The 56428-nt window shown below is 66.2% G+C and carries 54 protein-coding genes and 1 riboswitch (1 of these 55 running past the window's edge); of the genes, 20 read left to right on the top strand and 34 right to left on the bottom strand.

The window, feature by feature from the left end; all coding sequences use genetic code 11:
* Together ACQP1G_RS03455 and ACQP1G_RS03450 are read right to left on the bottom strand one after the other, a co-directional pair.
* Nucleotides 1–94, bottom strand: partial view of a hypothetical protein gene (locus ACQP1G_RS03455; RefSeq protein WP_433198259.1) — the 5' portion only. Its footprint begins 71 nt before the window's first position; 94 of the gene's 165 nt are visible here — the first part of the coding sequence; it begins with the start codon at nucleotides 92–94; the stop codon falls past the left edge of the window.
* A gap of 52 nt (nucleotides 95–146) precedes the next feature.
* Complete coding sequence (locus tag ACQP1G_RS03450; protein WP_433198257.1) at nucleotides 147–791, bottom strand: TetR/AcrR family transcriptional regulator; 645 nt, start codon at nucleotides 789–791, stop codon at nucleotides 147–149.
* Nucleotides 792–876: 85 nt separating this feature from the next.
* Here ACQP1G_RS03450 and ACQP1G_RS03445 point away from each other — a divergent pair, with 85 nt between their 5' ends.
* From ACQP1G_RS03445 to ACQP1G_RS03435, 3 genes are all read left to right on the top strand, one after another.
* Complete coding sequence (locus ACQP1G_RS03445; RefSeq protein ID WP_433198255.1) at nucleotides 877–1962, top strand: epoxide hydrolase family protein; 1086 nt, start codon at nucleotides 877–879, stop codon at nucleotides 1960–1962.
* A gap of 130 nt (nucleotides 1963–2092) precedes the next feature.
* Nucleotides 2093–3229: an epoxide hydrolase family protein gene (locus tag ACQP1G_RS03440; protein ID WP_433198253.1), complete on the top strand. Its 1137-nt coding sequence runs from the start codon at nucleotides 2093–2095 to the stop codon at nucleotides 3227–3229.
* A gap of 164 nt (nucleotides 3230–3393) precedes the next feature.
* On the top strand, nucleotides 3394–4017 hold the full coding sequence (locus tag ACQP1G_RS03435; protein ID WP_433198251.1) for an NAD(P)-dependent oxidoreductase: 624 nt from the start codon (nucleotides 3394–3396) through the stop codon (nucleotides 4015–4017).
* A gap of 114 nt (nucleotides 4018–4131) precedes the next feature.
* On the opposite strand, the gene ACQP1G_RS03430 is transcribed toward ACQP1G_RS03435, so the two are convergent.
* Together ACQP1G_RS03430 and ACQP1G_RS03425 are read right to left on the bottom strand one after the other, a co-directional pair.
* Nucleotides 4132–5280: a GTP-binding protein gene (locus tag ACQP1G_RS03430; RefSeq protein WP_433198249.1), complete on the bottom strand. Its 1149-nt coding sequence runs from the start codon at nucleotides 5278–5280 to the stop codon at nucleotides 4132–4134.
* A gap of 127 nt (nucleotides 5281–5407) precedes the next feature.
* Nucleotides 5408–6550: an LLM class flavin-dependent oxidoreductase gene (locus ACQP1G_RS03425; RefSeq protein ID WP_433198247.1), complete on the bottom strand. Its 1143-nt coding sequence runs from the start codon at nucleotides 6548–6550 to the stop codon at nucleotides 5408–5410.
* A 92-nt stretch (nucleotides 6551–6642) separates the two neighbouring features.
* Here ACQP1G_RS03425 and thiD point away from each other — a divergent pair, with 92 nt between their 5' ends.
* Nucleotides 6643–7485 (top strand): bifunctional hydroxymethylpyrimidine kinase/phosphomethylpyrimidine kinase, encoded by an 843-nt coding sequence (gene thiD / locus ACQP1G_RS03420; protein WP_433198245.1) that lies wholly within the window; start codon nucleotides 6643–6645, stop codon nucleotides 7483–7485.
* Nucleotides 7486–7709: 224 nt separating this feature from the next.
* Nucleotides 7710–8255: a DUF2165 domain-containing protein gene (locus ACQP1G_RS03415; RefSeq protein WP_433198243.1), complete on the top strand. Its 546-nt coding sequence runs from the start codon at nucleotides 7710–7712 to the stop codon at nucleotides 8253–8255.
* 286 nt (nucleotides 8256–8541) lie between these two features.
* Here the strand turns inward: ACQP1G_RS03415 and ACQP1G_RS03410 are convergent, their stop codons facing one another.
* Together ACQP1G_RS03410 and ACQP1G_RS03405 are read right to left on the bottom strand one after the other, a co-directional pair.
* Entirely contained in the window at nucleotides 8542–9222 is a 681-nt protein-coding gene (locus ACQP1G_RS03410) for a TetR/AcrR family transcriptional regulator (RefSeq protein ID WP_433198241.1), read from the bottom strand.
* Nucleotides 9223–9568: 346 nt separating this feature from the next.
* Complete coding sequence (locus tag ACQP1G_RS03405) at nucleotides 9569–10774, bottom strand: helix-turn-helix domain-containing protein (protein WP_433198239.1); 1206 nt, start codon at nucleotides 10772–10774, stop codon at nucleotides 9569–9571.
* A gap of 215 nt (nucleotides 10775–10989) precedes the next feature.
* On the opposite strand from ACQP1G_RS03405, the gene ACQP1G_RS03400 reads away from it, so the two are divergent.
* From ACQP1G_RS03400 to ACQP1G_RS03380, 5 genes are all read left to right on the top strand, one after another.
* Entirely contained in the window at nucleotides 10990–11187 is a 198-nt protein-coding gene (locus ACQP1G_RS03400) for a hypothetical protein (RefSeq protein WP_433198237.1), read from the top strand.
* Complete coding sequence (locus tag ACQP1G_RS03395) at nucleotides 11184–11492, top strand: hypothetical protein (protein ID WP_433198235.1); 309 nt, start codon at nucleotides 11184–11186, stop codon at nucleotides 11490–11492. Before ACQP1G_RS03400 ends, ACQP1G_RS03395 begins: the two co-directional genes overlap by 4 nt.
* Before the next feature lie 364 nt (nucleotides 11493–11856).
* Complete coding sequence (locus tag ACQP1G_RS03390; protein ID WP_433198233.1) at nucleotides 11857–12489, top strand: class I SAM-dependent methyltransferase; 633 nt, start codon at nucleotides 11857–11859, stop codon at nucleotides 12487–12489.
* Between the two features lie 87 nt (nucleotides 12490–12576).
* Complete coding sequence (locus ACQP1G_RS03385; RefSeq protein WP_433198231.1) at nucleotides 12577–13890, top strand: glycosyltransferase; 1314 nt, start codon at nucleotides 12577–12579, stop codon at nucleotides 13888–13890.
* Nucleotides 13887–15965, top strand: coding sequence for a glycosyltransferase family 39 protein (locus tag ACQP1G_RS03380; RefSeq protein ID WP_433198229.1), 2079 nt, complete (start codon nucleotides 13887–13889; stop codon nucleotides 15963–15965). Before ACQP1G_RS03385 ends, ACQP1G_RS03380 begins: the two co-directional genes overlap by 4 nt.
* A 92-nt stretch (nucleotides 15966–16057) precedes the next feature.
* Here the strand turns inward: ACQP1G_RS03380 and ACQP1G_RS03375 are convergent, their stop codons facing one another.
* Nucleotides 16058–16840: an SDR family oxidoreductase gene (locus ACQP1G_RS03375; protein WP_433198227.1), complete on the bottom strand. Its 783-nt coding sequence runs from the start codon at nucleotides 16838–16840 to the stop codon at nucleotides 16058–16060.
* A 257-nt stretch (nucleotides 16841–17097) separates the two neighbouring features.
* On the opposite strand from ACQP1G_RS03375, the gene ACQP1G_RS03370 reads away from it, so the two are divergent.
* Together ACQP1G_RS03370 and ACQP1G_RS03365 are read left to right on the top strand one after the other, a co-directional pair.
* Nucleotides 17098–17493, top strand: coding sequence for a hypothetical protein (locus tag ACQP1G_RS03370; protein ID WP_433198225.1), 396 nt, complete (start codon nucleotides 17098–17100; stop codon nucleotides 17491–17493).
* 238 nt (nucleotides 17494–17731) lie between these two features.
* On the top strand, nucleotides 17732–18370 hold the full coding sequence (locus ACQP1G_RS03365; protein WP_433198223.1) for a Uma2 family endonuclease: 639 nt from the start codon (nucleotides 17732–17734) through the stop codon (nucleotides 18368–18370).
* A 107-nt stretch (nucleotides 18371–18477) separates the two neighbouring features.
* Here the strand turns inward: ACQP1G_RS03365 and ACQP1G_RS03360 are convergent, their stop codons facing one another.
* The 7 genes from ACQP1G_RS03360 to ACQP1G_RS03330 form a co-directional block, all read right to left on the bottom strand.
* Complete coding sequence (locus tag ACQP1G_RS03360) at nucleotides 18478–19092, bottom strand: TetR/AcrR family transcriptional regulator (protein ID WP_433198221.1); 615 nt, start codon at nucleotides 19090–19092, stop codon at nucleotides 18478–18480.
* A gap of 4 nt (nucleotides 19093–19096) precedes the next feature.
* Nucleotides 19097–19879 carry an enoyl-CoA hydratase family protein gene (locus tag ACQP1G_RS03355; RefSeq protein ID WP_433198219.1) on the bottom strand — a complete coding sequence of 261 codons (783 nt, stop codon included), beginning with the start codon at nucleotides 19877–19879 and terminating at the stop codon, nucleotides 19097–19099.
* Nucleotides 19880–19948: 69 nt separating this feature from the next.
* Nucleotides 19949–21109 (bottom strand): acyl-CoA dehydrogenase family protein, encoded by a 1161-nt coding sequence (locus ACQP1G_RS03350; protein WP_433198217.1) that lies wholly within the window; start codon nucleotides 21107–21109, stop codon nucleotides 19949–19951.
* Nucleotides 21109–23100 (bottom strand): acetyl/propionyl/methylcrotonyl-CoA carboxylase subunit alpha, encoded by a 1992-nt coding sequence (locus ACQP1G_RS03345; protein ID WP_433198215.1) that lies wholly within the window; start codon nucleotides 23098–23100, stop codon nucleotides 21109–21111. The genes ACQP1G_RS03350 and ACQP1G_RS03345 overlap by 1 nt, the downstream gene beginning before the upstream one ends.
* A gap of 8 nt (nucleotides 23101–23108) precedes the next feature.
* Complete coding sequence (locus ACQP1G_RS03340) at nucleotides 23109–24707, bottom strand: acyl-CoA carboxylase subunit beta (protein ID WP_433198213.1); 1599 nt, start codon at nucleotides 24705–24707, stop codon at nucleotides 23109–23111.
* Complete coding sequence (locus ACQP1G_RS03335) at nucleotides 24704–25906, bottom strand: acyl-CoA dehydrogenase family protein (protein WP_433198211.1); 1203 nt, start codon at nucleotides 25904–25906, stop codon at nucleotides 24704–24706. Before ACQP1G_RS03335 ends, ACQP1G_RS03340 begins: the two co-directional genes overlap by 4 nt.
* Nucleotides 25903–27615, bottom strand: coding sequence for an acyclic terpene utilization AtuA family protein (locus ACQP1G_RS03330; protein WP_433198209.1), 1713 nt, complete (start codon nucleotides 27613–27615; stop codon nucleotides 25903–25905). The genes ACQP1G_RS03335 and ACQP1G_RS03330 overlap by 4 nt, the downstream gene beginning before the upstream one ends.
* 200 nt (nucleotides 27616–27815) lie before the next feature.
* Here ACQP1G_RS03330 and ACQP1G_RS03325 point away from each other — a divergent pair, with 200 nt between their 5' ends.
* Nucleotides 27816–27959 (top strand): hypothetical protein, encoded by a 144-nt coding sequence (locus ACQP1G_RS03325; protein WP_433198207.1) that lies wholly within the window; start codon nucleotides 27816–27818, stop codon nucleotides 27957–27959.
* Between the two features lies 1 nt (nucleotide 27960).
* On the opposite strand, the gene ACQP1G_RS03320 is transcribed toward ACQP1G_RS03325, so the two are convergent.
* The 8 genes from ACQP1G_RS03320 to thiO form a co-directional block, all read right to left on the bottom strand.
* The gene (locus tag ACQP1G_RS03320) at nucleotides 27961–28884 is read right to left on the bottom strand and encodes an adenylate/guanylate cyclase domain-containing protein (RefSeq protein WP_433198205.1); all 924 of its coding nucleotides are present in this window, start codon (nucleotides 28882–28884) and stop codon (nucleotides 27961–27963) included.
* Nucleotides 28885–29272: 388 nt separating this feature from the next.
* Entirely contained in the window at nucleotides 29273–30031 is a 759-nt protein-coding gene (locus tag ACQP1G_RS03315; RefSeq protein ID WP_433198204.1) for an ABC transporter permease, read from the bottom strand.
* Nucleotides 30031–30975 (bottom strand): ABC transporter ATP-binding protein, encoded by a 945-nt coding sequence (locus ACQP1G_RS03310; protein ID WP_433198203.1) that lies wholly within the window; start codon nucleotides 30973–30975, stop codon nucleotides 30031–30033. The genes ACQP1G_RS03315 and ACQP1G_RS03310 overlap by 1 nt, the downstream gene beginning before the upstream one ends.
* A 297-nt stretch (nucleotides 30976–31272) precedes the next feature.
* Nucleotides 31273–31611 carry a hypothetical protein gene (locus ACQP1G_RS03305; RefSeq protein WP_433198202.1) on the bottom strand — a complete coding sequence of 113 codons (339 nt, stop codon included), beginning with the start codon at nucleotides 31609–31611 and terminating at the stop codon, nucleotides 31273–31275.
* Nucleotides 31612–31784: 173 nt separating this feature from the next.
* Complete coding sequence (locus tag ACQP1G_RS03300) at nucleotides 31785–32942, bottom strand: helix-turn-helix domain-containing protein (RefSeq protein WP_433198200.1); 1158 nt, start codon at nucleotides 32940–32942, stop codon at nucleotides 31785–31787.
* 137 nt (nucleotides 32943–33079) lie between these two features.
* Nucleotides 33080–33832, bottom strand: a complete 753-nt coding sequence (locus ACQP1G_RS03295) for a thiazole synthase (protein ID WP_433208107.1) — start codon at nucleotides 33830–33832, stop codon at nucleotides 33080–33082.
* A gap of 31 nt (nucleotides 33833–33863) precedes the next feature.
* A complete protein-coding gene (thiS, locus tag ACQP1G_RS03290; protein WP_433198198.1) occupies nucleotides 33864–34082 on the bottom strand; it encodes a sulfur carrier protein ThiS in 219 nt (72 codons plus the stop codon).
* Nucleotides 34079–35179: a glycine oxidase ThiO gene (thiO, locus tag ACQP1G_RS03285; protein ID WP_433198196.1), complete on the bottom strand. Its 1101-nt coding sequence runs from the start codon at nucleotides 35177–35179 to the stop codon at nucleotides 34079–34081. Before thiO ends, thiS begins: the two co-directional genes overlap by 4 nt.
* Before the next feature lie 57 nt (nucleotides 35180–35236).
* Between thiO and thiE the strand changes: the two genes are divergently transcribed.
* The gene (gene thiE, locus ACQP1G_RS03280; RefSeq protein ID WP_433198194.1) at nucleotides 35237–35944 is read left to right on the top strand and encodes a thiamine phosphate synthase; all 708 of its coding nucleotides are present in this window, start codon (nucleotides 35237–35239) and stop codon (nucleotides 35942–35944) included.
* 9 nt (nucleotides 35945–35953) lie between these two features.
* On the opposite strand, the gene ACQP1G_RS03275 is transcribed toward thiE, so the two are convergent.
* The gene (locus ACQP1G_RS03275; RefSeq protein WP_433198192.1) at nucleotides 35954–36661 is read right to left on the bottom strand and encodes an NUDIX hydrolase; all 708 of its coding nucleotides are present in this window, start codon (nucleotides 36659–36661) and stop codon (nucleotides 35954–35956) included.
* 115 nt (nucleotides 36662–36776) lie between these two features.
* On the opposite strand from ACQP1G_RS03275, the gene ACQP1G_RS03270 reads away from it, so the two are divergent.
* The 3 genes from ACQP1G_RS03270 (at nucleotide 36777) to ACQP1G_RS03260 (ending at nucleotide 41748) form a co-directional block, all read left to right on the top strand.
* Nucleotides 36777–38159 carry a hypothetical protein gene (locus ACQP1G_RS03270; protein ID WP_433198190.1) on the top strand — a complete coding sequence of 461 codons (1383 nt, stop codon included), beginning with the start codon at nucleotides 36777–36779 and terminating at the stop codon, nucleotides 38157–38159.
* Nucleotides 38156–39136, top strand: a complete 981-nt coding sequence (locus ACQP1G_RS03265) for a glutamate ABC transporter substrate-binding protein (RefSeq protein WP_433198188.1) — start codon at nucleotides 38156–38158, stop codon at nucleotides 39134–39136. Before ACQP1G_RS03270 ends, ACQP1G_RS03265 begins: the two co-directional genes overlap by 4 nt.
* A 122-nt stretch (nucleotides 39137–39258) precedes the next feature.
* The gene (locus tag ACQP1G_RS03260) at nucleotides 39259–41748 is read left to right on the top strand and encodes a tetratricopeptide repeat protein (RefSeq protein ID WP_433208104.1); all 2490 of its coding nucleotides are present in this window, start codon (nucleotides 39259–39261) and stop codon (nucleotides 41746–41748) included.
* 285 nt (nucleotides 41749–42033) lie between these two features.
* Here the strand turns inward: ACQP1G_RS03260 and ACQP1G_RS03255 are convergent, their stop codons facing one another.
* Together ACQP1G_RS03255 and pta are read right to left on the bottom strand one after the other, a co-directional pair.
* Nucleotides 42034–43302, bottom strand: coding sequence for an acetate kinase (locus ACQP1G_RS03255; protein ID WP_433198186.1), 1269 nt, complete (start codon nucleotides 43300–43302; stop codon nucleotides 42034–42036).
* A 195-nt stretch (nucleotides 43303–43497) separates the two neighbouring features.
* A complete protein-coding gene (pta, locus tag ACQP1G_RS03250) occupies nucleotides 43498–45570 on the bottom strand; it encodes a phosphate acetyltransferase (protein ID WP_433198184.1) in 2073 nt (690 codons plus the stop codon).
* A gap of 233 nt (nucleotides 45571–45803) precedes the next feature.
* Between pta and ACQP1G_RS03245 the strand changes: the two genes are divergently transcribed.
* On the top strand, nucleotides 45804–46310 hold the full coding sequence (locus tag ACQP1G_RS03245) for a nitroreductase family deazaflavin-dependent oxidoreductase (protein WP_433198182.1): 507 nt from the start codon (nucleotides 45804–45806) through the stop codon (nucleotides 46308–46310).
* Nucleotides 46311–46727: 417 nt separating this feature from the next.
* On the opposite strand, the gene fgd is transcribed toward ACQP1G_RS03245, so the two are convergent.
* Nucleotides 46728–47738, bottom strand: a complete 1011-nt coding sequence (gene fgd, locus ACQP1G_RS03240; protein ID WP_433198180.1) for a glucose-6-phosphate dehydrogenase (coenzyme-F420) — start codon at nucleotides 47736–47738, stop codon at nucleotides 46728–46730.
* Between the two features lie 703 nt (nucleotides 47739–48441).
* Between fgd and ACQP1G_RS03235 the strand changes: the two genes are divergently transcribed.
* The gene (locus ACQP1G_RS03235; protein ID WP_433208101.1) at nucleotides 48442–49197 is read left to right on the top strand and encodes an HAD-IIA family hydrolase; all 756 of its coding nucleotides are present in this window, start codon (nucleotides 48442–48444) and stop codon (nucleotides 49195–49197) included.
* A gap of 185 nt (nucleotides 49198–49382) precedes the next feature.
* Here ACQP1G_RS03235 and ACQP1G_RS03230 read toward each other — a convergent pair whose 3' ends face one another.
* The 6 genes from ACQP1G_RS03230 to ACQP1G_RS03205 all read right to left on the bottom strand — a co-directional run bounded on the left by ACQP1G_RS03230 (nucleotide 49383) and on the right by ACQP1G_RS03205 (nucleotide 53449).
* The gene (locus ACQP1G_RS03230; protein WP_433198178.1) at nucleotides 49383–49835 is read right to left on the bottom strand and encodes a MarR family winged helix-turn-helix transcriptional regulator; all 453 of its coding nucleotides are present in this window, start codon (nucleotides 49833–49835) and stop codon (nucleotides 49383–49385) included.
* A gap of 37 nt (nucleotides 49836–49872) precedes the next feature.
* The gene (locus tag ACQP1G_RS03225; protein ID WP_433198176.1) at nucleotides 49873–50040 is read right to left on the bottom strand and encodes a hypothetical protein; all 168 of its coding nucleotides are present in this window, start codon (nucleotides 50038–50040) and stop codon (nucleotides 49873–49875) included.
* Nucleotides 50037–50675, bottom strand: a complete 639-nt coding sequence (locus ACQP1G_RS03220; protein ID WP_433198174.1) for a DJ-1/PfpI family protein — start codon at nucleotides 50673–50675, stop codon at nucleotides 50037–50039. The genes ACQP1G_RS03225 and ACQP1G_RS03220 overlap by 4 nt, the downstream gene beginning before the upstream one ends.
* 457 nt (nucleotides 50676–51132) lie before the next feature.
* Nucleotides 51133–51579, bottom strand: a complete 447-nt coding sequence (locus tag ACQP1G_RS03215) for an RpiB/LacA/LacB family sugar-phosphate isomerase (protein WP_433198172.1) — start codon at nucleotides 51577–51579, stop codon at nucleotides 51133–51135.
* A 135-nt stretch (nucleotides 51580–51714) separates the two neighbouring features.
* Complete coding sequence (locus tag ACQP1G_RS03210) at nucleotides 51715–52638, bottom strand: NADP-dependent oxidoreductase (RefSeq protein ID WP_433198170.1); 924 nt, start codon at nucleotides 52636–52638, stop codon at nucleotides 51715–51717.
* A gap of 73 nt (nucleotides 52639–52711) precedes the next feature.
* The gene (locus ACQP1G_RS03205) at nucleotides 52712–53449 is read right to left on the bottom strand and encodes an SDR family oxidoreductase (protein ID WP_433198168.1); all 738 of its coding nucleotides are present in this window, start codon (nucleotides 53447–53449) and stop codon (nucleotides 52712–52714) included.
* A 48-nt stretch (nucleotides 53450–53497) separates the two neighbouring features.
* On the opposite strand from ACQP1G_RS03205, the gene ACQP1G_RS03200 reads away from it, so the two are divergent.
* Nucleotides 53498–54394: a LysR family transcriptional regulator gene (locus tag ACQP1G_RS03200; protein WP_433198166.1), complete on the top strand. Its 897-nt coding sequence runs from the start codon at nucleotides 53498–53500 to the stop codon at nucleotides 54392–54394.
* A gap of 182 nt (nucleotides 54395–54576) precedes the next feature.
* Here the strand turns inward: ACQP1G_RS03200 and ACQP1G_RS03195 are convergent, their stop codons facing one another.
* Both ACQP1G_RS03195 and ACQP1G_RS03190 read right to left on the bottom strand, forming a co-directional pair.
* Nucleotides 54577–55791, bottom strand: a complete 1215-nt coding sequence (locus ACQP1G_RS03195; protein WP_433198164.1) for an O-succinylhomoserine sulfhydrylase — start codon at nucleotides 55789–55791, stop codon at nucleotides 54577–54579.
* 28 nt (nucleotides 55792–55819) lie between these two features.
* Nucleotides 55820–56236, bottom strand: a complete 417-nt coding sequence (locus ACQP1G_RS03190) for a rhodanese-like domain-containing protein (protein ID WP_433198162.1) — start codon at nucleotides 56234–56236, stop codon at nucleotides 55820–55822.
* A 14-nt stretch (nucleotides 56237–56250) separates the two neighbouring features.
* A riboswitch (SAM riboswitch) is annotated at nucleotides 56251–56367 on the bottom strand.
* Nucleotides 56368–56428: the final 61 nt, after the last annotated feature.

Below are 56428 nucleotides of genomic sequence, written 5' to 3'. Positions count from 1 at the left end.
TATCGGGAGGCGATACAGCTTCGTCGACGGTTTCGGTGTCGGTCGCGGCTGCTGCGTTGACCGAAGGCTCGTCGTCGGGTCCGCTCTCTGTCATGTACGTCTCCCGTCGGGGGTAACGCGGGTGAGTCGCCTGATTGCTCAGCGTATCAACGCGGTTGCCATCGCCATGCGAACTCGCCTGCCCCGGGTGGCGGTCCGGGGAGCGCACCGTCGGCCGACAGTCCGGCGATCAGCATGGCCAGCACGCGCCTGCGCAGTTCCGCGGTGCGCGCCTGGTCCGGCATGGTGATGGCCGCGCACGATTCGAGGACCAGACCAAGGTCATTGGCATTGACGTCCGAGCGCAGCGGACCGGATGCGTGTGCCCGCCGCACCAACTCCTCGGTGACCTCGCCCGAGTGCATGATGTCCGGCAGCATCGACTCGTCCGGGGTGAAGGTGCCCGCCAGATGCACGGTCAGTGAGTGCACGTCGGCGTCGACCACCCGTTCCAGGAATCCGACCAATCCGCGCCAGCCGTCCGAATCCTCCAGTGCGGCATCGGCTTCCGCGTTGTAGCGGCGCAGGCCCTCGTGGCAGAGGGTGCGCAGCAGCACCTCTTTGCTCGGATAGCGGCGGTAGAGGGCGCTGATACCGACGCCCGCGCGTTCGGCGACGGCGGCGATCGGCGCGTTGGCGTCGGCCAGGAAGACCGCGCGGGCGGCCTCCAGAATGAGCCCGTCGTTGCGGGCGGCCTGCGCCTTGCGACCGGGCAGACCCTTGTGAGCTGGGGCGTCGGATGTTTTCGGCATGGGTTCAGATTAGCACTTGAAACGGAATGATCCGTTCTGTTACTGTTCAAACAGAACGAAGCATTCCGTTTCACAAGGAGTAACGATGACCGCCATCACCCCCTTCACCATCAACATCGACCAGGCCGAGCTGGACGACCTGCAGGACCGGCTGGCCCGCACCCGCTGGGCGGATCAGATCCCCGGGTCGGATGACACCTACGGGGTGAGCGTCGATCGCGTGCGGCATCTGGTGAACTACTGGCGCGACGGGTTCGATTGGCGCAAGGTCGAGGCGAAGCTCAATGCGTACCCGCAGTTCACCACCGAGATCGATGGGCACAACATTCACTTCCTGCACGTGAAGTCGCAACAGGACAACAGCTTTCCGCTGATCCTGACCCACGGGTGGCCGGGTACGTTCGTCGAATTCCTCGGCGTCATCGAGCCGTTGAGCACGGCCGGATTCGATCTGGTGATCCCATCGGTGCCGGGCTACGGATTCTCCGGTCCGACAACCGAATCCGGCTGGAACGATCAGCGCATCGCCGAGGCCTGGGCCGAATTGATGCGGCGGCTCGGGTACACCGAGTACGGCGCGGTCGGCAATGACGGCGGCGCGCAGATCTCGCCCGAACTCGGTCGAGTCGCGCCGGACAATGTTGTCGCCATTCAGGTTTCGCAGGTGTATTCGTTCCCGTCCGGCGATCCGTCGGAACTGGCCGACCTCACCGCGGACGAGCAGCAGTCACTGGCGACGCTGGATTGGTTCGTCAAGAACAAGATGGGCTTCAATATCCTGCAGTCGCAGCAGCCGCAGACGCTGGCGCACGCGCTGATGGATTCGCCGACCGGTCTGGTCGGCTGGAACAGCCAGCTGCTCGGCCCGGATCTGGACGACGAATTCGTCCTGACCAATATCGCGATCCATTGGCTCACCGGCACAGCGGGTTCCGCGATCCGGCACTACTTCGAAAAGGCCAAGGCGCAGCAGCCGACCGAGCCGACCACGGTGCCGCTCGCGTTGTCCGGATCGAACGGCGACTTCCACGGGATCCGCCGGTTCGCCGACCGCGATCACACCAACATCGTGTCGTGGCGGACCCACGACGTGTACACCCACTATCTGCACCACGTCGCACCCGCGCTGATGGCCGGTGAGATCACCGAGTTCTTCGCGCAATACCGCTGACCCCCACGAACAGGCCCCGATACCGGTTCGGTGCGGCACCTCGCGTCGTCAGTGAGGTGCCGCACGGACATCGCCGTCGATCGGCGGATCCATCAGATCGAGCGATATGAGATCGACCAAGGAGATTGCCATGACTGCCATCCACCCCTTCACCATCGATATTTCCCAAGCCGCGCTCGACGATATGAACGACCGGCTGCGCCGCACGCTGTGGCCGGACGAGCTGCCGGGTGTCGGTGATTCGTACGGCGTGCCCAAAGATCGGGTTCGCGGCCTCGCCCAGTACTGGCTGGACAAGTTCGACTGGCGGGCGCTCGAGGCGAAGCTGAACTCCTACCCGCAGTTCACCACCGAGATCGATGGCGAGAACATCTACTTTCTGCACATCCGGTCGTCCCGCGAGGATGCGCTGCCGGTGATCCTGACGCACGGCTGGCCGGGCTCGGTGCTCGAATATCTCGACGTCATCGAACTGCTGACGGCACCGGAATCGGCCGATGACCCGGCCTTCCACCTGGTGATCCCGGCCCTGCCCGGTATCGGTTTCGCCGGCCCGACCCGCAGCACCGGCTGGACCATGCGGCGGGTCGCACAGGCCTGGGTCGAGCTGATGGATCGACTCGGATACCAGCGCTTCGGCGCGATCGGCAATGACGGCGGCTCGATGGTTTCACCGGAGATCGGCCGCCTCGTCCCCGACCGGGTGGTGGGTGTGCATGTGACACAACTGTTTTCGTTCCCGTCGGGTGATCCGGCCGAGTTCGAGAACATCTCGCCGGAGGACCTCGCGGCGCTGGAGCACCTGAAGTGGTTCCAGGACAACAAGATGGCCTTCAATCTCTTCTGCGGTCAGCAGCCGCAGACCTTGGCGTATGCGATTTCGGATTCGCCGGTGGGTCTGTTGGGTTGGAACGCACAGCTTTTCGGCGAAAGCCTGGACGCCGAATTCGTGGTCGGCAATGTCGCCCTGTACTGGTTGACCGGTACGGCGGGGTCGTCGGTGCGGTTCTATTACGAGGAGGCGCACAGCACCGAGCGGCCGACCGGGCCGACGACAGCGCCGACCGCACTGGCGATGTTCAAGGGCGATTTCCAGTCGATGCGGCGCTTCGCGGAGCGTGATCACAGCAATATCGTCAGCTGGAACTCCTACGATTGCGGCTCGGTGGTCGGCGGCCCGAACGATGCCGCGGGTCACTTCGCCGCGCATGAGGCGCCCGAGCTGCTGGTGGGTGATATCCGCCGGTTCTTCGCGAAGCTCGGCTGACAGAAACGCTGCTCAACGGCCCGCGTTCCCCTGATGGGAGCGCGGGCCGCGCCGCGTAGACACCCTCTTATGTCCGCGAGACTCACGACCATGGTTCGTCTCACTCTTCGTTGATGTACTGGATTCACCAACAGATCAACAGCTTTCAACGCAAGGAGAGAACAATGCGAATCGCAGTCTTCGGAGCCACCAGCACCGTCGGTCGTCTGGTCGTCGAGCAGGCGCTCGAACAGGGGCACGAGGTCACCGCTTTTACCCGCAATGCGGCCAGCGTCGGTCAGCGGCACGAGCGGCTGCACATCGTGGAAGGCAATGTGCTGGACACGAATTCGGTCGAACAGGCCATCGCCGGTCAGGACGCGGTGCTGATCTCGCTCGGCGCGGGTCGCAAGGGCGTCATCCGGGCCGAGGGCACTCGTGCGGTCATCGAGGCGATGAACCGGACCGGCGTGCAGCGGCTGATCTGCCAGACCACCCTCGGCGTCGGCGACAGCGAGGGCAACCTGAACTTCCTCTGGAAGTACGTGATGTTCGGGATGCTGCTGCGCCAGGCCTACGCCGACCACGTCACGCAGGAAGAATACGTCCGCGCCAGCAACCTCGACTGGACCATCGTCCGCCCGAGCGCCTTCACCGACGGCCCCCGCACCGACACCTTCCGCCGCGGCTTCGGCGCCGAGGAAAAGGGCCTGTCCCTGAAGATCGCCCGCGCCGATATCGCCGCCTTCATGCTCGAACAACTCACCGACCCCACCTACACCCACCGCGCCGCAGGCATCTCCAACTGAGCCGACGATGCCGCCCGAACTCGGCAACGTCCGCTCGACCGGCCCACCCCGGTCCGAAAACCACGCCCCGGTCCGGTGCGTGGGTTTCGGCCGTCGACAACTAGCCGGCGGGGCTCAATGGTGGTTGTGGAGGTTGCCCCAGGTGGGGAATGGGTCGGGGTAGGTGGACCAGGTTGTCGGGCCGGTGGCGAATTCGGCGTCGGTCAAGAGTGCGGCGTCGAGGAGTCGGCGGATGTGGTCGAGGTCGAGTTCGATGCCGATGAAGACGATTTCTTGGCCCGCGGGGACTTCGAGGGCAGACCACCAGGCGGCGGGCTCGAAGGTCAGGTTGGGACCGGCCTGGGACCAGACGGCGGCGAGGTCGGGGCGGGTGGCCAGCCAGCAGAAACCCTTGCTGCGCAACATGCCTCGGAGTTGGGAGAGGGCCTCGGCGAGACGTTCGGGATGGAAGGGGCGCTCGGCGGTGTAGGTGAGGCTGCGGATGCCGTATTCCTCGGTTTCCGGGGTGTGCCCGCCCGCGAGTTCCTCGGCCCAGCCTTCGGCTTCGGCGGCGACGACCGGGTTGTAGCGGCCGGTGGCGAGGACTTCCGCGAGATCCACCGCACCCTTTTCGGTGCGCAGCACATGGGCGCGCGGATTGAGCCGTCGCACCGTCGCTTCCACAGTGCCAACGGCATTCGCGCTCACCAAGTCGGTCTTGTTGATCAGTAGGACATCGGCGAATTCGACCTGATCGACCAGCAAGTCGGCGATGGTGCGCGTATCCCCCTCGCCCGCTTCCAGATTCCGCTCGGCCAGCGCCTGCCCGCGGGCGATCTCGGTGAGGAAGGTGGCGGCGTCCACCACCGTGACCATGGTGTCGAGGCGGGCGATATCGCCGAGCTTGAAGCCGTCCTCGAATTCCCAGTCGAACGTTGCGGCCACCGGCATCGGCTCGGAGATCCCGGTGGATTCGATGACCAGTTGATCGAAGCGGCCCGCCCTGGCGAGCCTGCCGACCGCTTCGATCAGATCCTCGCGCAGGGTGCAGCAGATGCAGCCGTTGGTCAGCTCGACCAGCTTCTCCTCGGTGCGATCGAGATGTCCCTGGCCCGCGACGAGCGCGGCATCGATATTGACCTCGCTCATGTCATTGACGATGACCGCGACACGGCGGCCATCCCGATTGGCCAGGATGTGGTTGAGCAGGGTCGTCTTGCCCGCGCCGAGGAAGCCGGAGAGCACGGTTACTGGTAGCGGGCCGGGGATCAATGAAGTGGTCACACCATTAACGATAATGGTTTTCATTTAGAGGTGGCGCCTCAGGTGGCCGCGGATGTCACCGCCGAGCCGATCGCACGTCGCGCTGCGGCGAACTCCGGGCAGGCACGCAGGTCGTCCGCGGCGGCAATCAGGACGACGCGACGTCGAGACGGCGCGGCGCCACCACCGGCGCGTCCGGATGCCGCCACAGCCCACGCGCCGCCAGTCGCGGCAGTACGCCCTCACCGAACCAGTACGCCTCCTCCAGATGCGGATATCCGGAGAGCACGAACTCATCGATGCCGAGGGCGTGGTATTCGAGGATGCGCGCGGTCACCTCGTCGTGACTGCCGACCAGCGCCGTGCCCGCACCGCCGCGCACCAGTCCGATGCCCGCCCACAGGTTCGGGTAGATCTCCAGCGCGTCGCTGGAGCCCTCGTGCAGCGCGAGCATCCGGCGCTGCCCCTCGGATTCGCTGCGCGCCAAGGATTTCTGGATATCGGCGATGGCCGCGGGATCGAAACCGGCCAGCAGCCGATTCGCCTCGGCCCAGGCCAGTTCCGAGGTATCGCGGGTGATCACATGCAGCCGGATACCGAAACGCACTGTGCGGCTGGCACGTTGGGCCAGTTCGGTGACCCAGGCGATCTTCTCGGCGACCTGTGCGGGCGGCTCACCCCAGGTCAGGTAGACATCGGAGTGTGCGGCCGCGATGGTGCCCGCGATCGGCGACGAGCCGCCGAAGTACACCTCGGGCACCGGGTTCGGCACCTTGGCGAGTTTCGCATCGGCGACGTGGATGTGCTCGCCGGTCAGGCTGACGGTGTCGCCTGCCCAGAGTTTGCGCACCACCTCGAGAAATTCACCGGTGCGCACGTAGCGGGCTTCCTTATCGAGGAAGTCGCCGTAGGCGCGCTGCTCGCCGGACTCACCGCCGGTCACCACATTGATCAACAAGCGGCCACCGGTCTGCCGCTGGAATGTGCTCGCCATCTGCGCGGCCAGCGTCGGCGAGAGGAATCCGGGGCGCAGGGCCACCAGGAACTTCAGGCGCTCGGTGGCCTGGCTGACCATGGCCGTGGTGAGCCACGCGTCCTCGCACCACGCACCGGTCGGCGTCAGGACCGCCTCGAATCCGAGCGACTCGGCGGCCGCGGCGATCTGGCCGAGATAGGCCACGCTCGGCGGACGGTCACCGGCGGAGTGCGTTGCGTTCGCACCGTGACCACCGCCGACGACATTGCGGCTGTCACCGTTGGTTGGCAGAAACCAGTGGAAGGTGAGGGACATTCGAACGATCCAACCCCAGGTGTTCGGATGCGACCAGGGATGCGATCGGTCAGATCGGAATGGGATGGACCGGTCTGAGTAGGGTCTGGGGTGTGAAACTGCTGCCGCTTGTGCCCGACGGGCAGACTCCGGTTCGTGTCCTTACTATCGCCGGAACCGACTCCGGCGGCGGCGCCGGTATTCAGGCCGATTCGCGGACCATGGCACTGTGCGGAGTGCACGCGTGTGTGGCGGTGGCCGCGGTGACGGTGCAGAACTCGGTCGGGGTGAGCGGGTTCCATGAGATTCCGCCGCAGATCGTGGCCGATCAGGTGCGTTCGGTCGTCAGCGATATCGGGGTGGGGGCGGCAAAGACCGGGATGTTGGCCTCGACCGCCATCATCGAATCCGTCGCGGCGGTCTGCCAGGAGGTGGGGATCGGAAGGGACCGGACGCCATTGGTCGTCGACCCCGTCGCGGCGTCCATGCACGGCGATCCGCTGCTGCACGAGGAGGCGCTGGACGCGGTGCGGCATACGCTGATTCCGCTGGCCACGGTGGTGACACCGAATCTCGACGAGGTGCGGCTGATCACCGGTATCGAGGTCACCGATGACAGCTCCGCGCGGCGGGCGGCCGAGGCGCTGCACAAACTCGGGGCGCAGTGGGCGATCGTGAAGGGAGGACATCTGCGGTCCTCCGAGGTCAGCACCGATCTGCTCTTCGATGGCGATCAATTCCTGGAGTTCACCGCACCGCGGATCGGCACCGGAAATGACCACGGCGGTGGTGACACTCTGGCGGCGGCCATCGCGTGCGCGCTCGCCAATGATTACTCGGTCCCCGAAGCTGTCGAGTTCGCCAAGGATTGGACCTACCGGTGTCTGGCCGCATCCTATGATCTCGGTGCAGGTCACGGACCTGTCTCCCCGCTCTGGCGGCTCTCCGCGAGTTAGCCGGACTCCTTCTCGGATTCCGCGTTGCGGCAGGTACCCACGCCGGACGATCGCCGGATCCGCAGCGGCAGCACAATTCTCGAACAACCTGTGAGGGGCGATCGATGACGTGCCGAACACCCTGCGGAACAAGGTATTTCGAAGATTATTGATGACGCGGGTGGTCGCTTCGAAGTAATATTCGGCCGTCTTGCATGTTGTGCCGGTCGACACAGGTGGCGGATATGGGTCTCAGTGGTAAGCGGTTCCTCGATGTGGCCGGGAGCCGGGAAGCGGCCGTAGCGGTCCTGGCAACGATCACCGGGTTGTATTACCTGATCGTTGCGGTCACCAACTGCATCGACACCGACACCAACCGACACGCTGTCGCGGCGGTGCTGTCGATGCAAGCCACGATCCACCACTCCGGTACCGGCTGGCGGGCCATCACCAACGGCACCGTCGCGCTGATCGCCTACATCCTGATCGTGATCTGGGAGTACCTGATCGCCCTCGTACTGCTCGCCGCGGCGACCACGGGCTGGTGGGCACTGATCGGCCGCAGCGCCGCCAGGACGGCGGTGGCAGCGAAGTTGTCGAGCCTCGGCTGGACCATGGCGGTGCTGCTGTTCGCCGGTGGCTTCCTGACCATCGGCGGCGAATGGTTCCGTATGTGGGCGAACAAGCAGGTGAACGCCTCATCGGCGGCGCTGCAGAATTTCCTCCTCGCCGCCGTCGGGCTCATCCTGGTGCATATGTCGAGCCGCTCCGAAACCCGAGTGCAGTCGTAGTCGAAGGCGTTATTCACCGGGTGCGCTCGGCAGAGCCATCCGCTCATGGGGTCATATCGTGCATTCGGTCCGGTGACAGATAGGACCTGTCGTCTCCGCGTTTCGGTGAGCGGGTTCGGGGGCCGAAACTTGTCGGTGGGTGGGTACATACTTGGGGCATCGCAGACACCGTTGGCCTCAACGAAGCGGTTGACGAGAACACTGTGGTTCGAAGTGGCTGCGGAAGCCGACCGCCACTGGCGCGCCCGCGGTCGGCACCACCGGTGGTGGACAACTCAGTGCGAGCTCACTTGCTGGAGAATGCACGGTGCAGTGGGAGATCCGCGTCGATGCTGATGCCGTTCAGCCGGGCGTTGGCCTCGGCCAATGCGGAGATGATCTCGGCCAGGTAGGCGACGAACTTCTCGATCGGCATCGTCGGCACCTGTAGGCGGTTCGCGCCCAGCCACCAGTCGGTGGCCGAGGCCACCGCACCGAAGACGGAATAGTTGACGAGTTCGACACTGGACACCTCGACGGAGGTGTCCTCGAGCAGTCCGGCGAACAGATCGGCCGCCCGCTTGGCCGATTGGCGAGCGGACTGCAGTGCGCGCTCGGAATCGTCGGCGCGCTGCGTGAAGTGGCTGTGCAGCATGAAGCGAAAGACATTCGGATGCTCGGTCACCACGAGCACATATTCGGCCGCGCCGCGTCGGATCACCTCGCGCGCCGAGTCATTGGTCAAGTCGACACTGGAGACAATCCGTTCCCACAGCATGTCGCGGACGCGGTCGACGATGGCGTTGTAGAGGTCGGTCTTATCCTCGAAGTGCCGATACAGCTTGGGCTTCGCCGCCCCGGCCTCCTTGGCGATATCCCCCATGCTGACCTCGGGCCCGAACTTGTCGAGCGCCCGAAACGCCGCATCGACAAACTGCGCCCGAACCTTCTGCCGATGCTCGCGCCACCGCTCGGTCCGAGCATCCACACGTTTAGGTGGCACCTCGCCCACTCCCCGCCCACTACGCATCACAAATCCGACGGTACCAACCCTGCGCCGATCTCGGTCGTAGCACTTCCTGACCAGAGCCAGTCGGTGAATCCGGCGTCCATCGATCGGGTCCAGCCAGCAAACCGATCGTCCAACGAAATCGGTGCGTCAATAGCAGACTCGTCGTCCCGGCATCTGGAGCCGCGCCTCGAACTATTCCCCGCAACCAGCTACAGGCCACACGGATTTGCCGGGGAGGTTCAGCTCGCGGAAATCATGCTCACTACCAACTGACACGTCCGCTGAGCTTGAACGCCATCTCGGCGGCGCCCCGGTCGAGTTATTACGTTGCGTGCGTGTACGCGTTCAACGTATCGCGCATTTCGGCGGCAACAACCGAATCAGGAAAGTGCTTGCCCAGCAAGCTATTCAGCTGATTCAGCCGCTTGCGCACCCACGAAAAATGCGCCGAGATCGGATTGTCCAGAACGGGAGTCACCGCGGCGATGCTGCCATCGAGATCACCCAGTCGTGCGTTCGCGGTCGCCAAGTAGATCTGGCTGAGCATCTCGTCTCCGGGGGAACGTTGAACCTGCCATGCCGCGATGGCGTCCTGGGACGCGCGCACCGACCGGCGCAGCGTCTTCGTGTCCTCAGCCCACATCAACGAGAAACCGCGGTAGTAGATCTGCTTTGCCGGGGTGAAAGTGAACAGACCTGGCACCTCGTCAGGTCCCGCATGGTCGCGCGCACGCTCCGCCCGGTCGAGCAGTTCCGACGCTCGCTCCGAATCGCCCAGATTGGCGACCGACGCGGCGAGCCCGCACAGCAGCCGCGCCTCTGCCGTCCCCGTCGAACCGCCGACGTACCTGAGTCCGTCCGCGGCCGCATCCCTGGCTTGCTCGAAGTCCTTCGTAAACCGGAAGGCGAGAGCCTGAGTGCCGCGCGCCCACGCCCGCAGCTGGTCATGATCAGCGCGGTCGCCCAGTTGGAACGCAGCCTGAGCATGGACGCGAGCGGTATCTGCCTGCCCGAGGTCGAGCGTCAGATACGACAGCACGCCGCATACCCGGCCCAGCGCTACATACAGGTCCCGAATCTCATCAGGGCGGTATGCCCCCAGCTTGATCCGCCGCATCAGCTCGGCCCGGGTCTCGGTCGCCCGCGCCAGCGTCTTGTCATAGGACTCGAATCGTGCATTTTTGGCGATGTGGATGATGCCGTCGTGAACCTGGTCGAGTTGCACGCCGTCGGGGGCGACGAGCAGCGCCTCCGAGTCTCGACGCGCCTGCTCGAGCATCCGCACCGTATCCGCGAACCGGGCGTGCTCACGCTGGTCGGCATCCCATGCGGCCACCAGCGCACCGCCAGCCTCCAACGCCAAGTCGGCTTGTTCCACCCAGCCGCGGTCCTTGGGCCATCGGCGGCCCACTTCGATATTGCACAGCCACGAGTAGTCACAGAACAACGCGGACGCTAATTCACGCAGGCTGAGTCCACGCTCGGTCCGCAACTGCCGGAGCGTGCGTCCGGTGCGTTCAGGTTCCATGCCGAGCAATCGTGTCCCCGCCGCGTCCAATTCACATCCACCCATGTGTTTTCAGATCAGCTTCTGCGACCTGGGAAACAGCGTAGTCGCCCTGGCCTTGTGCCACCCGTGGTCAGCTAAATGTGCGCCCGGAGAGCCGAATCTTCTTCTGCCATCCCAGAGTTCGCCTCCGGGGCCGGGCGCTCCTAGCAGCCGTCGATGATGGAGGTCGGTAGATGCCGAATGGGGAACTTCCGAAGCGGGCCGCCTATGTGGGGCCGCCACGGGCGGTCCACTGCGGTGCGCCGGGTGAGGTGATTGCGCGCTATATCGTCGCGCTGCGCGCCCATGACTGGGCGACCGGGCGGCTCGGCGGTGGGGTGTCGTCTACCCCGACATCGGATGTGACCAACGAATCCGAGGGGACGCGATGAGCCGAAAGCCGTTGTGTACCACGCAAGTACCGGGCAAGGTCGCGTTTTGGCAGCTGGCCGATCGAACTGCCCGGATATTGCGCGTGCAACTCACTAATGAGGCATTCGTGGCCTACCGCATCCCATCTCGGACGGAGCTTCCGGGTGCGCAGCCTGGCACGATCGTGTTCGACGCGTATCCGGACCTGGCCGATGCCCGCGAACTACTTCCGCAACACGGTGATTTGTGGGACGCGGTTCGCGAGGACTATTGGGTCGCCGTGCTCACCATGGCGGATCACCCATCGCCCGGGATCGGCGGGTAGTGCTATGCCCCAAATAGGTTTCGTACGAGGAAATATCGATCCATCGGTGCAAGCATTGCTCAGCGCTTTCAACGAAGAGACTGCCGCCAAACTGGCAGTGGCACCGAAGGAGGGGCGGCCCTGGTTCGTCGATCGCGACGGTGCGGTGCGCACAGTCGGGGAAGACGGTTGGGTAGATGAGTACACCGAGGACGATCCGGCCCTGCCCTCTGGTCCAGGGTCTTCGCTCGGTCGTGGCCGGAGGCCACGGAGCCGGGGTCGTTTGCTGAAGCGGCAAGATTGTTTGCCGTGGCGTGGATCGGGCGTACATCATGCGAGCAGGGCCGATGGACCGAGACGAGCGAATTCGATGGGAGAACGGCGCATGACCGAGAGCACCGCTTCGAGCAATGCCCAGGAGTTCTGGGAGGGTTTCTATCAGGATCGGGATCAGATTTGGACCGGGAATCCCAATCCACTGCTGGTGCGGGAGGTCGCGGGGCTGGATCCGGGTAGCGCGTTGGACCTCGGGTGCGGTGAAGGTGCGGACGCCGTCTGGTTGGCTGGGCGTGGCTGGCAGGTGACTGCGGTCGATGTGTCGGCGACCGCGTTGGGGCGTGCGGCGGCGCATGCGCAGGACGCGAGCGTTGCCGAGCGGATCGTGTTCGCGGAATACGATCTGGCGCAATCATTTCCGGAGGGGACCTTCGATTTGGTGTCGGCGCAGTTCTTTCATTCGCCGGTCGCGCAGGATGACGAGCGGACGAAGGTGCTGCGGCGGGCCGCGGAAGCGGTGGGGGTTGGTGGGGTGTTGTTGATCGCTGGGCATGCGGGGTGGCCGTCGTTCGTGACGGATCGGCATGACGTGCACTTTCCGACAATGGATGAGGTGCTTGCCGGACTTGCTCTTGGGGACGAGTGGCGGGTGGAGACCGCGGATGCAGTCGAACGGGAGGTGACGGGGCCGGAGGGACAGATGGGACGGCGTACCGACACGATCTTGCGGATTCGGCGGTAGGCGAGGACCCAGAAACCGGCGAGGTCCCCAGGAACCTCACAGCCAGGGCCCAGCTAGGCTCCAGCGCGGTTCGCGAGGGTGGTCACCATGACCGATTCGACGACCGCCGCGCACCGGGCGGATATGACCGAAACGGTGATCACGCCCGTGCTGGACGTCGTGATCCCCGTCTACAACGAAGAGGCCGACCTGGGCGTCTGCGTGCGGCGGCTGCACGCCTACCTGCGCGACGGGTTTCCGTTCCCGACACGGATCACCGTCGCCGATAATGCGAGCACCGATGACACCATGCAGGTCGCGCAGTTGCTCGCCGAAGAGCTCGACGATGTGCGGGTGGTGCATCTGGACGCGAAGGGCCGGGGCCGCGCACTGCGCGCGGTCTGGGAGCACTCCGACGCACAGGTCGTCGCCTATATGGATGTGGATCTGTCCACGGACCTGAATGCGTTGCTGCCCCTGGTGGCTCCGCTGATCTCGGGACATTCGGATCTGGCGATCGGCACCCGGCTCGACGCATCGTCGCGGGTGGTTCGCGGACCCAAGCGCGAGCTCATCTCGCGGTGCTACAACCTGATCCTGAAAGCCTCACTGCAGGCACGGTTTTCGGATGCGCAGTGCGGATTCAAGGCAATGCGCACCGCCGTCGCACGACAGCTGCTGCCGCTGGTGCAGGACGGTGAATGGTTCTTCGATACCGAACTCTTGGTGCTCGCCGAGCGGGCGGGCCTGCGCATCCACGAGGTGCCGGTCGACTGGATCGATGATCCGGACAGCCGCGTGGACATTGTCGATACGGCGCGCAAGGATCTGCTCGGGGTGTGGCGGCTGCTGCGCGGACTGACGACCGGTGCGCTGCCGCTGGAGGAGTTGCGTCGCGCGGTCGGACGCGAACCACTGGTTCCCGGTGTGCCATTGGGGATGGTCGGGCAGGTGGTGCGCTTCGCGATTGTCGGCGTGGTTTCCACGCTCGCTTATATGCTGCTGTACCTGGTGTTGCAGCCGACGATCGGTGCACAGATCGCGAACTTCGTCGCACTGCTCATTACCGCGATCGGCAATACTGCCGCCAACCGCGCCTTCACCTTCGGCGTGCGCGGATCGAACGGCGTTGTGTCGCACCAATTCCAAGGTCTGCTGATATTCGGCTTCGGCTTGCTGGTCACCAGCGGATCGCTGTTCGCACTGCATCGCTGGGCCCCGGACGCGGCCGTGCACCTCGAGCTGTTCGTCCTGGTAGTGGCCAATCTGATCGCAACGCTCATCCGATTCGTCGGTCTGCGTTGGGTATTCCGAAACCCCCCTGGCCTGGTCGATATCCGACCGACTTCGCCGGATGCGGTAACCCGGCCCATGCGCCAGGTGACGAATGCGGCCAGCGGCACCGACGGAGTTCGACGATGACAGCAACGCTGACGGCACCGTCGACAACTCTTCCCGAACCGCAGCCGAAACATCAGATCCGCTGGGAATACCCGGCATTGGCCGTACTCCTGATCGGCACCGGTATCGCCTACTTGTGCAACCTGAGCGTCAACGGCTATGGGAATTCCTTCTATTCCGCTGCGGTACAGGCGGGTTCGAAGTCCTGGAAGGCCTTCTTCTTCGGCTCCTCGGATGCGGCCAACTCGATCACCGTCGATAAACCACCGGCCTCGCTCTGGCTGATGGAGCTGTCGGTACGGGTATTCGGGCTGAATTCCTGGAGCATCCTGGTACCGGAGGTGCTGCTCGCGGTCGCCGCGGTGGCACTGGTGTGGGCGACGGTACGTCGGCCCTTCGGCCCGGCGGCCGGGCTCATCGCCGGACTCGCGCTCGCGGTGACTCCCGTCGCGGCGCTGATGTTCCGGTTCAACAACCCGGATGCGCTGCTGGTCTTCCTGATGGTCGCGGCGGCCTGGGCGATGACGAGGGCGGTCGAGGACGGGCGCACCCGCTGGTTGGTGCTCACCGGTGTCTTCATCGGATTCGGGTTCCTCACCAAGCAATTGCAGGTACTGCTGGTAGTGCCCGCCCTGGCACTGACCTACCTGATCGCCGGTCCGCCCGAACTCGGCAAGCGAATCCTGCAATTGCTCGCGGCGGGCGCGGCCATGATCGTCGCGGCCGGATGGTGGCTGCTCGCGGTCGAACTGTGGCCCGCATCGTCGCGGCCGTGGATCGGTGGGTCGCCACACAATTCGATCCTCGAACTCACTCTCGGCTACAACGGGCTCGGTCGGCTGAACGGCAATGAGCACGGCAGCGTCACCCCCGGCAGGGGCGATATGCCGCCCGGTGGCGGCGGCATGTGGGGCAGCACCGGGATCACCCGGATGTTCGAACCGTCGCAGGGCGGTCAGATCGCCTGGCTCATCCCGGCCGCACTGGTTGCACTGGTGGCGGGAATCCTGTTGCGCGGCAAGGCCGCTCGCACCGATGGACGGCGCGCGTCATTGATCCTGTGGGGTAGCTGGCTGCTGGTGACCGGACTGACCTTCAGCTTCATGGCCGGCATCTTCCACCAGTACTACACGGTGGCACTGGCCCCGGCGATCGCGGCATTGGTCGGTATCGGTGCGGTCCAGCTGTGGCAGGAGCGGCATCGGATGTGGGTTCGGTTGTTCGCGGCGCTCGCGGTCGGCCTGAGCACCGCAACCTCGTGGATGTTGTTGTCGCGCAGCGCGAACTTCGTGCCGTGGTTGCGCTGGGCGGTGCTGGTGGTCGGCGTGATCGCGACCATCGGGCTGCTGCTGCCCGCGCCGCGGAAGCTGGCGTTGGTCTCGGCGCTGGCCGCCGCCTTCGTCGGATTGTCCGGGCCCGTAGCGTATTGCGCCGACACCATCGCGACCTCGCATGAAGGCGCGATCCCGTCGGCGGGACCGAATGTCGGGATGTTCGGCCACCGCCCCGGCGATGGCGGCTTCGGCGGGCCAGGCGGCATGCCCGGTGGACGAAATGCCGACGGACGCAATGCGAATGGCGGACGCGGTGGCGCACCAGGCATGAACGGCACGATGGGTATGCAACCCGGTGGCGCCAACGGCCGTGCCGGCCAGGGACCCGGCGGCACCAATGACGCTGCGGGCCAGGGCGGTCCGATGATGAGCGGCCCCGCCGGTGGACTGCTCAGCGCGAGCAAGCCGAGCGACAAGGTGGTCGCACTGCTGGAGAACAACGGCACCGACTACACCTGGGTCGCCGCCGCGATCGGCTCCAACAGCGCCGCCGGATTCCAGCTGGCCACCGAACTGCCGGTCATGCCGATCGGCGGCTTCAACGGCAGCGATCCATCACCGACGCTCGATCAGTTCGAGCAGTATGTCGCCGACGGGAAGATCCACTACTTCATCGGCAGCGGCAACCGCGGCGGCGAGGACGGCGGTTTCGGTCCCGGTCGCTCCGGCACCAGCGCCGAGATCAGCAAGTGGGTCGAGGAGCATTTCACCGCAACGGAGGTCGACGGGGTCACCCTGTACGACCTGACCACCGCCCACTGATCCACTGCGGAACGTGATCCGCCCGGTGCGCGCGCACCGGGCGGATCGGTTTCGGCGGCTCGGACACCACATCGGAGTCGCCGAAGCTGAGGCTACCTCGCCGAGGGCTCGGTCGTTTCGAGCCATTCCGCGAAGGTCGGGCCCGCGAGGACCGCGTGCGGGCTGGCGAGCAGCGTGCCGTCCTCGAAGATCTCGCGGTCGGCGTTGTCCGGGTCGCTCACTTCGCGGACCTCGGCCGGAGTGCCGCTGCGAGCGGCCAGCAGCGCGGCCGCGGCCGCCATGGTCTCCGCACGTGGACCAGCGATTTCCGGGAACGGGCCGGCCGAGGACTCCGGCAGCGGGCGCACGGCGAGATCCACCAGCGCCTCCGCGACCGAACGGGCCGCAACCAGTTGGGTTTTCATATTCGCGACGTAGGACACATCCCCCTGGGTGCCCCACTGCATCATCACCTCGACCAGTTCATGGAACTGGGCGGCGCGCAGGATCTGGACCGGCAGTGGACCTTCGAGCAGCACCTTCTCATGGACGAGCTTGGCAGCGTTGTAACCGGCGACGGTGTTGTCGATGCCGATGATGGAGACCACGACCAAGCGCTCTACACCGGCCTTCTGGCCCGCCTCGTGCAGGTTATTCGCCGAAGCGGTGAAGAATTCGCTGGCGATGTCCTTGTCCGCGGACGGCGTGCTGGACGCGTCGATGACAACCTGCACTCCCTCCAACGCTTCCACCAGTCCCGCACCGGTCTCGATATCGACACCGTTGGCACGGGAGAACGCAACCACCTCGTGTCCCTGCTCGTTCAGCACATCCACCACGTGGCGGCCCAGCCGTCCGGTCGCTCCGGCAACTGCGATCTTCTTGGTATTCGACATGATTCCCGCTCCTAATTTTGCTGCGCTGTTCCGCGTTCACCGAGATGACGACGCAGGATGGACGAGTGTGACATGCCGCGGTGGACCGATCCTCGAGATCCTTTACCAACTTCCTCGAAATCCTCTTAATGCGGCATTCATCCGAACCCCTTTCGCGCGAGGCGAACTCCGGGAATGATGGTCCAGCGCATGCGGACTCCGTTCGCGCCTGCCGCCGCCATCAGGTCATGCGTCAACTCCGAGCTACCAGGACAACTGTGAGAAGTATTTCGAGATTCGCTCTAACCGTCATCGGCGCGCTGGTCGCCATCGCGCTCACCGTCGGATTCGCGTCCACCGCATCGGCCACACCGGTCGAATCACCCGAACCGGCCGCGCCGGTGACCTCGAGCGAACCGATCGCCGCGGCAGCCGAACCAACCCCGCAGGCCACCCTCATCGGCGGATGCCCCATGCCGCCCGGCGACACCATCGAGGTCAGGACGCTGGTCGGCGGCCTGCTCGGCGCCACCATCGGCGGCATCGCCGGTCTGCCCATCTTCATCGTCGGCGCGATCCCGGGACTGGTCATCGGCGGACTCCTCGGCGTCCTCGTCGGCTCCACGTCCTATGCGGTGGACGAGGGTCACCTGCAACAGCAAGGGCTGTGCTAGTCACGAAAATCGTTGCGTGGCAACGTCATGGAGCTGCATCGCGGTACCGATCGGCGATGCGGGCGGTGCGCGCGTATGTCACGGCGTCACCGCCCAGTGCCGGACATGTCGCATCGGGACCTTTGCAGTTCGGCGGCAGTTCGATCAGCCCACATCCGGGCGAACGTATCGGGCTGCCGGTGGCGCCGCCTGGGCCGATGCGTCGGACCGGGTACCACCGAGACGTTAGGCTAGCGACATGAGCGAGGCTGTCGACTGGTCATGGCTGCGTACGACGATCCCGATTGTCGACATGGCCATGTACCTCGACATGCCCGAGGACATAGCCCGCACCCTCGAGATTCGTGATGGCATGATCGTGCATTGCGAATCCCCGTCGCCGAACCACGTCGCGATCAGCGACAATATCAAGGCAGCACTGCGCGAGGCGGTATCCAAGCGTTCCCGTGACCTGCCTTGTTTGCGGGCCAGCGGTGAACTCGACATGTTGGTTTCCGAGGTTCCTTTTCATTACAAGCGGCCGGATGCGATCGTGTACCGCTGTATCGATGAGCCGCGGGGCAAGTGGAAGACGAAGCCGACAGCGTCGGACACACTGTTGGTTGTCCAGGTCGTATCCCCCAATACGGTGACGGCAGATCTGGTTGAAAAGCGTGCGGAGTACGCGCGGCTGGGCATCCCCAGCTACTGGATCGTGCGCATGGTGCAGGACGACGGGCCCGCGACATCGATCGAGATGCTGAGACTCACCACCGATGGCACCTACGTCCGGGAGAACATGTCGTTGCGGGCTCGTGGTGACGCGGTAGCGGTCGATGTCGCCGACCCACTCGACGTGGCGATCAGCTGGAATCAGCTCGATATCGGCCTGGACTGATATCGGATAGTCGCTCCCATCGGCGTTCGACAGTGACCGGTGTTCGTCGAGTGCAGGATGCCGCAACGATTTCCGTGCGCCCGAGAGTGGACGTCAGGACCGACGGATCAGCGCGGGGCGTTCAAAGCGGTGTGCAGTGTTGCCGCCCACTGCGAAACGATCTGCTTGCGGCGGGCGGAGTCATCGGTCAGCACATCGGCCAGGCCGAGCCCGCGTGCCAGATCGAGCGTGGCCTGGACGAGATGATGGGTTACCGGGTCGGTGTCGTCCACCCCGAGCGCCTCCACGGCACGCCGGTGCGAAATCCGACCGAATTTGGCTTCCAGCGGCACAATTCGCTCCCGCAGCGCCGGATCGGCCGCCGCATGCGTCCACACCTGCAACGCCGCCTTGAACAGCGGGCTGGTGTAGGACTCCACCAGCCCGGCCACCACCGCCTCGGTGCGGCCGACCCCGTCGGCCAGATCGGCCACCGCCCTTGCCTCGTGCGTGGCCTGCTGGGTGCGGGTGTCGAACATGTACTCGAGCGCGCCGGTGATCAGGTCTTCCCTGGTCGGGAAGTGATGCTGGGCCGCACCGCGTGACACCCCGGCCCGTTCCGCGACGACCGCGACCGTGGCCGCCGCCCAGCCCATTTCGGCCAGGCAGTCGATGGTCGCCTCGAGCAGGCGCTGCCGGGTGGCTCGGCTGCGGTCCTGCTTGGGTTCGTGGGGTGTCACCATGGCGCTATTCTGCCCAGCTCGGTGGACGGCGCTGCAAGAAGGCCAGCATGCCCTCGTGCACCTCAGGTGTGCCGAAAAAGCCCGCCGAGCGGGTGGCCAACTCCTCGGCGGAGCTGTCGAACTCGGCCAGGATGGCCGCGTTGACCAGTCGTTTGGCCTCGGCGAGGCCCTGTGGCGAGCCCTTGCGCAACTCCGCGCACAGCCGAGCCACCTCCGCCGCCGGATCGTCGGCGGTCACCGTGACCAGACCGATCTGCTCGGCGACGTCCGCGCCGAACTTCTCGCCGGTGAGGTAGTACCGGCTGGCCGCACGCGGGCTGAGCCGTGGCAGCAGGGTCAGCGAAATCATGAACGGCGCCAACCCGATTCGCACCTCGGTGAGGGCGAAGCTACTGCCGGGACCGGCCACCACGATGTCGCACGCCGCGACAATGCCCATACCGCCCGCGCGCACATTGCCATCGATCTGGGCAATGATCGGCTTGGGTGTTTCGACGAGTCTGCGCAGCACGCCGATCATCACGCGGGTGCGCTCATCGGCGGCGACGGCCGGATCGGCATTGCTGGCTTCACTCAGGTCGGCGCCCGCGCAGAAGGTATTGCCGGTGTGTGCGAGCACGATGCCGCGCACGGCGGGGTCGGCGGCGGCATCGTCGAGGCCCTGCAGCAACTCGGCGACCAGCCGCGAGGACAGCGCGTTGCGGTTGTGCGGGGAGTCGAGCGTGAGCGTCGCGAATCCATTGCCGACCTCGTAACGCACATATGGTGCGGTGGATGTCTCGGGCATCGAGCCTCCTGTTGTGGCATCCGAACCGATCCTTTCCTCGCCCCGGCCCGGGACGACGAAGGCCGGGTGTCAGTAGGACTTCGGCAGGCCCAGCGAGTACTGGGCGACGAAATTCAGCACCATCTCGCGGCTGACCGGGGCGATGCGACCGATGCGAGCGGCCGCGAGCATCGCGGCGAGACCGTACTCCTTGGTGAGGCCAGCACCGCCGTGCGTCTGGATCGCCTGATCGAGTGCCTTGATACTGGCCTCCGCCGCAGCGTATTTCGCCATATTCGCGGCTTCGGCGGCACCCATCTCGTCGCCCGCGTCGTACAGGGTGGCGGCCTTCTGCATCATCAGCTTGGCGAGCTCGACCTCGACCTTGACCGCCGCGAGCGGATGCGAAATGCCCTGGTGCGCACCGATCGGCGTCTTCCACACCGTGCGTTCCTTCGCGTACTCGACGGCGCGCTCGATGGCATACCGGCCCATGCCGACGGCCATGGCCGCGCCCATGATGCGCTCCGGGTTGAGGCCGGAGAACAGTTGCATCAGCGCGGCATCTTCCTTGCCCACCAGCGCGTCCGACGGCAGCCGCACGTCATCGAGGAACAGGGTGAACTGGTGATCCGGCTCGATGATGTCCATTTCCTGCGGCGTCTTGACGAAGCCGGGGGTATCGGTCGGCACGATGAACAGCGCGGGCTTGAGCTTGCCGGTCTTGTGATCCTCGGTGCGCGAGACGATCAGCACCGCCTCGGCCTGGTCTACGCCGGAAATGAAGATCTTGCGGCCGTTGAGGATCCAGTCCTCGCCGTCGCGGCGCGCGGTGGTGGTGATCTGATGTGAATTCGATCCGGCGTCCGGTTCGGTAATACCGAAGACCATCTTGCCGGTGCCGTCGGCGAGTTTGGGCAGCCACTGCTGCTTCTGCTCGTCGGTGCCGTATTTGGTGATGATGGTGCCGCAGATGGCCGGTGAGACCACCATCAACAGCAGACCCGCACCCTGTGCGGACAGCTCCTCCATGACCAGCGAGAGCTCGTACATGCCAGCACCGCCGCCGCCGTACTCCTCCGGCAGATTGACCCCGAGGAAGCCGAGTTTGCCCGCCTCATCCCATAATTCGGTGAGCGGTTCGTTCTTGCGCGCCTTCGGCAGCACGTAATCGCGGAAGTTGTACTTCGCGGCGAGCGCGGCCACCGCGGCCCGTAGCGCCTTCTGCTCGTCGGTTTCGATAAAACTCATCAGTTCTCCTGGGTTTCGCTGGGATCGACGACGGCGAGCACGGCGCCGACATCGACCTGTTGGCCGACAGTGACATTGAGGGCACTGAGCACGCCTGCGGCGGGCGCGGAGATGGTGTGCTCCATCTTCATCGCCTCCAGCCACAGAATCGGCTGGCCCTGTTCGACCGTGCTGCCGACCTCGGCGCCGATCCGAATAACGCTGCCCGGCATGGGCGCCAGCAGCGAACCGTGTGCCACCTGATCGGCGGGATCGCTGAAGCGCGGCAGCCTGCGCACCGAGACCGGTCCCAGCGGCGAATCCACGCAGACCAGATCGCCGTAGCGGGCGATGTCGAATTGCCGACGCACCAGTCCGCGTGCACCGGGAACCGCGAGCACCACACGCTCGGGCCCCGCCTCGACGAGTTCGAGGTCGTCGTGATCGTCCACGACGACACCGTCACGGGTGCAGCGGTATCCGATGTCATGTATTCCGCTGGTACGGCTTTCGTACGATTTGTGCTGCGACTGCGACGGCAGGTTTCGCCACCCCGCGGGCAATCCCGCGCCGACCCGGGCGACCTTGCGATTCGCCGCGGCATCCGCGAGTGCGGCGGCCACGATCGACAGTGACTCATCGGCCTCCGAGACCAAAGGCGCGGACAGCGCGTCCAATCCATGGGTGTCGAAGAACGCGGTATCGGTGTCCCCGGCCAGGAAGGCGGGATGGCGCAGCACTCGAACCAGCAGGTCGCGATTGGTCACCAGACCGTGAATCTTCGCCCGCTGCAACGCTGTTGCGAGTAGACGTGCCGCTTCGCCGCGCGTCTGACCGTAGGAGATGACCTTCGCGAGCATCGGGTCGTAGTGCACACCGACGACCGAGCCGTCCACCACACCGGTGTCCAGTCGCACACCCGGCCGATCGAGTACGTCGAATTCGGTGAGCACCGAGGGGATATCGAGCCGGTGCACCGTACCGCTCTGCGGCTGCCAGTCGTGCGCCGGATCCTCGGCGTAGAGCCGGACCTCGATCGAGTGCCCACGCAGCGACGGTGGCGCCGCAGGCAATTCGCCGCCCGCCGCGACCTCCAGCTGCAATCGCACCAGATCCAGTCCGGTGGTGCATTCGGTGACCGGATGTTCCACCTGCAGTCGGGTATTCATCTCCAGGAAGAAGAAGTCGCCCGCCTCGTCGGCGAGGAATTCCACGGTTCCGGCACCGGTATAGCCGATCGCACCGGCCGCGAGCGCGGCCGCCTCGAACAACCGCTCGCGCATACCATCGGTCCGCTCGACCAGCGGCGATGGCGCTTCCTCTAGCACCTTCTGATGGCGACGCTGGATCGAGCACTCACGTTCCCCGACCGCCCAGATGGTGCCGTGCGTATCGGCCATGACCTGGACCTCGATATGCCTACCGGTGGCCAGGTACCGCTCGCAGAACACCGTCGGATCACCGAATGCGGATTCGGCTTCCCGTCGCGCGGCGGCGATCTGGGGTTCCAGATCGGCGAGGTCGCGCACCACGCGCATGCCGCGACCGCCACCACCGGCGGAGGCTTTGATCAGCACTGGCAGGTGCGCCGCGGTGACCTCGGTCGGATCGAGTTCGGCGAGCACCGGGACACCCGCGGCGTCCATCATCTTCTTCGAGGCGACCTTCGAGCCCATCTGCTCGATGGCCTCCACCGGCGGTCCGATCCACACCAGTCCGGCAGCGAGTACGGCCCGTGCGAATTCGGCATTCTCGGAAAGGAATCCGTAACCCGGGTGGATCGCGTCGGCACCGGCAGCCAAGGCCGCCTCGATGATCAGCTCGCCGCGCAGATAGGTCTCCGCCGGAGAGTTTCCTGGAAGGCGTACCGCCGCATCGGCTTCCGAGACGTGCGGTGCCGCGGCGTCCGCGTCGGAATAGACCGCGACCGTGCCGAGGCCCATGCGACGGCAGGTGGCGAATACCCGGCGGGCGATCTCACCACGATTGGCGACCAGAACATTCGTTGACATCGCGGCCCTCACATCCGGAAGACGCCGAAGCCATCGGCGCCCTTGACTGGGGCATTGTGGATGGCCGACAAGGCCATTCCCAACACCGTGCGGGTATCGCGGGGATCGATCACGCCATCGTCGTAGAGCCGTCCCGACATGAACATCGGCAGCGATTCGGCCTCGATCTGCGCTTCTACCATCGCGCGCATGCCGGCATCGGCCTCCTCGTTGAACGGAATGCCCTTGGCCTCCGCGGCCGCCCGGCCCACGATCGAGATCACACCGGCCAGCTGCGCACCGCCCATAACGGCGGATTTCGCACTGGGCCAAGCGAAGACGAAGCGCGGGTCGTAGGCGCGACCGCACATGCCGTAGTGCCCGGCGCCGTAGGACGCACCCATCAGCAGCGAAATGTGCGGCACCTTCGAATTCGAGACCGCGTTGATCATCATCGCGCCGTGCTTGATGATGCCCTTCTGCTCGAACTCCTTACCGACCATATAGCCGGTGGTGTTGTGCAGGAACAACAGTGGCGTATTCGACTGGTTGGCCAGTTGAATGAACTGGGTCGCCTTCTGCGACTCCTCCGAGAACAGCACGCCACGCGCATTGGCGAGAATGCCGACCGGATAGCCGTGCAGCTCGGCCCATCCGGTGACCAGACTGCCGCCGTAGAGCGGTTTGAACTCGTCGAAATCGGATCCGTCGACGACGCGGGCGATCACCTCGCGCGGGTCGAACGGGATCTTCAGATCGGACGGGACGATGCCGAGCAGCTCTTGCTGGTCGTACCGCGGCTCGATCACCTCGGCGCGGGGCGCGGGCCCCTGCTTCTTCCAGTTCAGCCGCTTGATGATGGATCGGCCGATGCGGATCGCGTCCTGCTCGTCGACCGCCAGATAGTCGGCCAGACCCGAGACGCGCGCGTGCATATCCGCGCCGCCGAGCGATTCGTCATCGGACTCCTCGCCGGTGGCCATCTTGACCAGCGGCGGTCCGCCGAGGAATACCTTGGAGCGCTCCTTGATCATCACCGTGTAGTCGGACATACCGGGGATGTACGCGCCACCGGCGGTGGAGTTGCCGAAAACCAGAGCGATGGTGGGGATTCCGGCCGCGGATGCCCGGGTGAGGTCCCGGAACATCTGCCCGCCGGGCACGAAGACTTCCTTCTGTGTCGGCAGATCCGCGCCGCCGGATTCGACGAGGCCGATCACCGGTAGTCGGTTCTGCATGACGATGTCGTTCATGCGCAGGTTCTTGCGCAGTGTCCACGGATTCGAGGTACCACCGCGCACGGTCGGATCCGGTGCGACGATCATGCATTCGACGCCCTCGACGATGCCGATCCCGCACACCACGCTGGCACCGACGTGGAAGTCGCTGCCCCACGCGGCAAGTGGGCACAGCTCCAGGAACGGCGAATCCTCATCGATGAGCAATTCGATGCGTTCGCGCGCGGTCAGCTTGCCACGCTTACGATGCCGGGCCAGCTTATCCGGGCCGCCACCGGCGATGGCCCTGGCGAATTCGGCCTCGACCTCGGTGAGTTTGGTGGTCATGGCCTCGGCCGCCGCCGCGTACTCCGGCGATGCGGTATCGAGGGTGGTTCGTATTGTCGTCAAGACTGGTACCCCAATCGTTTCGCGGCGAGCCCGGTCAGGATTTCCGTGGTGCCACCGCCGATTCCGAGAATGCGGATATCGCGATACTGCCGCTCGACCTCGGATTCGCACATATAGCCCAGGCCGCCGAACAGCTGCACGGCCTGGTTGGCCACCCATTCGCCCGCCTCGACGGCGGTGTTCTTGGCGAAGCACACCTCCGCGATCAGGTCGGTCTCGCCATCCGCGCTGCGCTGCACCACATCTCGGGTGTAGACGCGGGCCACGTCGATGCGGCGGGCCATGTCGGTCACCGTATTCTGCACGGCCTGCCTGCTGATCAGCGGGCGGCCGAAGGTCTCTCGGTTGCGCACCCACTCCAGAGTCAGGTCCAGGCAGCGCTGCGCTTGCGAATACGCCTGCACCGCGAGGCCGACGCGCTCACTGACAAAGGCACCGGCGATCTGATAAAAGCCGGAATTCTCGGGTCCGACCAGATTCTCCACCGGCACCCGAACATCCACATAGGACAGTTCGGCGGTATCGGAGGCGCGCCAGCCCATCTTGTCGAGCTTGCGGCTGACGGTGAATCCCGGCGTGCCCTTCTCCACCACCAGCAGCGAAATCCCGCCGGATCCGGGACCACCCGTGCGCACCGCGGTCACCACGAAATCGGCCCGCACCCCCGAGGTGATGTAGGTCTTGGCGCCATTGACGATGTAGTGGGCGCCGTCGCGGCGCGCGGTGGTGGTGAGATGGCCGACATCGGAGCCACCACCCGGTTCGGTAATGGCGAGCGAACCGATCTTCTCCCCGGCCAGGGTCGGGCGTGCGAAGCGGTCGATCAGGTCTTCATTGCCCGATGCGATGATGTGCGGCACCGCGATGCCGCAGGTGAACAGGGATGCGAACAGACCGCCGGAACAACCGGACTGGTGCAGCTCCTCGCATACGATCATGGCGTCGATGCCGTCACCGCCGGAACCGCCTGCGGATTCCGGGAATTGGATGCCGAGGAGTCCGAGTGCGCCCGCCTTCTTGTGCAGTTCGCGCGGGATCTCGCCGTCGCGCTCCCAATCGTCGAGATACGGGAGAACTTCCCGTTCGGCGAAACCTCTTACGGTGGTACGCAATTCGCGCCGCTCGGGCGTATTCCACGGATTCCCGCCCGTCGGCCGACCGCCACCTCCGGTCGAATCGCTTCGCGGTACTGAACTCATAACAACTCCAATGGGATATCGATATGACGCGAGCGCAGCCATTCGCCGAGCCCCTTGGCCTGCGGATCGAAGCGGGCCTGATAGGCCACCCCCTGTCCGAGCAGACCTTCGATAATGAAGTTCACGGCACGCAGATTCGGCAGCACATGCCGGGTGACGGTCAGCGCAGCGGCCTCGGGCAGCAATTGCTTGATCGCCTCGACCGTCAGCGTATGCGCCAGCCAGCGCCACTGTTCATCGGTGCGCACCCACACGCCGATATTGGCATTGCCGCCCTTATCGCCGCTGCGTGCCAGTGCGACCGTACCGAGCGGCGCACGACGAGTTCCGCTGGCGGGCAAGGGGTCCGGCAGCTCAGGTTCGGCGACCTCGGCCAATTCCCGGGTGTCCGAAGCCGGCTCGACAGCAACGCGGGTGCCCTGCGGCAGCACCGCCGCATGCGGCACCTCGGTGGCATCGACGAATCCCGGTGTGTACACACCGTACGGCGATCCGTTGCCGGGCAGGCTGGTGAAGCTGGCCCCCGGATAGCTGGCCAACGCCAGCTCTACCGCGACATTGGAGAAGCTACGACCGACCTTGTTCGGATCCGGATCGCGAACCACGCAGCGCAGCAGGGCACTCGCCTGCTCCTCGGTTTCGGCGTCCGGCCGGTCGAGCCGCGCCAGCGTCCAGGTCAGCTCCGCGGGTCGCACGGGCAGCCAGGACTCCAGTTGTCGTTGTGCGAGTGCGGCTTTCGCCTCGATATCGAGTCCGGTGAGGATGAACTCCATTTCGTTGCGGAAGCCGCCGAGGGTGTTGAGGGAAACCTTCAGCTGCGGCGGCGGCGCTTCGCCGGTCACACCGCTGATCAACACTCGATCGGGGCCGTCCTGACTCAGCTCGATGCTGTCCAGTCGTGCGGTGACATCAGGACCTGCGTAACGCGCACTCTGGATCTCGTACATCAGCTGTGCCGCAACGGTATCCACCGTGACCGCACCGCCGGTGCCGTGATGTTTGGTGATGACACTGCTGCCGTCCCTGCGCACTTCGGCGATCGGGAAGCCGGGGCGGCCCAGATCGGCCAGTTCGGTGAAGAACGCGAAGTTGCCGCCGGTGGCCTGGGTGCCGCATTCGATGACATGCCCCGCCACGACCGCACCGGCCAGTTGGTCGTAATCGGTTCGCCCCCAACCGAAATGGGCGGCGGCGGGGCCGACGATCACCGAGGCGTCGGTGACGCGTCCGGTGACCACGATATCCGCGCCCGCATTCAAGCATTCGACGATGCCCCAGGCACCGAGATAGGCATTGGCCGTCAGCGGCGCACCGAGGCCGAGTTCGCCGGCCCGGCTGAGCAGGTCGTCTCCCTCGACGTGCGCGACCTTGGCGTCCAGTCCGAGATCCGCGGCGACCTTGCGCAGCTGCTGCGCCAACCCGGCCGGATTGAGCCCACCCGCATTGGTCACGATCTGCACATTGCGTTCCAGCGCCAGCCCGAGGCAGTCCTCGATCTGCCGGACGAAGGTCTTGGCGTAACCGAGGCTCGGATCCTTCATCCGGTCGCGGCCGAGGATCAGCATGGTCAACTCGGCGAGATAGTCCCCGGTGAGCACGTCGAGCTGCCCACCATCGAGCATCTCGCGCATGGCGCTGAGCCGATCACCATAGAACCCGGAACAGTTGCCGATTCGGATCAGCTCCGGATCGGCGGCCAGCATACTCATCAGCTGGAAGGCCCTCCTGTGCGGCGAACCGTGCCGGCGCCGCCGCCTTGCGCCACCGGTGAAGTCCGCATTCGGGTCCAGCATCACACCCGATCCAGAAAAAAGCAAGCATGCGTGCTTGTTAATTGCGAACACTCAACACGACACTCCGCCGCGAACCCGCCGCGCCGCAGGCGCGGCCAATGTCACAGAATGGCAGGGTGCCCTCTGTCATCCTGTTCGCCCTGGCCGGATTCCTCCTCGGCGGCGCCTACTCCACCTGGAACACCACCCGGCCACTCGCCATCACCCTGGCGGTGCTGGGCGTCCTCGCGGCCGCGGGCGCGGCCCTGTGGTTGCTGTAGATCAGTTCGCCGACAGGCGGAAGATGCGTAGATCCTCCGGCACGCCGCTCAACGGTGCGGCGAAGAAGCTGCGCCGGTACGGCTTGACGGAGAACCCGAGTTCCGCGAGCGTCTCCGGCGCCACCGACTGCAGTGTCACCTCCGACAGCATGGTGTTGCCGTTGCCTGCGGCCTCCATCACCCGTGCGGCGATCGTGACGTCGACCCCGAGCCAGTCGCCGCCGATCTCGCGCGGCGAGCCGGTGTGCAGGCCGATCCGCATCTGCGGCCGATAACCGCGCACATCGACCTCGGCCAGATTGCGTTTGGCCTGTACGGCGGCGCGCAGCGCGCAATCGGCCGAGGTGAATACGGCCATCACACCATCGCCCATGCGCTTGACCACATGACCGCCGCGATCGACGATCGGCGGTTCGATGGCCTTGGCTACCACCCGCAAGAGTTCGAGAGTCGCCTCATCGCCCGCCGAGAGCGACCAACTAGAGAAAGCCACCAGGTCGGTGAACATCACAGTTATTTCTTCGCTACCACGACCGCGGCCAACACGCTCCAGCACGGCCTGCCAGACCTGCAGTGCGCCGAAGCCGATTTCCCGGGCCGCGCTAGGGTTGTCCCCGACCAACTTGTCCGCGGCGCGCGCGACCGCGCGGGCACCGCCGGGACCCGAAACCGACAGCGGGTCACCGAAAGACGGGTCACCGGGCAGCTGCTCACGCGCCTTGCGCAGGGCACCGATGAAGTCCGGCCGCTGGTTGGCGGCGTTCATCAGTGCGGAGAGCTGCCCGCGACGAAATCCCGCACCGGCACGACGCGGCGCACCGTCCTCGTCGGCGGGCACCAAGGGTATGGATACCTCGGGCGGAACGCCCCCGTTGTCCTCCGGCTCCGACGCGGGCTCAGCACCGCCGGAAGGTGTTTCGGTCACGCCCCGAGCGTATCTCAGCCGACCAACCGTCGGCGGGTTACTTATTGCCGCCATCTGCCACCCCTCGATCGGACTCAGCGGGCACTACGGCGGGTCCGCGATGGATAACTCATTGGTTGCTGACTCGAGCCTAGCGAGCGCTGATTCCGGATGGAAGCGACGCAGATCATAGTTTCCGGGATATTCACATGAGCGCCCGGATTGTCGCGAAAATTCGCATCGACCCAAAAATACCAATCGACCCGGTGTGGAAGGAGATTCACACACCGGGCCGATTGGCGCACCGTCCGCCGGGCAGTGGCAGATGGTGCACGGGGCGCACGGACCTCCCGACAAGGTCGGCGCCCATCACCCGAGTGGCGAGGGAGGGCAACTCGGGTAGCTCGTATCAGGCGTCGCGCTGGTTGACCACGAATAGCGCGGCGCCGAAGACGATCGCGACGAAGGCGGCGAAGTAGAGCAGGCTGCCCCACGGTCCCCAGTGCCAGTTCGCCGTCGATTCGGTGGCACTGTAGAAGTGGCTCGCATTCGCGAAGGGCAGGAACGGCTGCACATTGCGCCCGAAGCTGCCGAAGGCGCCCAGTAGCGGCTCGATCAGCAAGGGCCACAACACGATCAGCGAAATCGCGGCGGCCGATTGCCGAACCAGCACACCGATACCGACCGCGAGGATCACGCTGAGCAAGGCGTAGATGGGAATGCCGTAGATCTCGCGCCAGGCATCACTACCGGAGAGCGTCAAATTGGTGCCCGCATCGCCGCCGACCGCCTTGGCGATCGCGAAGGCGGCGAAGGCGAGCACGATGGTGAGCACCGCGCCGTACACCCCGACCAGACCCGCCTTCGTCGCGATCACCTTCGCGCGGTGCGGCGTTGCCTGGAATGTGGTTCGGATGATGCCGAAGCGGTATTCGCTGGTCACGGTCAAGGTCGCCATGATCATCAGGACCATCACGCCGAATCCGCTGATCCCGCCGACCGCCGTGGCGACGGTCAGGTCGAGTGCGTTCTCCTTGCCCGACGACGAGCGGGCCACTGCCGCGAACAGCGCGGCCAAGCCCAGGGCGAGCACCACCACGATGGCCGAGCACCACCAGGGCGATCTGGTCGAGGTGAGCTTGATTCGTTCCGCTGCCAGCACGCCCATCAGAGCGCACCTCCCATCACCTGGTCGAAACCTTCACCGTGGTACTGCACCGCACCACCGGTCATCCGCATGAAGGCCTCCTCCAGCGAGGCCCGCTGCGGCGCCAGCTCGAACAGGGTGATCTCGTTCGCGCCCGCGAGTTTGCCGACCACGTCGCTGGTCACCCCGGCGACGACCAGTGCGGCGCCATCCTGGGCAGCCCCGTCTTCGCGGACGGTCAGACCGTTGGAGGTGAGCAGGCTACGCAACTGCTCGAGCTGCGGACTGCGCACGCGCACCGACTGTTCCGAGGCGCGCTCGATGAATTCCTGTGTGGTCGAATCGGAGATCAGCTGACCGCGTCCGATCACCACCAAATGCTCTGCGGTCTGGGCCATTTCGGAGAGCAGATGGCTGGATACCAGCACCGTCCTGCCCTCGGCTGCGAGCCGCTGCATGAAACGGCGGATCCAGAGAATGCCCTCGGGGTCGAGACCGTTCACCGGCTCGTCGAACAACAGCACCGGCGGATCGCCGAGCAGCGCACCGGCCAGGCCGAGCCGCTGCGACATGCCGAGGGAGAAGCCGCCCGCGTTCTTGCCCGCCACCTCGGAGAGGCCGACCAGCCGCAGCACCTCGTCGACGCGAGATGCAGCAATGCCGTTGGAGGCGGCCATCCACTGCAGATGCGCGCGGGCCGAACGATTCGGATGCACCCATTTGGCATCCAGCAGCGCACCGACCGCGCGCAGCGGATGGTCGAGCTCGTGGTAGGGCTTGCCCTGGATCAATGCGGTGCCCGCGGTGGGCTTGTCCAGGCCGAGGATCATCCGCATCGTGGTGGATTTACCGGCGCCGTTCGGCCCAAGAAACCCCGTCACCTGTCCGGGTCGAACAGTGAAGGAGAGATCTTGAACCGCGACGGTCTGCCCGTAATGCTTGGTCAGGCCTCTCAGCTCGATCATGGTGACCAGCTTTCCTCATCACGCGGGAACGCGCGTCATTAAAATGGTGCCTAGTTCAATCATCCTCGAGGATGACGAGGATCGCCTCGGCCCCCGAGCCGCATCAGGGAATCCCCCTGACCGATGGCCCCGTTAACGAGCCGCGCGCGGCAGGTCTGCGAGCGGCCCGTCATTGGACGCGAGGGACCAGGGGCTATTCGTCGTCATCGCGGTCATGGGTCGGCCAGCACACCGCGCCGATAAGCACCGCCAGCGGCAACCCGGCCGCGACCGCCAACTCGAAGACAACCGTCGCGCTCATCGCAGCGGCTCGGAAGGTGCGACCGCCGCCCAACGATGGAACGACAGTCGTGGCAGCACGATCTCCACATCGGCCACGCTCATGATCGCATTCACCGCCAGCACATTCAGGTGCTCGAGCGACGGCGCGATCACCGCATCGACATCAGCGCGGCGCACCTGGTCGACCAGCGGCAGCGGCGACAACTCCGGCGGCCAGATCAGCGCGTACCCGAGCCGCTGCGCCAGCCGCCGCACCTGTGCCACATCCCAGTCCGACGCCGCGCTGATACCGATATCGACCCATCCCAACGCAGTCGGCTCGTCTCGCATCGCATGTACCCCCTCGTTCGACATGGTGGGCACCCGCCGCCGAGGACCTGAAAGCATCGACCCAGCGGCGCGTGCTACCTCGAGCGTCACACTGGGGACCTACAGCACTCAATGGCACTTTGACGAACGACGTCGCGGAAGTGCCACAGCGAGGTCACGCGCCCAGAAACAGGGCAACTCGAAAGAGACTGGTGCGCTTAGTATTCCAGGCGGACCAGATCGGCCAGCTCGCGCATTTCGTTAGTGAGGGTGCGCCGCCGGGCGATGATCCTGCCGACCAGATCCCGAGCCATCGTCTGCTCGATCAACCACGGCCGGGCGTCGCGAGACAAGCGGAACAGGGTGTCGAACGCCGCATCGTAGCGGCGAAGCTCGATTTGTGCGTGAGCGACATCCAGCAGATGCCGGTTTCGGTTGTCCGACGTCGACCGCAGGCCCGCCGGTACGTTGCGGGCAAGTCGGAGCGCCAAGTCCGGCCGATCGTCCACGACCGCGTTCTCCACCCGCTTCATCGCGACCGTCGCCGCGTCGAAAGTTGTCCAATATTGGTGGTAGCCGCCCGGTTGGGGGCGGACCGCGACGGCTCCGGCCTGGGCGAGACGCATCATGTCGTCGGCCTCGTCGGACCGGTTGTCCCTGATGGCCGCGGCGGACGCCCGCAACAGCAACCAACCCCACGTCGAGATCTCCTGTGTGGTGGCCACCGACAGTCGCGGCTCAACGCGATCGGCCCATTGCGTGGCCAGCTTGCGAACCTTTTCGAACTGCCGCTCGACCAGCAACAGCCAGCACAGGGTCACAACCGCCGACGCCGCGTCGAGCACATTGCCGGTTGCCTCGGCTTCGGCCAAGGAACGCTCGAGCGCCACACGTGCTGGCTGCAGTTGGCGGGTCTGGACCAGCACCGAACCCGAAAGTTGCAGAATCCTCGACCGTATGAGGGGAGACCCGGCGTAGCCATCCTCGATCAGCCGAGGCAACACGGCGGCGAGCCGCTCGTACTCGTTGTCGTGGTACAGCCGCACGGCCCCGGCGAGGGCTTCCTCCATCGCACGGTCGGCTACAGACCCACCGTCGTGCACATGGCTCGGCGACAGGATGGCCGTACGGGTCGGCAGCCACAGCTCGCCGTCGCGACTCTCTGGTGCCCCTGGGTTCGGGCCGAGCAACACCGACAGCGGGCACTCCAGCGCGACGGCCATCCGGCGAAGGGTCTCGATCCGGGTGTCGTCGCGCTCACCCTGCTCGATCTTGCGGACCAGCGACACCGAAACGCTCGAAGCCTGTGCAAGCTCCCGCTGCGTCAGTCCGCGCCGCTTCCGAACCGATTGCAGGCGTTCGCCGAGATCCGCCATGATCCGAGATTACGGGCATGTCGATCCGGCCGTACAGATGCGCGTGGCTTCCGCCGCTCGCTTGAAGCACCTGACCTGTGGATAGCGCCGAGCCGTGCGCGAGAGCACCGGACCCGAGGCGATGGGATTGCCGTGTCTCAGCGAGCCGGTGAGGAGGCCTGGGCCCAGAACCGCTTGGGAATGCGACCGGCCTGGCGAGCGAGGTACCCAGCATGCACCGCGTCACGCATGGCGGCGGCCATGAGGGCGGGGTGCCGGGCCCGGGTCACGGCCGTGGCGAGCAAGACGGCCGAGCAGCCGAGCTCCATGGCCAGCGCGGCGTCGCTCGCGGTGCCGATACCCGCGTCGAGAATGACCGGGACGCCAGCCCCGGCGACGATCATCTCGATATTGTGCGGGTTGCCGATGCCGAGTCCGGTGCCGATCGGGGCGCCGAGCGGCATGACCGCGGCGCAGCCCGCGTCCTCCAGTCGGCGGGCCAGGATCGGGTCATCGGTGGTGTACGGCAGTACGACGAATCCGGCGTCGACCAATTGTTCGGCGGCGGTGAGCAATTCGATCGGATCCGGAAGCAGGGTGCGTTCGTCGGCGATCACCTCGAGCTTGACCCAGTTGGTGTCGAGCGCCTCGGCCGCCAGTTGCGCGGTGAGCACGGCCTCGGCGGCGGTGCGACAGCCCGCGGTATTGGGCAGCGGCATGATTTTCAGGCGCTCGAGCAGGTCGAGGACGCCGGTGCCGCCGACGGCGTCGACGCGGCGCACGGCGACCGTGGTGAGTTCCGTACCCGAGGCGAGCAACGCCTCCTCCAGGACGGCGAGGTTTTCCGCGCCGCCGGTGCCCATGATGAGGCGGGAGCCGAACTGTTTGCCCGCGATCTCCAGTGCGCCGATCTCGCCCAGGACATCAGCGTTATCCGGTGTGTCAGCCACCCTGAACCGCCGTCAGTACTTCGATCTGCCAGCCGCGGCCGACCGGCTCGTCCCAGCGGGACTTCGGGAAGACCGCGCCGTCCACCGCGAGCGCGACACCCTTGCACGGCAACCCGAGGCGATCGAGAAGTTCACGCACCGTGAGCGATTGGGCGAACTCATGGTCCTGCCCGTTCACGGTGACACCGATGGGGACCGAGATCGAGGTCATCGAAATCCTCCTGAAGATATGGCCGATGACGGCGAGTGCGCCGTCATCGAAAAACGATGGGGGTCGGCGGCTTTCGCGTCAGCGAGTGGTGCGCCGTCGAGCAGGCTCAGCACCGCGTCGACGGTGAGCGGAACCGCGAGCATGCCGTTGCGACCGTGGCCGGTCGCGGCCACGATCCGGTCGGTGAGTCGCCCGATCAACGGCAGGTTGTCCGGGGTGCCCGGCCGGGATCCGGCGCTGGCCTCGGCCAATTCGTATTCGCCGATACCGGGCAGTACGGCCTCCGCGTCGGCGATCAGATCGCGGACCCCGGCGACGGTCACCGTCGTATCGAAGCCTGCCTCGTATTGTGTTGCGCCGACGACGATTCCGTCCGCGCGTGGCACCAGGTAGACCTGCCTGCCGTGTACCCGCGCGCGGATAACGCGGCGCGGCGGCGGTGTCGCACCCGGCCGATGACGCAGGCGCAGAATCTCACCCTTGACCGGGCGGACCGGCAGCTGCGGCCACAGCCGCGCCGAGGCCGCGCCCGCGGCGAGCACGATCTGATCGTGTGCCAGCGCGTCCAGCGATTCGACCACTTCCGCGCGCACGTCGACTCCGGCTGTCCCGCAGGCCTTTTGGAGCGCGGCGAGCAGTTGCCGATTATCGATGGCGGGTTCCGCGGCGGCGCGCAGACCGGCACGCACGGTGCGCGCGAGCGCGGGCTCGAGCGCGCGGACACCGGCCCGGTCGAGTACGACGAGTTCGTGACCGCGGCTGCCGACCCATTCGGCGACCGTGCGCAGATCCGCGGCGTCGGCGCCGTCGAGCGCGACAGTCAGGGTTTCCTCGGCCACGAACACCGCAACGCCGGTCGCGGATTCGAGCCGGGCGGCGAATTCGGGCCAGCGGGCCAGGGAGGCGGCGCCGAATTCCAGGACCAGATCCTCCCCCGGCCAGCCCTCGGACAGCGGTGCGAGCATTCCTCCGGCAACCCAGGATGCGCCGGATCCGGCGGCGGGATCGAATACGGTGACCGACCATCCCACCTCGGCCGCCCGCCAGGCGGCGGCGAGTCCGATGGCGCCGCCACCGACGACGGCCAGAGTCCGCATTGGTTCCACCTGCCTTACTATTCGCATCCCCACGGTAGCGCGACTACGGTCGAGCACGTGCAACCGTCCCACCAGTTCCGGCCCCTATCGCCCCGGGAGCGTTTGGCTACCGCCCGGCTGTATCTGTGCACCGATGCCCGCAGGGAGCGGGGCGACCTGGCCAAGTTCGCCGCAGCAGCGCTCGCGGGCGGTGTCGACATCATTCAGCTCCGGGATAAGGGTTCACCCGGTGAGGCGAAATTCGGCCCGCTCGAGGCCAAGGCCGAGATCGGTGCGCTGGCCGAACTGAAGGCCGCGGCCCGTCGATACGGTGCGCTGGTCGCGGTGAACGACCGCGCCGATATCGCGTTCGCCGTCGGAGCGGATGTACTGCACCTCGGCCAAAACGATCTGCCGCCCTGGTACGCGCGGCGGATCCTCGGACCCGATGTGGTGATCGGGCGCTCCACGACCAGCCGAGCGCAAGCCGGACTCGCCGCGATCGACGAACACATCGACTACTTCTGCACCGGCCCGGTCTGGGCGACGCCGACCAAGCCGGGACGTCAGGCCGCCGGCCTCGACCTGGTGCGCTCCACCGCCGACGCCCATCCGACCCGGCCGTGGTTCGCGATCGGCGGGATCGATACCGAGCGGCTACCCGAGGTGCTCGCGGCGGGAGCCGAACGCGTCGTGGTGGTGCGCGCGATTACCGATGCACGCGACCCGGAGGCGGCGGCACGTCAGCTGAAGTCGGCACTGCTACAAAACGCTCAGCTCTGCTGAGCCCCATCGTTAAGACAGCACTTGAACACGGGTGAGCGACAAGATCGGATCGGCAAGGGCCGTCTCCGAATTCGTGTCCGGCTGCCCGACATCCGTCGAATCCACAGCTGCCGCGTCGACGATGCGGGCATACGCACCCGGCCCATCGGGATCGGCGTGCAGCCAGACGAATCCCTGGTCGGCCAGGTCGACGGTCCTGGGCAGCACGGCGGCGACCGCGTTGGCGTCCACATCCACCTCGTCGAGGCAGACGCGCGCCGGCGCAGCACGCAGCGTCGGCCAAGAAGCGGCGAAACCGGGGTGCAGCGGATGGCTGTCGACCTCGTCCTCCGGCACCCAGGCCAGTGCACTGCTCTCCCGATTACGACTGGTCGGCAGCGTCATCACGGCATCGGCCACCACGGTGATGTAGGTCCAGCCGCTCAAAGCGGTCGCGGTGACACGTTCGCCGCGCACCCGAACATCGGCGGGATTGATGCCCGCTTCCTCCCATGCCTCGCGGACCGCCGCGTGCACAGGGGTCTCGTGGCTGTCCCGGGCGCCGCCGGGCAACGCCCAGGTGCCGCCCTGATGACTCCACGGCGCGCGGTGCTGCAACAACACCGCCGAACCGCCGCCAGCGAGCGGCGCCCGCAACAGGAGTCCGGCGGCGCCGAAGCGGCCCCAATGCCGCTGTCCATCCGGGCCGCGGGACCAGCCGTCACCGTCACCACGCATCTGGTTACCATCCTCATCCAGCCGTGGCGGACGTATTTCACACACCACGGCGCCGGTAAGACCACAATAAGCTCCCAGCAGGAGCACCACGTGCGCACCAACCGGGGAGGTGGAGATGGCAGCACTTGAAGCGACGACGGCCCCGCGGCCGCCGTCGGTCACGGCAGATACCGCGTCCGAGCGGCTCGACGTGCCGCGTGAGGCCGGGTTGCGCGCCCATCTGGACCCGGCCAACCTACGGTCCTTCGCGCTATCGTCGCCGGGCCGGCTCATCGCCGTCGGGCTGCTGCTCATCGGCCTGTGCCTGGGTGCGGGCATGATGACCGCCGCGACTGTCAACGATCGTCAGCAGGGATTGGACATCCTGCTCGACGACACCGAACCGGACGCGAACTCCTCTCATCACCTCTACACCTCGCTGTCCATCGCGGACGCCGCGGCAAGTACCGCGTTCATCGCGGGCGGCCTGGAACCGGAAGCCGTACGCGATCGCTACAGCCAGGCGCTCGGCGAGGCATCCGCGGAACTGGTGACGCAATCTGGCCACGCCGCAGGACAGGCCACCGGCGAGGACAATCCGGATACCCGGCTGCGCACGGGCATCGCCACCGGCCTGCCGGTCTACTCTGGTCTCATAGAGACCGCCCGGGCGAGTAATCGCAACGGATACCCGGTCGGCGCGGCGTATTTGAGCGAGGCGTCGAATCAGATGCAGACCACCCTGCTACCGATGGCCGCGCAGCTGCAGAGCCATCGCTCCGACGCGGTCAGCGCGGCCCAGCGTCATCACGTCCAGCCGCCCTGGCCCGCGATCGCAGTGCTGATCCTGGCACTCGGCGCGTTGGTCTGGGCGCAGTTCGACCTGTCGAAGCGTTGGCACCGCGTACTCAATCCGGGACTGCTGCTCGCCTCCACCGCGATTCTGATCCTGCTGGCATGGACGGTGACGGCCGGATCGCTCTCGGCCGCGGAGATGATCGTGGGGCGCGACCACGGCGCGGTGCCGAGTTCCCGATTGACCGAGAGCCGGATCCTGACCCAGCAGGCGCGTTCCGCGGAGACGCTGAAGCTGGTGCGCCGCGACGCCACCGGCGACTACGACCGGACCTACGAGTCCAGCGTCACTCGGCTGCACGAACTGCTCAACGGCTATCCGTCCGATGCGCCCGCGGCCAGTGAGATCGCGAATGCCCGTGATGCACTGATTCGTTGGCGAGCGGCCCATCAGCGTATGAACGACTCACTCGCCCGCGGCGATTTCGTCGGGGCGGCGACGGTGGCGACCGGTCCCGGTGCGGCGGACGCCGCGGCGCAGGTGGAATCGCTGGACCGAGCATTGGGAGAGGCTCTGGACGCGACGCGCGATACATTGCGCGACAACATCTCCGGCGCGGCTCGATCGCTGCACTTCCTGGGGCCGGGCGCGCTGGCACTCGGGATTCTCGCCGCGGCCTATGTCGGCCTCGGTATCTGGCCGCGACTCAGGGAGTACCGGTGAATCGCGCGCGCGGGTTACTCGCCGCGCTCGCCGCAGCGGCCCTGCTCGCCGGGTGCACCGCGGGCTCGGACGCGACGAACGCCGCCAAGACCGGCAAGTACACCCAGCCACCGCTGCCCGCCAATGCCATTACGATACGGACGGATTCACCGATCCCACCGGAACGCGACGAGCCGTGCGGCGATGCGACCGCCAGTCTGCGACCCACCGGAGCCGGCGCGGGCGCGCACGGGCCGACCATCGATGCGATTCGTGCGCGCGGCCGGCTGGTGGTCGGATTGGACACCGGCAGTAACCTTTTCAGCTTCCGCGACCCGGTCAGTGGGTCCATTGTCGGCTTCGACGCCGATATCGCCAGGGAGGTCGCCCGCGATCTGCTCGGCAGTCCGGAGCAGATCGAGTACCGCAGTCTCGGATCGGCCGAGCGCGAGAGCGCACTGCAGAGCCACAGCGTCGACATGGTCGCCAAGACCATGACCATCAATTGCGAACGACGCCAGAGGGTTTCCTTCTCCACCGTCTACCTGCACGCGAATCAGCGCGTGCTCGCGATGAAGAACTCCGGTATTCGCGGTCTGATCGATCTGGCGGGTAAGCGGGTGTGCACCGTATCCGGCACCACCTCGCTGGACAACATCCGTCGCGGCCAGCCCGCCGCGACCATCCTCACCGTGCCCACCTGGGCCGACTGTTTGGTCGTCCTCCAGCAGCGCCAGGTCGACGCGGTCAGCACCGACGACGCCGTCCTCGCGGGTCTGGCCGCGCAGGACCCTTCGTATACCGAGCTGGTCGGTCCCAGTATCAGCGTCGAGCCCTACGGCATCGGAATACCGAAGGGCAACGACGACCTGATCCGCTTCGTCAACGGCACGCTCGAGCGCATCCGCAACGACGGCACGTGGGTGCGGCTGTACCAGCAATACCTCATCGCCTTGGGACCGGTCCCGGCCCCGCCGGTCCCGACCTATCAGGACTAACGGTGATGTTTCCACCGCACGACCCCGACTCCGAAGATGCCGACTCCGAGGATGCCGCCGATTCGCCCGAGGCCGAGCAACGGGAAGGCGCCGAGCAAACCGAGGAATCGGACGAGGAGACGATGGCGCCCGAGTTCGGCGGCACCGGCGCGAATGTCGCTGCACCGGGGTCGGGCGCCATCGAAACCATCAGGGGAGCACCGAATACCGGTCCCGGGGCCGCTTCCGGCACAACCCCGACTCCCGCAGACCTTTCCGATAAGAACCGCGTCACCGGGGATACGTCCGACAAGGATGCCCGCACCGGAGCCGCTTCGAACGAAGCAGTGCGTCACGAATCTGCCGCCGCGATAATCGGGCGCCGATCCACGTCCAGTGAAACCGATCGCCGCGACGATATGGCCGCAGAATTCACCGTCGGCGCATGGAACGCACCACCGGAACCGACCTCCGCCGCCACCACGCGCACCTCCGGGCGCAGCGCGCGCACCGCGCGCTCCCGACCGACGACCCGCAAACTCGGTGCCGGACTGGTCACGATCCCAGCGGTCCCGCCCGCCGATCCGCGCAGCGCGGTGCTCACCGATCCCGTTGTCTCCGAGGGCAGGCGCTTCTGTTGGCGCTGCGGCAGTCCGGTCGGCCGCGCCACCGCAACCAGGCCGGCGACGACCACGGGCATCTGCGAAACCTGTAGCGCGCCATACGATTTCCGCCCATCACTGCACGAGGGCGATATCGTGTCGGGCCAGTACGAGGTCCAGGGTTGTATCGCGCACGGCGGGCTCGGCTGGATCTATCTGGCGATCGACCGCAATGTCAGCGATCGCTGGGTGGTCCTGAAGGGCCTGCTGCACGCGGGGGACACCGAGGCGCAGGCGGTGGCCGTGGCCGAACGCCAATTCCTCGCCGAGGTGGCGCATTCCAGCATCGTCAAGATCCACAACTTCGTCGAGCACTGCGCCTCGGGCGGCGCGTCGATCGGCTACATCGTCATGGAGTACGTCGGCGGTCGCTCGCTGCGCGATATCCTCGACACCTACCAACGGCCGCAACGGATGCCGGTCACCGAGGCGATCGCGTATGTGCTGGAGATCCTGCCCGCGCTGGAGTATCTGCATTCGATCGGGTTGACCTACAACGACCTCAAACCCGACAACATCATGGTCACCGAGAATCAGGTCAAACTCATCGATCTCGGCGCCGTCACGACCATCGATGCCTATGGAAATCTCTACGGCACCAGGGGATTCCAAGCGCCGGAGATCGCCAGGACCGGCCCGACGGTGGCCACGGACATCTTCACGGTCGGGCGGACGCTGGCCGTGCTGACGCTGAGCATGCCGATGGAGCAGGGGCGCTACCGCGACGGCATTCCGGACCCCGCCGACCATCCGATACTCGAGCGCTACGAGTTGTTCCATCGCGTGCTGCTGTGTGCGACCAATCCGGATCCCGAGTGCCGCTTCCCCTCCGCCCGCGTCATGTCCGCCCAGTTGGCCGGGGTGCTGCGCGAGATCCTGGCCCTGGAGACCGGCGAAGAACATCCACAGCTGTCCACAGCTTTCAGTCCACAGCGCGGCAGCTTCGGCACCGATGAATTGATCAGCCAGACCGACGCCTATGCCGACGGCATCGCCAGGAGCAAACTGCTGCGAGCGGGCGAAGTGGCCGCGGCCCTTCCGGTTCCGCTCATCGACCCCACGGATGCCTTGATACCGCTGCTCGCAGCCGCCGCACAGCCAGAGCCGAGGGAAGCACTCTCGGCATTGCACGAGGCCAGGCAACGCGCCGACGCCGATCCCGAAAATGCGCCGGACACATTCGATCTGGAGCTGACCCTGGCCGAGGCCCGGCTCCGGCTCGAACTCGGCGAATCGGCCGCGGTGCTGCATATGCTGTCGCTGGTCGCCGCAGATCACGACTGGCGTATCGACTGGTATCTGGGCCACGCCCAGCTGCTGGAATTGGAATTCGAGCAGGCCCACACCAGTTTCGACGCGGTGCTTCGGGTGCTGCCCGGCGAGATCGCACCCGAGCTCGCACTCGCCGCCACCGCGGAACTTATTCTGCAGCACTGGGATTCCGAGGATCCCGAGCAGTGGCGCGCCTATGCGGAGAAGTTCTACACCACCGTCTGGCGTACCGACCGCTCGGTGGTGAGCGCCGCCTTCGGCCTGGCCAGACAACTGGCGGCGGCAGGTCGGGTCGACGATGCGGTGCGCGCGCTCGACGAGGTACCGGCCGCCTCCCGGCACCACACCACGGCCCGGATGACCGCCGTGTGGCTGCTGCTCACCGCCGCCCCGATCGCCGAACTCCCCGAATCCACCCTGCACATTTCGGCCTCGCGCGTGCTCGGCCTGCCCACCGGGGAGAGCCGCGCGACCCAGATGCGCGTGCTCGTCCTCGGCGCCGCCTTGGCCTGGCTCCAAGCGGGCAATTCCCCCAGTAGCGGTGAAGCGATCCTCTTCGATGCTCCCTTCACCGAGCGCGACCTGCGCGCCGGCACCGAAGCCGGGCTCAGGGCCCTGGCCCGCAGCGCTCCGGGCCGCAATCACCGCTACGCCCTGGTCGACCTGGCGAACTCCATCCGCGCCAAGACCTGGGTCTGAGACCGCGGACAAACGAAAACCCGGCCGGGAGGGAAGACCGGCCGGGCTCGGATCTGGTTCGCGGAGCAGTCGGCATACCGATCATCCCCGGATTCCGCGTGCGTGCGGCCCGCCCCGGGGGCAGCCGGAGCGGACACATCGAGAGTGGCGAGGGCATCGCGGTCCCGATAGCGGCGGATAGTCCGGCCCGGGATGCGGTGTCCGGCGCGAACCTGATCCGACACCAATACTGACCGATCGAGTGTGAGGATTTCGTGAGGTTTTCCAGAGCCCGATCCCGACGGCTCAGCCAGCACCCTGAGCTGCGACAACACGGCGCGCGGCGCGGGCGATCGCCAACTCCTCGTTGGTCGGAACGACCAGTACGGCCACCTCCGCGCCAGGCGCGGAGATATGCCGGGCCGTGCGCTCCGCGGCGGTATTGCGGGCCGGGTCGACCTCGATGCCGAAGCGGGACAGCCCGGCCAGCGCGTCGGCGCGGACCTGCGGACTGTTCTCGCCGACTCCGGCCGTGAAGGTGATGGCGTCGACGCCGCCCAGTTCGATCAGGTACGCGCCGAGGTAGCGGCGCAGCCGGTGGATGTACACGTCGTAGGCCAGGCGGGCCGCGGGGTCGCCCGCGTCGATGAGCCGTTGTAGTTCGCGGAAGTCGTTGACCCCGGATAGGCCCTTGAGGCCGGAGTTGCGGTTCAGCATTTCGTCGATCTGATCGACGTCCATATGCGCCGAGCGGACCAGATGCGCGATGATCCCGGGATCGAGATCGCCGCCCCTGGTACCCATCACCAGACCCTCCAGCGGCGTGAGCCCCATGGTGGTGTCGATCGGGTGGCCGCCGCGGATCGCCGACGCCGATGCGCCGTTGCCGAGGTGGAAGACAATCTGATTCAGCTCAGCGGGATCGCGGTCGAGCAGCGCCGCGACTCGGCCGGAGACGTACTCGTGCGAGGTACCGTGGAATCCGTACTTCCGGATGCCATGCGCGGCGGCGACTTTCGCATCGATGGCGTAGGTCTTGGCGGCGTCGGGCAGGCCGTGGAAGAACGCGGTATCGAACACCGCGACCTGCGGTACGCCGGGCAGCAGTTCGCGTGCGCTCTCGATACCCGCCACATTCGCCGGATTATGCAGCGGCGCAAGCGAAGACAGCTCCGATATCGCCGCGACCACAGCATCATCGAGCAGCGTCGGCCGGTAGAACACCTCGCCGCCGTGCACCACCCGGTGCCCGACCGCGCGCACACCCGCGCCCGCCAGATCGTGGCCGGTTTCAGCGAAGGTGTCGAAGACCAGCCGCAGGCCCGCGGTGTGATCGGCGATCGGGCCGCGATGTTCGATGGTCCGGCCATCGACCTGGTGCTCGATCCCGGCGTTCGCCTCGCCGATCCGATCGACCATGCCGGATGCGGCGACCACACCGGACTCCGGGTCCAGCAGTTGATATTTGATCGACGACGAACCGGAATTGATCACCAGCACCAGGTCATCAGCAGTGTCGGGCCAGCCCGCCCGACCACCGCCGCTGATCGAATCGCTACCCGATGGGTCACTCATACCAGCACCTCCTGCCTCGCGCGCGTTCCCCGCACTCGGTCGGCAACCACGAACCCGGCCCGCTTGTTCCGCCGGCGAGCCGCCGTGTGCCGCAGGACACCGGCAGCCCGAGCGCCTGCCGCATGATCGGATACCGGCACGCCAGCGGCGCTCGCGCCGTACACCCCGCAGGTGGTCGGCTCGGCAGCGCGCACGTCAGCCCTCCTGCGCCTGGATCGCGGTAATGGCGACCGTATTGACGATATCGGCGACCAGCGCGCCGCGGGACAGGTCGTTGACCGGCTTGCGCAACCCTTGCAGCACCGGGCCGATCGCGATCGCACCCGCGCTGCGCTGCACCGCCTTATAGGTGTTATTGCCGGTATTGAGGTCGGGAAATACGAAAACCGTTGCACGCCCAGCTACTTCGGAGTCCGGGAGTTTGGTGGTCGCGACGGTCGGCTCGATCGCGGCATCGTATTGGATCGGGCCCTCGACCAGCAGTTCGGGCGCGCGCTCGCGGACCAGTTTGGTCGCGACCCGCACCTTGTCCACATCCACGCCGCTGCCGGATTCGCCGGTCGAATAGGACAGCATCGCCACCCGCGGCTCGATGCCGAAGCGGGCCGCGGTGCGCGCAGAGGAGACCGCGATATCGGCCAACTGCTCCGAGGTCGGGTCGGGGACGACCGCGCAGTCACCATAGGCGAGTACCCGATCGGCCAGACACATGAGGAAGACGCTGGAGACGGTGGCGACCCCCGGCACCGTCTTGATGATCTCGAAGGACGGCCGGATGGTGTGCGCCGTGGTGTGCGCGGCACCGGACACCATGCCGTCGGCGATACCCCTATGGACCATCATCGTGCCGAAATACGAGATATCGGCCATGGTTTCGCGGGCGCGGTCGAGCGTCATCCCCTTGTGCTTGCGCAATTCGGTGTACTCCGTGGCGAATTCGTCGAGGTAACCCGAGGTCCGCGGATCGAGTACCCGCGCGGCCGAGATATCGACGCCGAGTTCCGCGGCGCGGGCACGCACCGCCGCCTCGTCGCCGAGGATCACCAGATCCGCGATCTTGCGCTGCAATACCCGACCGGCCGCGCGCAGGATGCGATCGTCGTCGCCCTCGGGCAGCACAATGGTCTTGCGATCGGCCCTGGCACGCTCGATCAGTTGATATTCGAACATCTGCGGTGTCACGATCGAGATATCCGGAATCTCGATGCGCTGCAACAGCTCCGACGCGTCGACGTGCTGCTCCATCAGGGCAATCGCGGTGTCGACCTTGCGCGGACTGCCCGCCGACATCCGACCGCGGGTGCGGTACGCGGCGCTCGCGGTGTCGTAGGTGCCGAGGTCGGTGGTGAGGATGGGCAGCCTCGGTTTGAGGCCGCCCATCAGCCTTGCGATCGCCGGATGCGGCAGCATACCGCCGTTCATGATGACGCCCGACAGCGACGGAAAACCTTCCGCCTCATGCGCATTCACCACACTGAGCAATACATCGGAACGATCGCCCGGCGCGATCACCACGACACCGTCGACCAGCCGCTCCAGAATATGTTCGGCGGTCATGCCGCCGACCATGATCTTCAACGCCTCGCGCTGCAGCAATTCCACATCGCCGCTGTACATTTCGCCACCGATCGCGGTACACAGTTCGGCCATGGTCGGCGAAATCAGCAGCGGCACCTCGGGCAATGTCCACGAGGGCACGTCGAAGCCGCACAGCGCCGCGCGGACCTCATCCGAGCGCTCCGGATCGCAGCGGTTGGCGATGATGGCCACCAGATGCGCATGCTCGAGTGCCAATTCGCTCGCGCACAGCTCGGCCAGGTGTTTCACCTCCTCCGGTGTGCGGCCCGCACCGCGCACCACCAGCAGCACCGGCGCGCCGAGATTCACCGCGATGCGGGCGTTGAAGCGCAGTTCGCTCGGGCTGGCGACGTCGGTGTAGTCGCTGCCGACGATCACCACCGCGTCACACAACTTCGCGACCTCGTGGAAGCGCATGACGATCTCGCCGATCGCGGCATCCGGATCGGCGTGCACCTGCTCATAGGTGACGCCGACGGCCTGTGCGTAGTCGATATCGGCAGTGCTGTGCTCGAGCAGCAGCTCCAGGATGTAGTCCGGTTCGGTGGTCGAGCGGGTGATCGGCCGGAAAACACCGACCCGCGCGGTGGTCGCGCACAGCATCTGGAGCATTCCGAGCGCCACCGTCGATTTTCCGGTGTCACCCTCCGGAGATGCGATGTACACAGCGGATGGAGCGGAGTCGGCCATGTTCGAGAGCTTAGTGAACCCGCGGCTACCGCGACTGTCCCGCGAGACCGCGATCACGAATGCTGTTCGAGCGATTGCGCGGTGACCGCGTACCGGCGCGCCTCGGCCACCCCTGGTGACGCCGGGTGTGTACCTGATCGCGCGCTCCGTTCCGATCGCGCGCCCAACGCGCGGCTCACGACCGGCCTTTTGGAGTGCCCCGCGAGTTCGATCACAGCCGATATAGTCCCGGCATGGCTCAGCAGTTTCCGGACCGTCAGTGGGGTTCGCGCACCAACGTACTGTCCCGCGTGGCAACCAAGTTCGCGGCGACCAAGCCCGGTTCCTGGCTGATCCGCAAGATCACCCCACTGGATCGGGCGGTGCTGGAACGCACCGACGCCAAGTACACCGTGCTCGGTCCGATCGGCGCGCCGGTCATCCTGCTGACCACCATCGGCAGCAAGTCCGGGCAGCCGCGCACCCAGCCGCTGCTCTATGTGCACGACGGCGACACGCTCTACGTCATCGGCAGCAATTTCGGCCGGGTGAAACATCCGGCCTGGACCAACAACCTGCTGGCGAATCCCGAGGCCACCGTCGCCATCGCGGGCGAGCGCATCCCGGTCCGGGCCACCCCGGTCGAAAGCGCCGCCAAGGACGCCATCTTCGCCCGCTTCGTCGAAATCGCCAGCGCCTACGACGCCTACCGTTCCCGCACCACCCGCGACCTCCGCATCTTCGCCCTCACCCGCATCTGATCCACCCCACCGAGGCGAGTCGCCACCAACGCGCCGTCAAGCCACCATTCGACTCCCCTCGCCGAACAATCCACCGAGGGCGAGCGCCCATAGGTACCTGGCACTGGCGGGACTGGCCGGTCAAACACCGGACTGGTGCGATCAAAAAGACCCACCCGCACACACCACTGAGCCGACGCGAGTCAAATGGTCGCTACCAAACGCGCCGTCAAGCCACCAATTGACTCCGCTCGCCGAGCAATCCACCCAGAGCCGGCGCCCACAAATGCTGGGCACGCCGGCACTGGCGGGACTGGGCGGTCGAGCACCGGACTGGTGCGATCGAAGAGCCCCACCCGCGCCCGCCGCTGGGCCGAGACGAGTCAATTGCTGCCAACGCTCCGTCGAGCCACCAATTGACTCGCCTCGATGGGCGCATTAGCCGAGGGTGCGCAGGCGGGGGGCGAGGTCGCGCTGGAACAGATCCAAGAAGCGGCGCTGGTCGTGGCCGGGGGCGTGGAAGACCAGGTGGTTGAGGCCCGCGTCGAGGTAGGGCTTGATCAGGTCGACGGCCTGGTCCGGATCGCTGGCGACGATCCAGCGTTTGGCGATCTGCTCGATCGGGAGGGCGTCGGCGGCGGCCTCCATTTCGATCGGATCGGTGATGGAGTGCTTCTGCTCGGCGGTGAGCGAGAGCGGAGCCCAGAAGCGGGTGTTCTCCAGTGCCAGTTCGGGATCGGTGTCGTAGGAGATCTTGATCTCGATCATCCGGTCGATCTGCTCGACGGTGCGCCCGGCTTTGGCCGCGCCCTCGGTGACAGCGGGCATCAACTTCTCGGTGTAGAGGTCCATGCCCTTGCCGGAGGTGCAGATGAAACCGTCACCGGCGCGACCCGCATAGCGCGCGACCAGCGGTCCGCCCGCGGCGATATAGATCGGGATGCCGCCCTTCGGCACGTCGTAGATCGATGCTCCGACGGTCTTGTAGTACTCGCCCTCGAAGTCGGTGCGCTCACCGGTCCACAGCGCGCGCATGAGGTCGACGGATTCGCGCAGCCGGGCGAAACGCTCCTTGAATTCCGGCCACTCGCCGGTGTAGCCGGTGGCGATCTCATTGAGCGCCTCACCGCTGCCGACGCCGAGCATGATGCGATCGGGGTACAGACAACCCATGGTGGCGAAGGCCTGCGCGATCACGGCGGGGTTGTAGCGGAAGGTCGGGGTGAGCACCGAGGTGCCGAGTTGGATGCGCTTGGTGCGCTCACCGACCGCGGCCATCCAGGCCAGCGAGAACGGTGCGTGCCCGCCCTTGTGCCGCCACGGCTGGAAATGGTCGCTGACGGTCGCGCTGTCGAGGCCGTGCTCCTCGGCGAGCACCGCGATTTCCACCAGTTCCCGCGGCCCGAACTGCTCCGCCGACGCCTTGTATCCGAGCTTGAGGTCACTCATATGCGCCACTCCTGTCGCTTCGCTCAACGGTTCAGTGCGGGAGGTTCCGCACGCCGTCGGCCGCATGAGTCCCGCGACCGCATCTCGGTACAACCGCAAGGGCGACACGGGAGTTCCCGCGCCTCGATCGGCCTACCTGAGCGCTGCGCGATCGGTTCTCACACGGCCTCCCCTCGACCATAGTCAGCGCGGCTCGAGCTGTGTGTGAAGGGCCATACCAACTCGACCGCCATGCACGAAGGGGCCGCATCGACAGCGGCGACATCGCCACCAATGCAAGGTGCGTCGCCGCGAACTCCCTCAGCAGGCACGCGACGAACGGCGCCGCAATCGCCCGGTGATCCGCTCTCGCATATCGAGTGGGCATCGCGCCCAACTCGCACACCGTCTGCGGGATGCCCACTGACCATGCGGCGGCAGCCCCGCCCAACACACACCGTGCCCGAAATACCCACCAACCATGCGGCAGCAGCCCACCCAACACACACCGTGCCCGAAATACCCACCAACCATGCGGCAGCAGCTCTCACGCTCGATGTGCGCACCTCGCTGGCGCGGTGGACGCGGTAACTCGACGGCGGCTCATCGCGCACAGTGTGGGGATGGTCGCATCGACCTGTGTATTCGCCCGGCGGGCTGGCCGATAGCCGACAATTGACTCGTGACCACACCAGATGAACCGATCCTGTCCTACCTCACCGATATGGATGGGGTGCTGGTGCACGAAGACCATCTGGTGCCCGGCGCCGACAAGTTCCTGGCGGAGCTGCGCGTCAATGAGATCCCGTTCCTGGTGCTCACCAATAACTCCATCCGCACCCCGCGCGATCTGCAGGCCCGCCTGCGCCACACCGGACTCGACATCCCGGAGGCGGCGATCTGGACATCGGCGCTGGCCACCGCGACCTTCCTGAACGATCAGCGCCCCAACGGAACCGCCTATGTCGTCGGCGAATCCGGACTCACCACCGCGCTGCACGAAATCGGTTACGTACTGACCGACAGCGATCCCGACTACGTGGTGCTCGGCGAAACCCGCACCTACTCGTTCGAGGCGATCACCACGGCGATCCGCTTGGTCGAGCGCGGCGCGCGGTTCATCGCCACCAACCCGGACGCGACCGGCCCATCCCGTGACGGTCTGCTGCCAGCGACCGGTTCGGTCGCCGCGCTGATCACCCGCGCGACCGGCAAAGAGCCGTATTACGTCGGCAAGCCGAACCCGCTGATGATGCGCTCGGCCCTGCGCCGAATCGGCGCCCACTCCCAGTCGACCGTCATGATCGGCGACCGCATGGATACCGATATCGTCTCCGGCCTGGAAGCGGGCATGCGAACCATCCTGGTCACCACCGGCATCTCCACCCGCAACTCGGTCGAGCAATTCCCCTACCGCCCAACCCTGGTCGTCGACTCCGTCGCCGACCTGGTCGGCCGAACCAGCAACCCATTCGACTGACCCCCGCTCCCTGCGCGACGGCACACGCCTGTTTGCGACGGCACAGGCATGATCACAGGTGTGTCGTCACGAATTCGCGTGTGTGGCCACGAACTCGAGGCGCGAGCGGTTCGGTTGGAGGTCTGGTTTCGTCGGTGATGGTGTCGAGGGCGGCAGGTCTATGGCATGGAGCCGCAACTCGGAGATCAGGTTTGGTCGGTGATGGTGTCGAGGGCGGCGGAGAGTCGGGTCATGACCTGGACGGTCAGGGTGAACTGCTCGGGGCCCAATTCGTCGGCGAGGCGTTGGGCGAAGACCGCGTGCCGCGGGTTGATGCGTTTGATCGCGTCGCGGCCAGCCTCGGTGACCGCGACGAGTTTCGCGCGGCGGTGCGCCGGGTTCGGCCGATATTCGGCAAGTCCCTTGTCCACCAACAGGTCCGCGATGCGCTGCACACTCTGGCGGGTTATGCCCATCGCGCGGGCGATCCCCGACACCGGCAGCGGTTCGCGCAGCACCGCGCCGAGCACCTGCCACCACGCGGCGGTCAGCCCCGCCGGACCGGCCAATTCCTCTGCAATGGCCATGAACTGACCGTTCAGCCGAAACGAAGTGATCGCCGTGCTGCTCAACAGCTCCTGCTCGGGCGTATCGCTCATGCCGAGGACACCGCCTCGTATCGGACCTGCCTGCCGGTCATGCCTGCTCCTGCGTGCCGTTCGCAGCCGACATCGCCGCCGGAGCCGCAGCGGCCAGCCCCGCCGGATCGGCCAATTCCTCTGCAATGGTGGGGAATTGGCCGTTCATCCGGAACGAGGTGACCGCCGCGGTGCCGAAGAGCCCTCGTTCGGGCGTATCGCTCATGCCTGCGACGATGCCATCTCGTATTCGGCGAGTTCCGCGTAGCCCGTCGGATCACTGTGCCCGTACAGCCGATACCAGGCATCGAGGATGCGCGGTTCATACACGCCGAGCAGACCGAGCACTTCACGGGCGAATTCGAAGGGCGCCATCGCACTGGCCGTGATCACGTTATCGCCGGTCACCGCCGGTTCAGCGACATAATGCGCAGCACCCGAATATCCGCTGTACTGCAGAACTTCGGCCGCATTGCTGGTGTGCGCCCGATCATCGAGCAACCCCTCCTTCGCCAAACCCAAGGTAGAACCGCAGATCCCCGCCACCGGCACCCCAGCCTCGACGAACTCCCGCGCCTTGTGCGTAAAAGGCACCAACTCATCACCGGTCATCCACAGATCGGCCCCCGGCAGAATCAGCATCGCACTGTCGGCAGGGGCGAGATCAGCAAGTGCCACATCCGGCACAATGCGCACCCCCGCCATCGTCATGACCGGATCCTTCGTCGCCCCGACTGTCAGCACCCGAAACGCCCCGGGCGCAACCTGCCAACGCGGATTGTTGATATGCGCAGTCGCAGCACCGACCTCCCAGTCCGCGAGCGTGTCGTAAACGGCCATATGAACTGTCTTCGCGATCATGACAGTATGCTGTCATGTTTGACAGCATACTGTCAATCCCGCACAGCCCAAGGCTCATCCCCAGACGTGCGCTCAGTCTCTGGCTCTGGCTCTGGTTCAATCGCGGGCTCGCGCCTCAGACGACGACTCAGCCCAGGCTCTGGCTCGGCCGCTGGCTCGGCCCCAGCCCCGGGGTCGGGCTCGGGGTCGGGGTCGGGGTCGGGCGTGGGCTCAGTCCCAGGCACGGGCACAGGTTCAGGCGAAAACTCTGGTTCGGCACAGGCTCCACCTCTGGCTGGCCCCAGGCCCAAGCCCAGGCCCAGGCCGCAGTCCCGGTCCCGCTCTGGCTCTGGCTCTGGCTCTGGCTCTGGCTCTGGCTCTGGCTCTGGCTCTGGCTCTGGCTCTGGCTCTGGCTCTGGCTCTGGCTCTGGACGGTTCGTTACGAGCGGCGCAGGCGGGATGGGCGGGCCAGGACTGATCAGTGGCCGCGTTCGATCTTTGCCAGGTGGGCGATATTGGCGCGGTCATCTGCATCTGTACTCGGCTCGCCGCTGAACCAGGCGTCCAGGATCTCTGTCAGCTCCGCGGTGGAAGTCGAACGCAGGCTCAACGCAAGCACATTCGCGTCATTCCATTTGCGGGCGCCGGACGCTGTCGCCGCATCACCGCATAGTGCGGCTCGGATCCCCGCGACTTTGTTGGCGGCGATCGACGCACCCGTTCCGGTCCAACAGCACACGATCGCCTGCTCGGCCCGGCCCTCGATCACATCTCGCGCCGCCGCCTCACTCGCCCAGGCCCAGTCATCCCGCTCGGTATCCGATAACGCCCCGTGCACCAAGGTCTCGAACCCCCGCCTATCGAGTTCGACAACAAGCTGCTCGGCCACACCCACCCGCTCATCCGCCGCAACCGAAATTCGCATAATCCGAGCGTAACGGCGGACGCGGTCACATCGCTTCCGATAGCACCCAGTCCAGCGGCTGGATTCGACTGATCAGACCGGCCATACCGCGTCGATCGCCTCGACGATCCGACGGTCGCAGTGTGGCTCCGCCATCTAGGGCTCGAGCACGATTTTGCCGTGGGTGTGTCGGCGTTCGAGTTCGGTGTAGGCCTGGCGGACGTGTGTCAACGGGTAGACGTTGGCGATCGGGACTTCGAGGTGTCCCTCGGCGATCAGGGCGGCCAGTTCGGCGAGTATCTCGGCGCCCGGCCTGGCGTTGGTTCCGGGTTCGGTCATGACTCCGTACTTCGCGGCTGCTGCGAAATCGGCGATGGTGTCGATCCGCTCGACCGCGACGCCAAGAGCCAGGGCCAGTTCGACGTACCCGCCGCCGTGGGTGTCGATGAAGGCATCGATGCCGCCCGGTGCGGCGGCCTTGATCCGGTCGATGGCGCCGTCACCGTATACGACCGGGATCACGCCGTGGCTTTGCAGCCATTTGTGGTTGTGCTGGCTCGCCAGGCCGATGACCGTGGCTCCGGCACGGCGCGCGAGCTGAACGGCGAGCGAGCCGACTCCTCCGGCTGCGGCGGAGACGACAACGGTCTCCGCCTTGTCGAGTTGCACGGAATGTACTGCACCCCATGCCGTCACGCCGGCGACGTACAGGCCGCCCGCCACCTCCCATGAGACGTTGCGCGGTTTGGGTGTGAGGTTGTCGACGTCGACCAGGACCAACTCGGCCTGGGCGGCCCGCTTCTCGGAGAACCCGATCACCTCGTCGCCGACCGAGAATCGGTCGACTCCGACGCCGACTTCCGCGACAACCCCGGCGAGATCGCTGCCCTGCCCGGACGGAAAGGTCGAGGGAAAGATCTCAGCCATCGCGCCGGTTCGGATGGCTGCCTCACCGGGGTTGATGCCTGCCGCTTCGACCCGCACGAGGACCTGCTCGTCCCCGGGCACAGGGCGGTCGATCTCGTCGACCCGCAAGACCTCGATTCCGCCGAACTCGTCGTATCTGACTGCCTTTGTCATTGTCGTGCTTCTCCTGCGACGCGCGACGCGCGGCTGACGTCGAGAACGGGAATGGTGGCCACCGGTGTGCCCGTCACCAGGGCACCGTTCCCGCGTCGTCGAAGAATCCGCCGGTCGGGCCGTCGTCGGGCAGGGTCGCGAGGCGAATCGCGATGGCCGCGCCCTGTTGCGGTGTACGGACGCCGCGAAAGCCGTTGAGGTCGGTAGCGGTGAAACCCGGGCAACCGCTGTTGATCAAGATATTGGTGTCGCTCAGCTCTTTGACGTATTGGATCGTGACGGCGTTGAGAAACGTCTTCGATGCCATGTATGCGGTGATGGCAAAAGAACCGATCTCGGTACTGGGCAGACCGGGCGTGGTTTGCAGGGTGAGAGAACCGACGCTACTGGACATGTTGACGATGCGCGGAGATGCGGAATCGCGCAGCATCGGCAACATCGCGTTGGTAACGCGAATGACACCGATCACATTGGTTTCCACGACGGTCCGCAGGGTCGCGGGATCTACCGTGGTGGGTGTCTGTGGATGATCGCCGACGATTGCCGCGTTGTTGACCAGGACGTCCAGACCTCCGGCGTGGTTGGCGATAAAACCGGCCGCCGCGGCCACACTTGCGTCGTCGGTCACGTCGAGCGGCACACCGAACGCATCGGTCCCGGCCGCGCGCAGCTTCTCCACCGCGGTGTCCCGGCGTTGTTGATCCCTCGCGCCCACACCGATTCGCCAGCCGAGCGCGCCCAAGCCAGCGGCGATCTCGTATCCGATTCCCTTGTTCGCGCCGGTCACCAGCGCAATCGTCTGTTCACTCACGCCGCCGATCCTGCTGCGATTGCGGGTGCGGCGTCCAAGACCGATCGGGTGGACGGCGATACCGCACGGGTATTGGTCGTGGTCATCGCCGGATACCATGTCCTGGTGGAGACGCGGGAGTTGCGATATTTCGTCGCCGTCGCCGAGGAGTTGCACTTCGGGCGGGCGGCACAACGGCTCTCCATGGCGCAACCACCGCTGTCGCGGGCGATCCAGCAGCTCGAACGGCGGCTCGGAGTCGTCCTGCTGCACCGCGCCGCTCGCGCAATCACTTTGACCGAGGCCGGGTCGGTGCTTCTGCGGGAGGCCCGGCTCGCCCTCGAAGCGGTCGAAGCCGCCGAGCGCCGCACCCGCCGCGCCGCTGCCGACCGGCCCGGTGTGGTGCTGGCCACCAAGGCAGGAGCGTCCAGAGAACTGTTGTCGAAGCTGCTGGACGCCTACGCCGCCGACCCCTGCGCTGTCGCAGTCGAGGTGATGCTCTGCGGGCCCGGCGAACCGGAAGGCCTGCTACGCAACGGGCGTGCCGACGTCGCTCTGCTCCACCGGCCCTACGACACGACGGCCGGATTCGACACCGAGGATCTGCACACCGAACAGCAGGTCGTGGTCCTGCCCGCGGGGCATCCCCTCGCCACCCGACCCCACATGTCGATGGCCGAGGTCAACGCCCTGACGGACCTGCCCCTGCCACGCTGGCCTCGACGGGATGGGAGTTATCCCGACGGCCCCGGCCCGCAGGTTCGCGACCATACCCAGTTGACCCAGCTGATCGCGCTCGGACGGGCCTGCGCGCTCATGCCCGAGTCGCTCCGAGCCCAGCTCCGCGACGATCACGCCATCGTGCCCGTACCGGACGCACCGGCCGTCACGACCGTCATCGCCTGGCCACCACACAGCAGATCCAAAGCCGTCGCCGACCTTGTCCGCACGGCGATACGCCTCTAGCCGATAACATCCGCAAATGCCGCATAGCGCGCGGTTCGAAACGGCACGAAGAGAAGGCGCTTTCTCCGGTGCTGACGAGCCACGCTCAACAAGCGGGCGCGGCTCGCTGCAGAGTCGAACGAATACTCGCCGGCCAAACGCAACGACCGCCATCGACATCGCAACCGATGCGCCCGCATCGGTCAGCTGAGCGCGTTGTCCAAATCGCCCAGCAGATCCTCGACATCCTCCAGCCCCACCGAGATGCGCACGACACCGTCGGAGAGGCCGATGGTGGCGCGGCCCTCGGGGCCCATGGCGCGGTGGGTGGTGGTGGCGGGATGGGTGATCAGAGTTTTGGAGTCTCCGAGGTTGTTGGAGATGTCGACGATGCGCAGGCGGTTGAGCACCTCGAAAGCGCGCTTCTTCGCCTCGTGCGCCGGCGCGTTCAGTTCGAAGGTGACCACCGTGCCGCCGCCGCTCATCTGACTGGTCGCCAGCTCGTGCTGCGGATGCGACTCCAGATACGGATAGCGCACCCACGAGACGGATTTATTGCCCTCGAGGAAGCGCGCGATGCGCAGCGCGGATTCGGTCGAATGACGCACGCGCAGCGGCATCGTCTCCAAACCCTTGAGCAGGGTCCATGCATTGAACGGGCTCAGCGCCGGACCGGTATGACGCATCAGGTTTTTCACCGGACCGTCGATGTAGTCGTGCGGACCGAGGATCGCGCCGCCGAGCACCCGGCCCTGACCGTCGATGTGCTTGGTGCCGGAATACACCAGCACATCCGCACCGAGCTCGAAACCGCGCTGCAGCAGCGGGGTGGCAAAGACGTTGTCCAGCACCACCTTCGCGCCCGCGGCATGCGCGAGTTCGGTCACCCGGCGCACATCGACCAGCGTCTGCATCGGGTTGGACGGCGTCTCGAAGAATACGGCCTGGGTCGGCACCGACAGCGCCTGCTCCCACTGATCCAGATCATCACCGTCGACGAAGACGGTCTCCACACCCCAGCGCGGCAGGATCTCGTTGCATACCACGAAGCACGAGCCGAAGAGGCTGCGCGCGGCCACAAGTCGATCGCCGGCACCCAAAAGCGCGCCCAGCGCGGTGAATACCGCCGACATACCGCTCGCGGTCGCGAAACACGCCTCGGCGCCGTCGATCAGGCGCAGCCGCTCCTCGAACATGGCCACCGTCGGGTTGCCGTAGCGGGAGTAGACGAAATGCTCGATATCGCCGGTGAATGCGGCCTCGGCCGCCTCGGCGCTCTCATAGACGAAACCGGAGGACAGATACAGCGCCTCGGCGGTCTCCTCGAATCCGGAACGACGCAGGCCACCTCGGACGCCGAGCGTGGCGGGGCCGACCCCCTCGGGCAGTGGCTTGTCGAATGCACCACCGGTGATCACGACCGGCTCCTGACTACACAGCCCGAGCTCATGACTGCCGCCACGGCAGACCGAGTGCGCGCCAGCCGGAGCCGCCGCGATGACCGAATTCGTCGATCGGGCCTTCGAAGCCCTCCAGCACGTTGTACGACGGCTCGATTCCGATACCGGTCGCGGCGACCGCCGCTCCGACCGAACGCTGTCCGGAACGACACAGGAACACGACCGGCGCCGCCGCATCGCGACCCTCGAGCGCCGTGGTCAGCTGCGCGACGAACTCGGCGTTGCGGGTGCCGCTGCTGTCGACCCATTCGATCAGCACCGTCGGCCGGTCGATCGAACTGGTATCGGGGACGCCGACGAAGCGCCATTCGGCTTCGGTGCGCACGTCGACCAAGACGGCCTCGGGATTGTCCCGCAACAACTCCCACGCCTGCTGTGGGGTGATGTCACCGGCATATGTCATGCGATCCTCCTGTGAATCCACGCTTGCCGCACCCGGGTTTCGGTGCACGGCCAGGTCGTCACCCGGAGCACCCCACCGCGGAGGAGGGTTGCCGACCAGCTAGCCGGGGCTTGACGCTGGTTCTCATGACCTGCGTCCGAGATTGCCTGGGCAGGGGCCGCCGTGTCAAACCCTGGTCAGTGGGTCGCCGGT

Origin of the sequence: Nocardia sp. CA-107356 (genome assembly GCF_050946365.1) — a bacterium.
GTDB lineage: Bacteria > Actinomycetota > Actinomycetes > Mycobacteriales > Mycobacteriaceae > Nocardia.
This window is presented reverse-complemented; position numbering and strand designations above follow the sequence as displayed.

Excerpts from the sequence above, each read along its gene's own strand:
- ACQP1G_RS03450 (WP_433198257.1), bottom strand. The coding sequence starts at position 791 with ATGCCGAAAACATCCGACGCCCCAGCTCACAAGGGTCTGCCCGGTCGC.
- ACQP1G_RS03445 (WP_433198255.1), top strand. The coding sequence starts at position 877 with ATGACCGCCATCACCCCCTTCACCATCAACATCGACCAGGCCGAGCTG.
- ACQP1G_RS03440 (WP_433198253.1), top strand. The coding sequence starts at position 2,093 with ATGACTGCCATCCACCCCTTCACCATCGATATTTCCCAAGCCGCGCTC.
- ACQP1G_RS03435 (WP_433198251.1), top strand. The coding sequence starts at position 3,394 with ATGCGAATCGCAGTCTTCGGAGCCACCAGCACCGTCGGTCGTCTGGTC.
- ACQP1G_RS03425 (WP_433198247.1), bottom strand. The coding sequence starts at position 6,550 with ATGTCCCTCACCTTCCACTGGTTTCTGCCAACCAACGGTGACAGCCGC.
- ACQP1G_RS03415 (WP_433198243.1), top strand. The coding sequence starts at position 7,710 with ATGGGTCTCAGTGGTAAGCGGTTCCTCGATGTGGCCGGGAGCCGGGAA.
- ACQP1G_RS03405 (WP_433198239.1), bottom strand. The coding sequence starts at position 10,774 with ATGGAACCTGAACGCACCGGACGCACGCTCCGGCAGTTGCGGACCGAG.
- ACQP1G_RS03400 (WP_433198237.1), top strand. The coding sequence starts at position 10,990 with ATGCCGAATGGGGAACTTCCGAAGCGGGCCGCCTATGTGGGGCCGCCA.
- ACQP1G_RS03395 (WP_433198235.1), top strand. The coding sequence starts at position 11,184 with ATGAGCCGAAAGCCGTTGTGTACCACGCAAGTACCGGGCAAGGTCGCG.
- ACQP1G_RS03390 (WP_433198233.1), top strand. The coding sequence starts at position 11,857 with ATGACCGAGAGCACCGCTTCGAGCAATGCCCAGGAGTTCTGGGAGGGT.
- ACQP1G_RS03385 (WP_433198231.1), top strand. The coding sequence starts at position 12,577 with ATGACCGATTCGACGACCGCCGCGCACCGGGCGGATATGACCGAAACG.
- ACQP1G_RS03380 (WP_433198229.1), top strand. The coding sequence starts at position 13,887 with ATGACAGCAACGCTGACGGCACCGTCGACAACTCTTCCCGAACCGCAG.
- ACQP1G_RS03375 (WP_433198227.1), bottom strand. The coding sequence starts at position 16,840 with ATGTCGAATACCAAGAAGATCGCAGTTGCCGGAGCGACCGGACGGCTG.
- ACQP1G_RS03365 (WP_433198223.1), top strand. The coding sequence starts at position 17,732 with ATGAGCGAGGCTGTCGACTGGTCATGGCTGCGTACGACGATCCCGATT.
- ACQP1G_RS03360 (WP_433198221.1), bottom strand. The coding sequence starts at position 19,092 with ATGGTGACACCCCACGAACCCAAGCAGGACCGCAGCCGAGCCACCCGG.
- ACQP1G_RS03355 (WP_433198219.1), bottom strand. The coding sequence starts at position 19,879 with ATGCCCGAGACATCCACCGCACCATATGTGCGTTACGAGGTCGGCAAT.
- ACQP1G_RS03350 (WP_433198217.1), bottom strand. The coding sequence starts at position 21,109 with ATGAGTTTTATCGAAACCGACGAGCAGAAGGCGCTACGGGCCGCGGTG.
- ACQP1G_RS03345 (WP_433198215.1), bottom strand. The coding sequence starts at position 23,100 with ATGTCAACGAATGTTCTGGTCGCCAATCGTGGTGAGATCGCCCGCCGG.
- ACQP1G_RS03335 (WP_433198211.1), bottom strand. The coding sequence starts at position 25,906 with ATGAGTTCAGTACCGCGAAGCGATTCGACCGGAGGTGGCGGTCGGCCG.
- ACQP1G_RS03330 (WP_433198209.1), bottom strand. The coding sequence starts at position 27,615 with ATGAGTATGCTGGCCGCCGATCCGGAGCTGATCCGAATCGGCAACTGT.
- ACQP1G_RS03315 (WP_433198204.1), bottom strand. The coding sequence starts at position 30,031 with ATGGGCGTGCTGGCAGCGGAACGAATCAAGCTCACCTCGACCAGATCG.
- ACQP1G_RS03310 (WP_433198203.1), bottom strand. The coding sequence starts at position 30,975 with ATGATCGAGCTGAGAGGCCTGACCAAGCATTACGGGCAGACCGTCGCG.
- ACQP1G_RS03305 (WP_433198202.1), bottom strand. The coding sequence starts at position 31,611 with ATGTCGAACGAGGGGGTACATGCGATGCGAGACGAGCCGACTGCGTTG.
- ACQP1G_RS03300 (WP_433198200.1), bottom strand. The coding sequence starts at position 32,942 with ATGGCGGATCTCGGCGAACGCCTGCAATCGGTTCGGAAGCGGCGCGGA.
- thiS (WP_433198198.1), bottom strand. The coding sequence starts at position 34,082 with ATGACCTCGATCTCGGTCCCCATCGGTGTCACCGTGAACGGGCAGGAC.
- thiO (WP_433198196.1), bottom strand. The coding sequence starts at position 35,179 with ATGCGGACTCTGGCCGTCGTCGGTGGCGGCGCCATCGGACTCGCCGCC.
- ACQP1G_RS03275 (WP_433198192.1), bottom strand. The coding sequence starts at position 36,661 with ATGCGTGGTGACGGTGACGGCTGGTCCCGCGGCCCGGATGGACAGCGG.
- ACQP1G_RS03270 (WP_433198190.1), top strand. The coding sequence starts at position 36,777 with ATGGCAGCACTTGAAGCGACGACGGCCCCGCGGCCGCCGTCGGTCACG.
- ACQP1G_RS03260 (WP_433208104.1), top strand. The coding sequence starts at position 39,259 with ATGGCGCCCGAGTTCGGCGGCACCGGCGCGAATGTCGCTGCACCGGGG.
- ACQP1G_RS03255 (WP_433198186.1), bottom strand. The coding sequence starts at position 43,302 with ATGAGTGACCCATCGGGTAGCGATTCGATCAGCGGCGGTGGTCGGGCG.
- pta (WP_433198184.1), bottom strand. The coding sequence starts at position 45,570 with ATGGCCGACTCCGCTCCATCCGCTGTGTACATCGCATCTCCGGAGGGT.
- ACQP1G_RS03245 (WP_433198182.1), top strand. The coding sequence starts at position 45,804 with ATGGCTCAGCAGTTTCCGGACCGTCAGTGGGGTTCGCGCACCAACGTA.
- fgd (WP_433198180.1), bottom strand. The coding sequence starts at position 47,738 with ATGAGTGACCTCAAGCTCGGATACAAGGCGTCGGCGGAGCAGTTCGGG.
- ACQP1G_RS03235 (WP_433208101.1), top strand. The coding sequence starts at position 48,442 with ATGGATGGGGTGCTGGTGCACGAAGACCATCTGGTGCCCGGCGCCGAC.
- ACQP1G_RS03230 (WP_433198178.1), bottom strand. The coding sequence starts at position 49,835 with ATGAGCGATACGCCCGAGCAGGAGCTGTTGAGCAGCACGGCGATCACT.
- ACQP1G_RS03225 (WP_433198176.1), bottom strand. The coding sequence starts at position 50,040 with ATGAGCGATACGCCCGAACGAGGGCTCTTCGGCACCGCGGCGGTCACC.
- ACQP1G_RS03220 (WP_433198174.1), bottom strand. The coding sequence starts at position 50,675 with ATGATCGCGAAGACAGTTCATATGGCCGTTTACGACACGCTCGCGGAC.
- ACQP1G_RS03215 (WP_433198172.1), bottom strand. The coding sequence starts at position 51,579 with ATGCGAATTTCGGTTGCGGCGGATGAGCGGGTGGGTGTGGCCGAGCAG.
- ACQP1G_RS03210 (WP_433198170.1), bottom strand. The coding sequence starts at position 52,638 with ATGACAAAGGCAGTCAGATACGACGAGTTCGGCGGAATCGAGGTCTTG.
- ACQP1G_RS03190 (WP_433198162.1), bottom strand. The coding sequence starts at position 56,236 with ATGACATATGCCGGTGACATCACCCCACAGCAGGCGTGGGAGTTGTTG.